This is a genomic window from Novosphingobium naphthalenivorans NBRC 102051 (assembly GCF_001590985.1).
GTDB lineage: Bacteria > Pseudomonadota > Alphaproteobacteria > Sphingomonadales > Sphingomonadaceae > Novosphingobium > Novosphingobium naphthalenivorans.
Genome location: NZ_BCTX01000034.1, coordinates 1 through 51,680, shown reverse-complemented (window position 1 = coordinate 51,680; position 51,680 = coordinate 1). Strand labels below are relative to the sequence as shown.

Below are 51,680 nucleotides of genomic sequence, written 5' to 3'. Positions count from 1 at the left end.
GCGGCTGAACCAGATCGTGCCGCCAGGCTCACCTTCACGGCTGAAGAAATCGGCCAGTTCCCCTTCGATCGCGGCACGCACTTCAGCCGTATCCGGACTGATGCGCAGCACGATGTCCTGAGGCGCGGGCGTGGGCGCGAAAACGTAAAGCTCGGCCGTCACTGGCCGCAATTCGTCGAGCGCGGCCTGCACCGCCGCCACGTCGGCCTCCAGCGGGAAGATGTCCTCACGATCGTCCATCACGAAAGCGAGACCGACCGTTCCGGCCCCCATCCATCCGCGATAAGGCCACGCGCGCGTCACGCCGGGCTGTTCCAGCGCCCAGGCGACATAGTCGTGTTCGGCGCCGCCCTGTGGCGACGTGCGGATACGATCGAGCAACCGCGCCAGCAGGCTGGCATCGGTTTCTTCTTCCGTCCCGGTGACGGTACTGGCCGAAACCGTGATCGTGGCATTGACCCCGGCGATCGCGCTCGACAGCGTCAGTTCATCGCCGGCATTAAGCGAAGCATCGGGTCCGGAATCAGCGGCCTCCAGCGAGAGCGTGGCCGTGCCACCCGCGATTGTTACGGCGGCCAGCACGGTATAAATCGACCCGTCGACACGCTGTGCTTCCGTTCCGGCCGGGATCGTCACACCGTTGGTTCCCGTCGCGGCAGCGCTGGCCGTGGCCGCTGTTGCAGCCTTGCGATCGATGCCCCAGATCGAGGCCCAGCGGGCAAGATACTCAGCCTCTGCCGTATCGGGCATCAGCTGCTTGGCCAGCCAGTCCAGATAGCCGTAGAGCCCGCTGGCCGTACCGCCGTGGACACGGGCCAGCACGTCCAGGACGGAATGGCGAAGAGCTGCATCGGCCCCCGGCAAACGCGTCTGGATATCGCTGCGGCCGCGCGCGATCAGTTCCGAGAGAGTGGGACGGATGAAAGTCATGTGAGCGAAGCCTCCCAGGTGAAGTCATACCGCTCGCGATCCGGGCCGTTCGGCCGGTAGATATCGACGCCCAGTGCCAGGCGGCGCTTGCCGCCTTCGACCACCTGCGATTCGACTTCCACGGCCACGCGCGAGGCGACACCATCGCGCACCAGATGACCCAGTGCTGCCTCTGTCGCCTGACGGGCCAGCTGGAGATTGGCAGTGGTCGCCTTAGCCCGGCCGAGCAGCCAGAGCAGCGAGCCGATCCGGTTGCGATCACTGGCGCTGCCGGCGTCGGGTCCAGCATCAGCCGCGAACTGATCGCCCCACCATCCGCGCCGATCATCACCTGCCTCGGGCAGTTCCGCGTCCTCGCTGGCGCGCGCATCGGTGAACAGCGAGATCAGGATCGTAGTGCGCAGACCATCGTCGGTGGCCAGCGCACCGCCGCTAAGCAGCAGGTCGGCCGAGACAGTCTCATCATTCCAGTTGAGGGCGAGATCAGTCATGCCGCCGTGACCTTGGCGCTGCCGGACAGGATCAGCCCGCTGACCAAATCCACACTATCGCCCACGCGCGCAATGGCTGCGCCGCCAGCGCCGCCGAGCTGCACATCGTCAGAATCGACCACTACACTCGCCGCTGTCACGGTCGCACTGGCTTCGGCAGTTACGCTCACATCGCCGCCCGCCTGCAGATCAGCATTGCCCTGCACGCAAAGCGATGCGTCGCCCGCAGCGGTGACAGTGATGTCCGCCACCGCCGTCACCTCGATCGCCGTGCGGCCCAGCTTGATCACGTTGCCCAGGTCATCGAACATTGCGACTTCGCCCTGTTCCAGTCCGGTCAGGCGGTAGCGGCGATCCTCCACTGCGATCACGATGCCATGGCTGCGCAATCCGGCGGGAAACACGCCCACGGCTTCCGCGCCCGGATGTGGGTGACTGGTAAAGCCATAGTTCTGCAGCCGCTCGGCGCCGTCCTGCACTTCGTCGGCCAGAAGCTCGATCTGCAGGGACTGGGCCTGCTGGGTATCGTCAATCAGCCGCACGATCGCGCGGCCAATCATGTTCCGGACACGGCCTGCCAGGGCATCCATCACGATGCGCTCTCCTCGGGCTCGGGAAGCTGGGTCCAGGCCTCGGGCGGAACCAGTCTCAGTTCGGTCATGCTGCCTTCTCTGCCATTGCGCGTGGTGCGCACGCTTTCGACCAGAAGATCGCCATCGACCTTGCAGCTGGGGATCTTGCACGCCGCGCGGGCGCCGGGTGCCCAGACCTTGCCCTCATCGGTCAGCCAGCCCGGCACCGTGACGGACAGCGGCTTGCCCCGGCCGGATCGGACCGCTGCTTCCCACTTCGCCCGCTTGACCAACGAGGCCGTATCCGACTGCTCCTCGCCGATCACCAGCAGCGGGCGGTAGCGCGTCACCTCGCTGTCGGCGGCCTCGCCCTTGACCTGCGAAACGGTCTTGCCGTGGCGGCTATTGTCTCCCGATGCCTGTCCCTTGACCACGTACTGGCTATAGCGGCCAGACATGTCGCTGGTCGCCTCGGCCGACTTCACGTTCACGCCTTCCTCGATCCGGCCGGTGCGTACACCGGTATCAGCGCTGCCGATCCGCACGGTGCCGTCTCCCGGCGAATAGGCAACGAGGCCGCGATAGCGCGCCATGCGCTCGATCGCGGCGAAGGCGCTTTCCCCCTGCTGCAGCGCGAACTTCTTGAAGGCGGCACCGGTATCGCCGCTGACCTCGATCGAGACGCCGAAGGGCGCCGCCAGCGCCTTCGCGATCGCTTCCAGTTTCTGGCCCGTCCACGATCCCGGCTTGTTGATGGCCGAGCAATCGACCAGGTCCATGGTCTTATCCCGTCCGCGCACGCGAATGCCGCGCCTTTCGGGGTCGATGAACCGCGTCACCGCGTCGATATAGCCCGTGATGAGCACCTCACCGCCCAGCAGCACCCGGCACGTGGCACCGTCCTCGATCGGCCAGTCCTCAGCACCGGTCCTGTCCTTGGTGGATAGGCTGAGATCGAAGCTGCCGACCATGGCGTCGATCGCGCGCTCGACGGTAATTTCGGTCCACCCGAAATAGCCCAGACCGCCGATCTCCAGCGCGACTTCATGATGTGGCAAGACGCTCATGAAGTCGCCTCTGCCGTCAGCAGTTCCAGCGAAACGCCGCCGGGTAGGAAACCGGGGTGCGGCACCTTGTTGCGATCGGCAATGCCGGCGGCGCGCTCTTCCAGGCTGGTCGCGGTGCGCCGGTCGGTGCGATAGAGCCTGTGCGCCAGAACCAGTGCCGGTTCGGTCTCCGCCAGCTCCAGCGCATAGACGCGGGCAAGGCTTACGCCCTGGGCGGCGATATCGGCGGCCAGCGCGCGGCGCAGTGCATCGTAGGTTTCGGCCGTGGCATCGTCGCCCCGATCGGCAGCGGCAAGCGCCAGCACATCGAGCCGGTCGCCGATCGCATCGCGGGTTTCGCGGGCATCGTCATAGCTGGCATATTCGATGGTGCTGGCCGCACGCACCAGCTCGGCCGCGCTGGCGACACGGAACAGGCGCAGCAGCGCCATGCGGTTCGTGGCCTCGATCACGCGCTGCGGCGTGCGCTGGGGGAACACCGGCTGGCTGGGCACCCAGTCGAGCATCATTTCCAGCGGCGCCAGGCGCGTGGACCGGCCGGAACTGTTTCCCAGCACGGAGACGGCCGAAACCAGACCGATCACCGAATGCGCCAGATTGAGCGGCGCTCGCATGAGGCTGGAGAGGTTGCCCGGCAGGTAATTGAGCGCGACGTTGAACGCCCGCAGCGCCGGTCCCACGCCGCCGCGCAGCCCGGCCGCGATCTGCGAGGCATCGGCCATGCCGCTGATCAGCTCCCCGGCGGCGTCTTCCACCCAGCCCGCCGCACCATCGATAGTGAAGTCTGCCGCGAAGGCATCGGGCGCCGCTGCCAGCGCCGCGTCCGCTTCGGCCGCGCCGGAGGCCCCGGCGGATACGGCCACGGGCGCTGGCGCAGGCTGCCCGGCTTCGATCAGCGTCAGCGAGAACCAGCCCACGCCGCCATCGTCGGTATTCTCGTGCTGGGTATAATCCAGCACCGCGACCATCATCTGCCCGAACCAGGGATGCACCAGCAGCCCGGTGCCCTCGGCCTCGACCGCGTCGAGCAGATCGTCGCGCCAGCTGGTGTAATCGCTGCCGATCACATGGCATTCGATCGCGAACTCGCGGGCGCGGCGGCCGAGATCCTCGATCACCGGTTCATCGCGCCGGGGCATCTCGTTCACCGCCACACGCCGCCCGCCACGCCGCTCATGGCTCTGGGTGCGGAAGGTGACGCCGCGAAAGCTGCCCTGCTGATACTCGTCACGCCATGCCATTACGCGGGTGCTCCCATGATCTTGCCGACGCGGGCATTGATGGGCACGTCACGGTTCGCGGTCTGCACCCGCTCGACACGGGCGGTGCCAGGGCCCTGCACCTTGACGTTGATATCCAGCGCGCCGCCGACCTTGGTGGGGGTGGCCGACTGCTGTCCGATACGCAGACCGCGCTGATAGGGCGTTTCCTTGCTCTTGTTCGGCCAACTGGGCTGCACGCCTTTGGGAATATCCCGGCCGCCGGGCGTAACCCGATAGGTATTGCCCTTGCGCGCGGCCTCCTCGGCATCCTTCCGGCCGCTGTCGGTCAGCGGGCCATACTGGCGCTCGATCGCCTTGCGCCGGCGCCGGGCATCATCCTTGGCCTGGCGGGAAGAGAACCAGCCCTGTTCGGTGTTTTCCGCCATCGCCGCAGCACGGGTCGCCTGCCACCGCATGTACTTGTCTACGGCCTGGCCGAACAATGCGACCAGTTGCGTCATCGCCACCAGCGCCGAGCCGAGGCCCCGTCCGACGGCTGCCCAGTCGGTTTCCTCGGCAAACCTCACGCCCCAGTCGAAGGCCTGCTCCAGTTTGTCGGAAATGCGCTCCGCCCAGGCCTTCATCCGATTGTCTTTCGACATGGCATCGAGCCGCCCGCGCCATTCGTCGAGCTTGCGCTTCACGCGGTCGTAAATACCCGCGTCCGCGACCATCAGTTGAAACTTCGACCACAGGTCTTTCAAGTTGCTGATGATGCCAAACAGCGTCTTCGACTGACGAAGCATACCGCCGCCGAAGCGATCCGAAAAAATGCCGGTGATCGTCTTTTCGATCTCGTCGCCGGTCGCCTTGACCGTGCGCTGGATGTCCTTGCCGTTCTTCCGGTAAGTGAACGTCACCTTGTCTCCGGCCTTGCTGGCACGGATACCGAATTCCTTCAGGCGCTCGTATTCCCCGGTAACGGCATCGGCCAGCGCCTCAACGGCCTGCATCAGATCCTTGCTCATGCCCGATGCGCCGTCTCCGAGCGATTCCAGCGAGCCGTTCAAAGGATCGATGCCATAGGCCTTGAGCGCGACGAAGGCTTCCATTACCTGATCGAGTTCATAGGGTGTCGTCTGGGCGAAATTCTGCACCCAGCGCATGGCCTTGCGGGCTTTTCCCGAGGAGCCCTCCATGCCTTCCAGCATGATCTGGTACTGCTCGAACTGGCCGCCCTTCTTGAACATGTCGAAGATGGACCATCCGGCGAAGGCACTCGCGCCGGCCGCTCCCCATTTCGCAAGGCCAAGTGCCTTGCCGCCAATCCAGCGCAGGCCAGACCCGGCCGCGCGTCCGGCACGCTCCAGCAGCTTCAATTTGGCGATCCCGCGATTGAGGCTGACGACGAACCGGTCTGCCTGCATCCGCGCTGCGCGAAAGAATGTGCCCAGGGCCACTCGCCGCAGGCGTTGGGCACGGCGCTGGTAATGCTCCAGCGAACGCGCTCCGGTCTCGATATCGCGCGCGTTACTCCGGACTTCACGGCCCCATTTTCGCACACCGGCAATCAGGCGCTCGTATGTGCTCCGGATGCGCTTCGCCGGGGCTGTTGCCCGGTCTACCGCCTCCAGAATGAACGAGAACTTGAGTGCCATGGCTACTCGCTACCTTCGCCGTCTTCATCGCCGTCAGCGTCTTCGCCGCTCAAACGGGCGGCCTGACGCAACCACATTTCCGCCTCGGTCCAGTCCATTTTCCAGATCTCGCGAGGCGGGAAATGGAAGGTGGCCGCGATCAGTCCGAGGCAGTCTTCCCAGTTGTCCGGCCACCCTTCTCGGGCGGCGACACAAGCTCCCCCAGCGCGTCGAAGTCCTCTCCGTCGAGGTTAGCGACTTCGATATCGTCGAGTTTCACCACGCGCTTGATCAGCGCGGTCACGCTGGCGATGGGCTTGCCGTCGAACTGGTCGAAGACGAGCAAGTCCTTGGCCTTGGGGCGGCGGACCATCACGACCGATCCGGCAGGGCGAAGGATTTCTTCCCTCTCCTCCTTGGTCTCGGGATCGCGGGTCTCCAGCACGATGTCGTGCTTCAGCGTGTAGGGCTGCTGGCGCGCGCTCACAGCACTTCCTCCGCCGGATCGGACTGGAAGACGACCTTGGCCTTGCCGTCCTGGCCGAAGCTGATCACATCAGCGACATAGGCATTACGCATGATCCATTGCGTGCCGATATCGGTATCGAGGATCACGGTAGCATCATCGATCGAGCGGATAGCGGAAAGGCTGACACCGGCTTTGTAGAGCAGCGATGTGTCCAGCTTGGCCGGGTTGGTCGTCTCCTTGAAGGCCCCGGCCTCGTAGTCACCGGATACGCCCTCGCGCGAAGGGCCGCCGATATCCATCGTGCTTTCGCCCGAGGTGGAATAGGTTGTGCCGTCGATAACGACCTTGGCCTGGCCGACGACTTTATTCTTGTTGGCCATTTCTCAGGCTCCTTTCAGAAGGGTTTCACGCGGCTCTCAGGACCGGCTTAGAGCCGGAACTGGATCGCAGCGGCGAAGCTGCGGAACTGGTTGACGATGTCGGGCGGCACCAGCGCATTCACGCGGTTCACGTCGGTGGTGGAACGCTCGACGATCAGGTCGGTGATGAACTGATCGAGGTTCTCGACCAGCCCGGCGTCTTCCCATTCGCGAAACAGCGCGATGATCTCGGCCCGGATGATCTTGGGCGTTACGATCGCCTGCCCGGCGCCGAAGCGGGTGCCGTCATCGGCCAGCTTCATGCGCGGGAACTTCTGCGCGATACGGGTGCGCAGGCTGGCGCGCAGATAGCCCAGCGTCGTCACCGTCTCCAGATCGAGCCAGGCCACGTCCTCCAGCCCGAAGGCATCGGTCTGGTACGTCGTGATCGAACGCTCGATCCGGCAGGTTCCCGAAGTGTCGGGCGCGAAGGTCGCGATCCCGTCGTGCAGCAGCGCCTCGCGCTGGGCGCCGGTGAACTGGTCTTCCACCCTGGGGGCGACCAGTCCGGTCAGCTGCAGTGTCTGGGTCGGCCGGGCCGGATCGATCGCGGTGTAATAGCCGCAGACCGCGCCATAGATCGCCGCGGCTTCTGCCGGCCAGCTGGGCGAAAGGCCCGTGCCCAGGATCGTCAGCAGTTCCGAATTGAGCGCAGCGCCGAACGCGGCCAGCGTGCCCTGGGTGCCGGGCTTGGCGCAATAGGCCACGCTTTCCAGCATCCGCGCCTCGCCCCAGCGGTCATCCAGCTCGGCCTTGATCTTGGCGGCGGTGGCCGCATCAATCAGGCCGAACACCATGGTGCGAAAAGGCTGGTCGCCGATCACCGCCCACACGTCGTCGACGTCGGGATCGCCCGCGCCGCCCGCCATGCCCACGATCGCCAGGCCCACGCCGGCCGGAAGCGCCTCGCCCGCATAGTGGCTGTGGCGCACGTCGATCTCGTTGCCCGCCGCGCCCTTGTTGCGCGCGGTCAGCGTGACGACGTGATCGTTGGGGGCATCACCCACGGCGGCAGTTACCGGAAGGTCCGCCGCCGCGGTCACGGCGGCGGCGATCGCGGCGGCGATGGTCACGGCGGCGGCGGCATTGGCCACCGTCACCGGAATACGCACGCCCGCGATCATCAGCGCGATATCACCCGCAGCCGTGGCGGGGCCGGTCACCGTCAGCGTGGAAGTCGCGGCGGTGGCACCCTCAGCATCGTCCAGCCCGATCGCCACCACTTCGCTGTAGCGGTCCACGTTCTTGTAGGCGGCGGCCATGCGCGCCAGCATCGAGCCCCGGCCGAACAGGCCCACGGCCTGGTTGGGCTCGACCACCGGCTGCAGCGTGAGGGCATCGGCGCTGCCGGTGGCAAGCATCTGCCCGATCAGCAGCACGCGGTTCTCGATCGGCGGCAGGCCGGAAACGGCACGGCTCGAATCGAATTCGATATGCTGGCCGGGCGTGCGGATATCCGCCGGGATGGTGTTGAAAGAGATCATGCGGACGGGCTCCCTTCACCGGACGCGGTCTTGCTCCGGGATTTGGTCTGGGTTTTGGAAACGGGAACGGCCTCGATGTCGCCGGCGGCCAGCAGGCGGCGCCAGTAGCGGTCGAGCGCGATGGCCTCTCCGGCAGCGGCCAGCGGCATGCCATCGGGCTTGAGCGCGCGGCGCCCTTCGGCGGGGCGGTAAAGCGTAGTGAGGGGCATTATTGTGGGACCTCCACCAGATCGGACGCGTCGGGACTGGCCGAGGGCAGCGGCAGGGCGACGTTGCCGTGGGCGGGAATATCCCAGTCCGCGTGGAACGACTTGAAGTCGCCCGGATTGCCGCTGGTGAAGCTGCCGAACACCGCCCGGCACTCCAGCTCGATCGCCACCAGCGAAAGGGCCTGCTTCTTCATCTGCGGCGTGCGGTTGACCAGGCGCCCGCCCGTCACCGAAATCGCCTTTTGCAGGGCAATGTCTTCGTTCACGGCCGAAAGATCATTGTCCGAAAGCAGCGCGATCGCGTCGATCGCCAGTTGATAGCTGCCCGGCTGGCCACCGTCGCCATGGCGTGTCTGCTGCTCGTTCCGCAGGTTCTGGGTGCCTACCACCAGCGCATAGCGAAGGCGTGCGGACGGGCCGCTGTCATCGCCCGCGTCCTGGAACTGATCCATGCCCAGGAACGCCACCCAGGCGGCGGGCGTGCGCAAGTTGGGAACGCTCTCCAGATACTGCTCGAATTCGTCGGGGAAGGTATCCCGCTCCACGTATTTATAGCCGAGCACATCGGCGTCGCCCGCTGCCTTCAGCACCGCCAGGATGCCCAGCTCGATCGCCGCGATCATGCCTGCCACCGCTTCGGCAGCAGCCGTTCCAGCCGGCTCCACAGGCCGATATGATCGAGCAGAGGATTGAGCCAGGTCGTGAGCACGCAATAGCAGCGATCGTGCGGCGCGGCATGGTGGCGCGCATGGTGGCCGCGCGGCTGCATCAGCCCGATCGCGCGCAGCATATGCGCGATCGTCGGCGCCCGGTCTGGGCAATGCGACCAGAAGTGGAACTCATTGGCCAGTGCGCCGAAGACAAAGGCCATGGCCAGCCATATCGAGGGTCCGGAGACCGCAAGCAGGGGAAGCCCGATCAACCCGGCCGCGACGGCGCATGTCCAGTTGCGCGACAAGAACCCGCTGCGCGTAAAGGCCAGTGGCTGTTCATGGTGCAGCCGATTCGGCGCGATCACCAGCGGCCCAAGCACCGGCCAGCTTTCGCGGCCATAGCGGTCTTCCAGCCAGTGAAAGACACCGGTCAGGAAATCGGCGAGCAGCAGCCCGGCGAGCGCCTGGAGGATAAGCGAAAGCACAGTCATCTGCGCCGCCCCAGCGGGATAGCGATAGTGAAGGCGAAGGCCACCATGATCGTCAAAGGTGCTACGAGCATTGCCAGAACCGTAAACGTCAGGTCCGATTTCCACTGGCGATTGCGAAAGTAGTTAAAGGCCCTCAGCGCTACGTGGAACACGATGAAAGCGCAGAAGATCCATCCCAACACGAGTTCGGCAATCTGGCTCATGCCTCCGGTCCCCATGCATCGCGGGCATAGTCCTCAGCCTGCGCGAGCAGCTCGGCCTCGTCTTCGGACGACAGACCGAGGAACTGGCGCTGCGGCATGTGCATCGCGCGTTCGAAGCTCTGCACGGTGAAGGTAATGGGCGCGCGCAGCGGGCGGCCAAAGGCTTCGTCGATCGTGCGGCTATGGGTGGGCACGGTCACAGTGCCGTCGAAACCGTCATTGTGAACCCCGGCATAGACCTTGTTGGTGCCGGTCTCGACGCGGGTGGAGCTGGCGATCGAATGCATCGAGCTGCGTAGCTGGGCGCTGAGCGTCAGTGTCTTCCCGCCGTGTTTCTTTACGCGCTGGGATCGCTCCCATTTCGACCCGTTTGGCGCCGTCTCCGTATCGAAACGATCGGTCACGCCGCTTTCGAGCGTCAGGCCAAAGCCTTCCATCAGTGGCGTCAGGTCGCCGAACGCCTCGACCAGGCCGCCCAGGGCCAGCTCGATGCGATGGTCGCCAGCGGCGGTCAGCTGGAATGCCGCGCCCGCCATGTCAGTATCCTTCCAGGCTGGTGCGCGAGAGGCGCTGGGGATCGCTGGTGATCCGGATCTGGCCGGGACGCGGCGCGGCTTCCTCGGTGCCGCTGTCCAGCTTGATCACGCCCTTGGAGATGTCCTCCAGACGCCGAACCGCATCCTTGCGGCGCATTAGCACCCATTCGGGCGGATCGGAGCGCCACAGGAGCGAAAAGGCATAGTCGCAGGCAATGTCGGTCAGCAGCGCATTGCCCGCCAGCGCCGCCGCATCGCCGTGTCGCGCGGCGACATAGCTGATGATCAGCGCATCGGCGCTGGAGAGCTTGTCCTCGATGACGCTGGCGACGATCGCGCCGGTGTTCCCGGCGTCGCTGAGCTGGATGAGGTCGCGCTCCTCGAAACGGGCCTGCATGGCTGCAAGATCGGCGAAGAGGGGCACGGCGCAGTCATCCTTTCGTCAGAGGTCAAAAGAGGGCGGGCGGCGGTTCGGAATGGCTGAAAGGCCCCCGCCGCCCGCAAGGTTCACATGAGGCAAGGCAGCAAGGGGCCTTACTTCACAGTCGCATCGGTGGCCTTGGCCCTGCCGCGCGGCTTCGCGGGCGTGGCTTCGGCCGTGTTCTGTTCGTCCGCACCGGCCTTCCGATCGGCTGCCGGTTCGTCCGCCACCTGGCGGGAATGCGCAGAACCATCCGCCGAAGACGGTTCTGTCCCAGGGGGGGTAAGCGATGCATCTTCACTGTCCGATGCATCCCCCGAAGCGCCCGGCGCGCCAGAGGCCGATGCATCGCCCTCCGCGTTGCCAGTCGCCCCGCTGGGAGGCTGCAATTCTGTTTCATCATCGCCCGAGGAGAGCAGCTGCTCGAGCAAGGCGTTGGCCTCGGCCTTTTCCTCGTCCGGGGCAGTCGCCGATTTCTGCGCGGCGACGAACGTGCGCAGCGCGTCGGCTTCCTCGGTAGTAAGCCGCTGCTCGCTGCCATCGGCCTGCACCAGCACGACATCGAGAACGGGATCGCCTACGAGGGCGAGCAGCTTCTCGATCGCGGCGATCTCGTCCTGCCCGAAGGCTTCGCGCTGAAGCTCTTTGACCTCGCGAGTGAAGGCGAACCCAGCCCTGCGGCGCAGAGGCCGCTGCGATTTGACGCGGACGTACATCAGGCGAGCCATGGCGACACCTTGAGCTGCACAGTGCCTTTCCAGACGTTCGAAGCGCCGTTCTCGTCTTTGTCGGCGTTGGTGATCTGCAAGCCCTTCTCGCGATAGACCGGCGGAACCAGCAGAACTTTCGGTGTGGTTCCCAGCGGCCTGTCGTAATCGCCCAACTGACCTTCCATCATCGCGAACAGCGCCGCGAAATTGGCCGTGGTCAACTCGGCTTTCGATGCAAAGCATAGCTGCCACAGGCCGAAGCCTACGTTGTACCGTGCATCGACGCCGTAGTGATATTCCTTGCGGTAAAAGACGTTGTCGTCGTCCGGCTTGTCCTTGGACATGAACATGGGTTTCTGCCGATCCTGAAACACGATCGGCATGACCTCATGGGCGGTGTCCAAGAGGAACCAAGGCGCAAACGCTCCATCGACGAAATTGGCTTTGGACTGCGGATCGCCGTTCGCATCGAGGACGGCATGGTCAGTGTCGAAGAAATACTGGCCATCATAGCACTCGGTGGCGAACCCGTCCTTCAACAGGCCGTAAGCAAGCTTGGGCGGGTGCGCAGCAGTCGCGCGGCCCATCGCCCGGAATTTGGTCGTATAGAGACCAAGATTGTCGTCCAGGATATCGTTGCGCTTGACGCCAACGGTCTGTTCCCAATCCTTGTTCTTGATCGTGTAACCGTGACCTTCGAACTGGTTGATGACGCGGTCACCGATCCATTCGCGCATGTCGGGCACTTCGCCAAGCCAACCGTACTCGTTCTGCGAGGTCGTGCTGGTTACGGTCATGGCGATGTCGTCGATCGACGTGTCGGCAACGAGGCCGACGCCTGATTGATAGGCGGTCTTGAAGGCCGTGCCGAGCGTCTGCAACACTCCAGGAGTGATTTTCATGTCGTGAGTTCCTCTGTTCCCGGCCTCAGCCGATCTTCACCCAGACGCCCTGGGCATCGACATCGACGATCTTGCCCGCCGCCGAGCGGGTACCCGTTCCGTCCGTCTTGGCGACGGTCTGGTCATCGACGATGTAGGCAGTGTCCCCGATCTCGGCGGCGGTGATGGCATCGGCAGCAGCCGAGTTGGCGAACTGGAATGTGCCGCGCTTGACTTCGACAGTCAGATCGCCATCCGCCCCCGCCGAATTGTCGACTGACTGCAGCGCAATACCATCAGCGGTCAGCGTGGTCGCGGTCGCACCGGGCGTCGCGAACCCAGTCGCTGACAGGCATACCAACGCCCCTTCGTGAATGATCTTGGTCGCGGCTACACCGCGCCCAAAGGTTGTGCCGTCTCGTTCCTTGGTGAGGCGAGCTTCGGTAAGTGCGGCCATCAGAGCGCCTCCTCTTCGTCGCGGGTTTTGAGGAAGTCCTCCTTGGTCATCCCCATGGCGGCGCAGATCTCGGCTTCTTCCTCGGTCAGCTTGCCCTTCTCGGCTGCAGGCGGCTCACCCTTCACGGTGGACTTCGCCCCCTCGAAAGCAGGCGCTGTATCGAGGAAGCTCTGCAGCTCGCCGATATCGCGCTTGCCGAGCTTGATGGCCCAGTCGCGCATTGCCGGGGTCAGCTTGGGCGCATCGCCACTGCTGGCAGCATCGACCATGGCGAGGACGCGATCCTCGTCCAGCTTGTCCACGCGCCCCTTGAGTTCGTCGAAGCCCGCCTTGGGCACCCACTTGCGCGGATCGGGCTCGCCCGCCTTCGCGCCTTCGACGGCGGTGCCCACGGCGGCCAGCACGGCTTCGCCATCGGCGTCGGCGCCCAGGCCGAGCGTGGCGCGGGCGCTGGCGAGAACGGTCTCACCGGCCTGCGCCTTGTCCTTGAGCCCGCCGATCGCGGCGAGCACTTCGGCCTCACCGGCATTCGCCGACAGGGCCAGCGCCGTTACAAGCGGCGCCAGTGCAATCTGGGTCATCGGTTCACTTTCTCCTGAAGCGCCGCCCTGGGCGGACGCGAGAGCGGGAAGATCGAGGTTGGGGGAATTGGTCAGCCCGGCATTGCGGATGCGCGTGATCCGGCCGGTTTCGGGGTGCCGGAAGAACCACGGGGAGTGGTACCGGTATTCCTTGTTTTCGATGGCGGCGGCGGCCATCTCGGTCCATTCGACATCGGCCCAGATGCCATCGGCCTCGGCCGTGAGAGTACCGGTCTTGATCCACCCGGAAGCCCTGGCGGTGCCGCCCACACCGGGCACGGCGGCGAGCGCGGACTGATGATCGTAATCGACCATCATGTCGTTCCCGCCGTAATAGTCGCGGGTGGCGGCGATCACCTGTTCGGCATGCGTGCCCGGCTCCAGCACATAGGGACCGCGACCGTCACGCCCCCGGTACGTGCCGTAGGGCAGCAGCTTCATCCGCCGGGGCGCCTTGCCCTGCGCGTCGAGTTCGATCGCGCTGGCAATCGTGCTGCCTTCGATTTCGGAGAGTGCGGGCTGCGTCATGCCCGCTGGGTAGCGTGGTGCCGGAAGGGACTGTTACCTGCGCGGGCGCATCATGACCGGCAATCGCTCGGCGGGCTATGACTGCGCCTGCTTACCCGGGCTGAGATCGATTCGACAATAGCCGAACGAAATCCTAATTGGCCAACCTGTCAGACGCATTGAGGATAGCGACCATGCAACCGACCATCAAACTGGGGGAACTTATCGCAGTGCTCAAGGCGCTGGAAGCCAAAGCCGGTGCGGCGACGCCGGTGGTCGTTGAAGATTATTACGAAGGTACACTTCTGGCCTTGGATTGTGAGATGATCTCCGTTGAACAGAAGGACGGTGTCAACGATGGAAGATCCTTCGTGCTGATAGAACCGTTTCAATTGTTCGACGCTGGTTGAGCTTTCCGGACAACCAGCCGATCCTTCAGCCCGCGCGCCGGGCCTGCCTGCCAGCGCCAGAAGGCGCCGCCTATGTCGACCACGCCCGCCGCCGACTTGTAGCGGCGCACCAGCATCGCCCGGCCGTCCTGCCCCGTCACCCAGACCCAGCCGATCGTATCGGGCTCGCGCAGCACTTGCGCCGCCATGCCGAGCGAGCGCGCCTGGGCGGCGTCCAGCGGCACCATCGCCCCATCCGCACCGCGCAGCAGCCCGGCCGAGATCGCCAGCGGCCACCCGGCCGGATCGGTCCACACCGTGCCCTTCACGGCGGCGGCGCGCGTGTTCATCCCAAAGGCCGCAAAGAAGGTTCTCAGCGGTGCATAAGCGTCTTCTGAGAGAATTGCCTGCAGCTCGCCCGCGTCGCCGGACATCTTGCCGAGGCGCGGCGCCGGGGTGAGCCCGTCCAGCGGGGCCTTGCCGACGTTGTAGCTCCAGCCCGGATCGATGCCCTGTTCCAGCCGGGTGACTTCGCCGGTGCGCCGGTTGACGTATTCGCGCTCGGGGAACTTGCGCGGCTCGGTCACGGTCCAGCCCTTTCGCGCCATCATCCGCAGGTTGAGCGATTGCGTATCGCAGCGGCAACCCCAGCCGCAGGGCGGATTATGCGTTTCCCACCAGGGATCATCGACGAGCAGGATCGTGCCGTGCCAGTCATGGTGCTGCGGCCGTTCGCGTCCGTCCATCACGGAGACGTAGCGCAGGTAGGGCAGCGTCTTCTTCGCGCGCTCGATGCGCTGCCACTTGCCCGCTGCATAGCTGGTGCGCAGGTTCGTCTCGTAGATCGTGCGCAGCCGGGCCGGGCTGCCCAGCTGCACCACCTTCGTTTCCCCCGTTGCGGGATCTTCCTGCAGCGCCTTGCCCCACCACCCGCGTGCCTGCAGCCGGGGGCGCAGCGCCTTGGTGAAATCGCGCAGCGTGGTGCCTTCGGCCAGGGCCTTGTCCACCTCGGCCCGGATATCCTCCAGCAGATCGCGGCTCATCGCCTTGGCGACGGTGAAGGCGCGGGCATGTTCTTCCTGCCACACGTCCTGCCAGTCGAAGCCGATCACATAGCCCTTGGCACGGAACCAGGCGATGGCCTCCTTGGGATCGAGGCGCGGGAGCGGTTCGTCAGCCATCAACGAACCTCGTTGCCGTACCGGTCGATGAAGCGCGCGGCGTGGAAATCTCCGTCATCACAGTCCGGGCAGATGATCTCGCACACCGTTGCTTCGGGCGGATCGTCATCGAGCCGCGCGGTACGCATCGTCTCGCCGCAGTCCGGACAACGCAATTCTATCAGCGGATCAAGCGACTTGTAGCGATTGACTGCCATCAGGGTGCCTCCGCTCCGGCGACGATCAGCGGCAGGGTTCCGGCCGCATCGGTGGTCAGCGCGGCGCCGGCGGCGTTGCCCGCGATCCCGGTCGCCAGCGTCCACACTTTCCCGCGCAGCCGGACATAGCCGCCGAGATTGGCACGAAAGCCGGTGATCACGCCGATTTCCAGATGATGCCCTTGCTGGCTTAGCAGCCCGTCGATCAGCGCGGGCGCATTGCGCGTGTACCAGGCGCGGCGCTCGACCGCCCAGGGATCGACGCCCAGCGCCACGAAGGCATGAAACACGGTGGCCTCACGGTCGACCGGCCGGGGGCCAGCCACCATCGCCTCGGGCAGCATCAGCGGATCGATGGCGATCCGGTCCTGCGTGCCCAGATCAGACCCGGCCGTCATCAGCAGCCCACGCGCGCTGCCGGTGCCATCGTGATCGAAGCGCGGCGCATCCACCGCCGCCGTCTGCGCCGCCCCGGCCGCGTCGGTATAGACTGCCGCCTCCGACCGGCTGAAGGTGAAGGCGATGCTCAGATCGTCCTGGTGCAGATCACCGGCGGCCACGCGTCACCCCGCATTCTTGCCGGGCTTCGCCTCGCCCGAGATCCGCGCCGCGAACAGACCGCGTGCCAGCGCCTCGGTGAACACCGCCGGGTCCATGCCGTCCATCGCTTCAGCCAGGCGCGATTGCAGCTCACCCAGCGTCTCGCAACCGGCGATCAGCGCATCCACCGGATCGAGCAGCGGCGTCACCATGGCTTCCCAGTCGCCCAGCGCCTCGTCCGTGGTCAGCGCCAGGGCATCGGGCTGGCGTTCCTGCAACGCTGCGGACTGCGATTGCAGGGTTCCGGTCTCGCCCGGACTTGCCGCTGTCGTCGATTTAAGAGGGTTTAAGAGGGCAGGCGCGGGATTTTTGGCGGGCACCGCCCCCGCAGGCGCCCCAGCGGCCTCCTGAGGCGAATTTACGCCACCCGGTTTCAGCGCCGTCTCATCACTCTTCGCGGCGGGCAGCCCGGCGCGTTCGCGCATCTCCTCGCCATCGATTTTGACGCCAAGGTTCGTGAGCTTCTCGGCGCTCTCGATCGAGAGCTTGATGTCCTCCTCGTCGGGACGGCCGATCTTGAGCCGGGGATACTTCTCGCGCGGTCCCCGGTTGAGCATGACGATTGGCACGACGGCATCGCGGTTGAGCGTGGCGGCGAGCAGCTTGGCATCGGCGCGCTCGATCGTCTCCGCCACCTTGCTATGGCTGTCCGCCTGCCCGGAACCGAGCCCGCCCGCCTTGGCATCCGTGGTGCTGGTCTGGCCGAGCACTGCCTTGGAAAGCTGCTCGTCGATGTACTCGGCGTGGCTCTTCCACAGGTCGTTCGGCGCGGTGCCCGCCTTGCGGTCCACGAAGTCCACGCTCATGGTTTCGGGGAAGGCTGCCGCCGCGTCGCTGCCCAGTTCCCACAGCGCGCGGTAGAGGATCGCCTTGTTCTCCTCGCTTTCGTTCGGGCCGTACTTGCCGATGCGCAAGGGCTGGCCATAGCGTTCCAGGAACGTCACCCAGTCCTTGATCGCGAAGTTCTTGAACATGTAGCCCCAGGCCGCGATCCGCGCGAGACCGCCGCGTACCGGCAGGCCGGACTTGCTGGGATGAGCGTGCACGATGAACTTGCCAGCGGGCAGCGGCGTATCGGTCCCGGTTCCGTCCGGCCCGCCGCGCAGCAGCAGTTCCTCGCCGGTATCATCATCGAACTTGAACCAGCGCGGATCGCGCCACTTGAGCGCGCGGGGCATCCAGCTCTTCGGCTTCATGTCCCACAGGATTTCGGTGGCGGACACGCCCTTGCCGATCGCATCGAGGATGTCGAACAGCTCGGTTTCCAGCATGTCGCGATCGAGCCAGTCCTCGATCAGCTTGGCATCTTCCTTGGCCTGGACGCTGTCGTCAGCCGGTTCCACCTCGATTGGCAGCTGCGCGACGGCCAGCTTACGGGTACGCAGCAGCGCCAGATAGTGGAGATCCTTCTCCTCCATCTCCTCGGCCAGCTCGTAATAGGCCGTGGCATCGCCTTGCTCGGCCGAGCGCAGCAGCTGCGCCAGACGGCCGGGCGTGAGGCCCTGCGCCGGGTGGCCTGACTGGATCGTGCGGATCGATGCGCGCGAGGGCTTGGCGATCTCGCCGCCCAGGCTCTCGCGCGTGAGCGGCCGGCCATCGGGCAGGACAAGGGCGGGCGGGTTAGCCATTGGCGCTGGCCTCATAGTCGATCGGCGGAGACCAATTGTTCGGGGAATCGAAAACCTGATCGTCGATGTGCATGTCTGCCCATGCCCAGGCATCATCTTCCGTGGGGAAGCGCTGATTTACGATCTGGCCGGAATGACGAATGACGAAGTGATCTTCGCGAGGCTCGATATCCATTACCATGTTCCCCTGCGTTGCCCGAACCGGCTCTGGCCGTATCCGGGCAGGTCTTTCGGATTGACGTAGCCGGGCGAGCCTCGCTTCGGCCCACGCCAGCTCTCTCCCTGGCCGATGCCCCGATATTCGAACAACGAACCGGCATACTCACGCGCCTGGCAGGCCAGTGCATAGGCCCAGAATTCGTCCGCATGGATATCGCCGTCATTGACGATGCGAACAGTACCGGCCTGCTCGCTTCCCATTTTCTTGATGGCCATGAGATCGGCGCGGGTGCGGGGGTCAGACCGCAAGCGGATCTTGCGCTCCTGAAATACCTTCTGCAGGCCGATGGCCAAATTAACGCGTTCCGGCCCCGTCAACATCACACCAACGACGCGAGAGGAGCCGTGCTTGATCACAAGATCCTCGACCACCTTTTCACCCATGCCGGTCTGGTCAACCCGCCACTGCACCATGCGCCAGTCGAGGAAGCTCTTGTCGAAGTAGGCATCCTGATGCGCGAAAGTCTGACCGTATTCGCGATAGCCGTCGCGTTCCCATAGAACGTCGCCCATAAGCTCGAAGATGAGTTGGATCTGACCGTCACGCCGGCGCGCCACGTCGCGTCCGCCGTAACACAGTCCGCCCGTGTAAAGTTCTGGCCTTCCGGCTTCATCCGATTCGCAGGCGAGAATGTCCTCCAGGCTGATGAGCGCACCAGCGCCCAGCTTGGGGATGCAGTCCAGCTCCTCGCCCGCGTCGTCGCCATAGGCGGCGCGGATATCGGCTTCCCACTGTTCCTTCGGATCAAGCTCGGTGCCCTTGGTGCGCGAGACCATAGCCACGCGTTCGTAGAGCCCGGCCTCCATCGCATCGCGGAAGGTGATCTTCAGCGGCATGCCCTTGCGCTTGCCCGCACGGATCTCTTCCAGCAGCACGTTGAACGGGTTGGCCACGCCGTCATGCGTGGAAATGACCACGACCTGGCCGCCCCAGATCAGCAGCGCCATGGCCGACTTGATCACTTCGTTCACGTCCTTGTGGAACGCGGCTTCGTCGATGATCACCACGCCCTGCTTGCCGCGCAGGGCACGCGGCACGCTGGGCAGCGCCGTGACGCGGAAGCCCGAGGCGAACCGGATCGAGAACGCCTTGATCCCCTGTTCCTTGCCGTTTTCGTCGGTGTAGAGGACTTCCTCTTCCTGCAGCTCGCCCGCGACCAGCCCGAACGCGCGGGCCCACATGGCCGTGACCTCGATAAATTCGAGCGTCATGTCCTTATCGTAGCCCATGTACCAGACATTGGAGCCACCGGCCGCGATCGAGCTGGCCGCCTTCAGCGCTGCGAATGAAGCCACGCCCCACGTCAGGCCGATACGGCGGCTCTTCTCGATGACCAGAAGCGCGGTGCCCGCGAACAGCAGGTCCACCGTGCGCTGCTGATAGCCGAGCAGCAGGTCGCCCTTGGGCAGGCGCATGATCGCCGCCTCGGACGCAAGCCGGTCGCCCTGGATCTCGCGGGCGCGGATCTCGGCAGCGCGCTTAGCCTGGTCTGCGGGGGAGAGCTTCATGCCGGGCCCTCGCAGGAGATCTGAATGCGGAACTTGATGTCGTCGATTTCGATCGCGGTTGTTGCGACAGCTCCCGGCGCAATCGCGTGCATGGGCTTTACGCGATCACATGCTTCTACGATCAAAGACGCAATGCGATACGCGGAATCGAAATCGAGCAGCTCCTCGTCATCGTCATCCATCATGCCGCCATCCTGACGCGATAGACGAAGTGCCCCGATGCGTGGCGGCTGAGCGACACATGCTGCCCATCGGCAAAGATGGCCTCGATCCGTTTCAGCGATCCGCGATACCAGAATTCCTGCGCTTCGACGGGATCGCCCAGATCGGTCGCCCAGGGGCATAGATCGCGCATCCGCGCACCGCATTCGGTAAGGCTGGGCGAAACCTTGCGCCAGTGTTTGCGAACGCCGCGCGGGCGCGGCGGGAGGCGGGAAGCGAGAGCCGTCATGCGCCATCGTCCCCATCGGAATCGGCGATCGTGTCATGTTCAACCGGTTCCGGCTTCCGGTACGGATCGCGGAATGAATGCAAGGCGCAGAGGCCGATCGCGATATCAATGCGCTCGGTCAGCAGGCTGCGGCAAACGCGGCAACGCTCCATCACTGGTCACTCCCCAGCACCGCGTAGCGGATGGCATCGACGGTATCCTTGCTGAGCCCCTTCTGACGCGCCGCCGTGGTGGCCTTTTCGGCGGCGTCGGCCGTCGCCTTCTCGGCCGCGCGGCGCTCCGCCTTCTCGATCACGTCCATGTCCGTCTTGCGGGTCAGCGCGATCGAGCGCAGCGCGTCGGCGAAGTCCTTGGCGTCCTTCGGGCCGAGCTGGATGCCTTCGCCGTCCTTGCTGGCCAGCATCAGCTTGAACATGTTCGCCTGCAGCAGCTGCATGTTCACGTCCAGCAGCTGGCTCTGGTTCGCGTCGGCGTGGCTCTTCGCCAGCGCCTCGGCATAGATCTGGGTGTCGCGCAGCTCGGCACTCACATCCGCGAAATCGCGCACGTGGCGGCCTAGCGCCGAACGGCTCGGCACCTTCTGTTCGCCCATCTCGATCAGGCGCTGGCGGATCTCGTCGATCGTGAAGCCCTTGTCCACGCGCAGGTGCCCGATCAGCTCACGGATCTCCGGATCGAGCCGGTCGATCGAGCTGGGCCGGTTCTTCTTCCGGCGCGCCTTGGCCTGGGCGGGAGTGAGCGCCATGCGTCAGCCTCTCAGCTTCGCCCGCGCGACACCCGGCGCTGTCGCGGCGCCGCGCGCCACTTCCCGGCCGCGCTCCAGCAAGTATGCGGTAAGTCCACCGCGCTTGTTGTTCTCGATCTCGATCAGGCCCTGTTCGGCCAGCCAGCTCAGATGGCCACGAAGCTGATCCATCGTGCAGGGCAGGTCCATCGCCTCGATCGGCGGCAGGATCAGCTCCTCGATCGCGCTGTTCGAGGACAGTTCGCCCAGCAGCTGCAGGACGGTAAGCCGCACCAGCTCGCCGTGGCGCGCCGTAAATTCGGATGCGAGGCTCACTTGCTCATCCCCCTTTCCACGATGAAGTCATAGAGCCGGTCCAGCTGCTTTCCGCGCTGCTCACCCGCAGACCGGCTCGCGGCGACGGCTTCTCCCAGCTTGGCCAGGTGGCGGTTCTGTTCGTCGAGCTGCTTGCCCTGATCCTCGACCAGTTTCTCCAGCCGCACGATGTCCGATGATTTGGCGGAAGACGTTTCGATATGTCCCACGCGGCGCTCGATCTTGCGCACGTCGCCCTGCATGGTTCTCACATCGCCCTCCAGAGCGGTGAACTTCTTGCCCAGCGTGCCGGTGCCTTCGGGGTTGGCCTGCCCGGCCCGCACGGCGGCGGCAATGCCGATGATGATGAAGACGATAACGCCCAGTTCGAACCAGTTCTCGCTCACACATCACCCCCATCGGCGGAACCGCGCGCCAGCACGCGCCGCGCCATGTCTTTCACCTGGCCGCCGGCCAGCTCGATCAGCGAATAGCCGGAGAAACCCACGCCGATCGCGATGACGAAGGCGAACAGTGCGCCCGGCCGGCTGTCCAAGATCCACAGCTCGACCATGATCAGCAGGATCGCCGAGACCAGCAGGAACAGCGGCAGCCCCAGCGCCTGCTCCTGCTTACGCACCAGCGGCCGCGCCATGACCACGCCCAGCAGGCCGAGCACGCACGTGACCGGCGGCACGATGAAGCCGCCGAGCCGGAACGCGAAGGCATCGGCCAGGCGTGGGACCGGGTCGACCGCGGCAGTGACGGCGAGCATTGGCAACCAGCCCGCCGCGAACTTAGGAAAAGACACCGATGCGATCACGCTAGAACCCGCCGAAAAACTGGATGGCAATGGGCGTCAGGATTTCCGTGTGTCCCAAGTCTCCGGGATGCAGACCATCGGCGAGAAAGTTACCGACGAACGGAGGTCGGGGCAGGAACTCACGGAAATCGAGATATTCCAGGCCCTGTTCGATAGCGATCTGCTCGCGAACAGCATCAATCTGCTTGAGGTCAAGCCACTGCGGCGGCCCCCACTGCGCCCCGCCGTAAGTGGGCCATGGCGATATGTTGCTGCGCAGAAATATTGATGCGCTTGGGAATGCAGTGCCGAGATCGTCGATAATCTGGTTGAGCCTGCCCGCGAAAGTATCATTGCCGGGATAGAGATCGGTGCTCGAACCCACTGTCAGCAGCGCATCGTTCTCGCCAAAACCGATGATGATCTTGGTCAGACCCGCGAGTGCCAGAGCATCGGTGCGCACGCTGTTTTCGTCCGCAGCCCAGCCTGTGATCAACGATCCCGGAACGGCGAGATTGTGCAGGGTCCAACCCAGATAGTCGCGGGTCTGCTGCCAGACACCGTAATGCGCATCACCGCCGGACGCACTGGCGGCCCCTCCAGCATCGATCGAATTGCCGATGACAAGCACGATTTCATCCGTCTGGCTGTCAGCGGCTGCCGCAGGGCTGGCGGGCACCGTCAGCGCAGTGGCGAGATCCGTTAAAGCGCCTGCGCCGGATGGCATTTGACCTAACGGAACTTTGCCGCTGGCATCCAGAGAGGCCGCGCCATTCGCTTTGCCCAGATATCCAACTGTTACGACCCCGTCCTTGGTTTGGACGGTGTATTCGATCTGGACTTCATAGTCGTCGTGGGCTCCCCAGGTCCCGCTGGTGATGTTCTCACCGACTGCGGGGGACGTGATCGGCTGTGTGCTCTTGTATCTGACAGTGTTTCCGGCAATCGCCGCCGCGTCGATCCCGACGGCAATGCCTTTTCCGTTTCCGCTAACCTCGGTGTCAACCGTCGCACCGACGCCAGAGCCGATCGCGATGGCGATGTCGTCTTCGAGCGACGCGACCCATTCATAAGTTCCGGTATCGGGCGCGGGAATTGCATCCGAATGCCACGTGACTGCGCCACTGTCATCATAGGCCCAGAATGCGACGGAACGTGCCGCAGTGGCGCCTATCGTCTTCACGCGGGCCGATTGCAGCTTTCCCGCGACAGTAGAGATATCCGAGGTGCAGGTAATCGCGAGACGACCCGCCGCCTCCGCATAACTCGTTGTCAGGCGGCCGAACGTCTGTTCCGTCGTTTCATCCGCAGGACGGCGCTTGCTGCCGGAAATAGCGTCCGGCATAATCTTCATCGGTGCACGCGCATTTGCATCCAGCTTTGCCCAGCCGTTTGCCTTGTTCGCCCAGCGCGTCGCGACAAGGGCCTGTTTCGGCGAATGCACTGCATAAATCGCGGGAAGGTAGCGCGTCGCGGAAGTATATCCCTCCGTGCCCGCATCATACGTTTCGCCGACCGTCAACTGCGGCAGGAGAGCCGTTTGATTGTACAAAATCTGGCCGATAGGGCCATTGGCCTGATTGTCGCGGACCAGAATGCCATCGGCGGCGAGTGCGGCAGAGTTCCAAATGCCGAGGTAGTCTCCGGCCTCTGTCAACAAATAGTCTGGCAGCGAAAACAAAAGTTCACCCGCTGCGCTGGCATCAATCACCCCGCTCGCCCACTTGAGCAGACCGGTGATGTCAAACAGGTAGAATTCAGCCAGACGGCCGGCGAGCGCGGTGGAAAATTCCGTGCCGATGATCCGAATGATCCGGTCCGCAGCAAAACTCAGCGCTGGATCATTGACGATCACGACTTTGCGGAAATTCGTGGAGACCACACCCGCCGCCGGAGACGTAGTGCCAAGGCTGGTCAAGACCTCTTCAGGCGCATCGGCCTGGTCCGATGACTTCGCGATATCGGCGATGACCCGCTCTTTGGCCGTCATGATCTTGGCATCAGCGCCTTCGGCGAGAACGCTGACCGGATCGCCCGGCTGCAGCGCAGTAGAGATGGCATCGACTGATGCAGTCAAAGAAGCCTGGATGGCCTGCACGGCTGCGAGTACCGCTTTACTTAGCTGTTCGAACTGCACCCATTCACCAGCATCGACAGCACCGGTCTTGCGCCACCATCCGCATTTTAACGGATCGGGATCGTTGTCGACCAGGGCAACAACATCCTCTGCCCAGGCCAGATCCAGCTGCAGGGTAGCCTCGTTAGACTTCACTAGACCCGCCGCGATCAATTTTATCAGCAGGGAATTATAGCTCACCTTCTGCAGCGGACCGCCCTCGACTTGTACGAAGACGAATGCATTTTCCGGAACGGTGCCAACGACCGGGACTTGATCGGGATTCACTGTCTGCAAGTCGTCAGCCATGTGCGCATACCTTCTGTGCGTCTAAGAGAGTTCCGAAGAGACCGTTCGCCCAGGCGGTGAACTCTCCCAGCCATGACATGCCTGCCGCATTTCCGCGCAGCTCGGCGCCATCGGGTACGACCGGACGCGGAGCGATCGGCGCATCCATTTCAGCCGGACAGGCCAGCTTCACTTCAATGTGGCGCTCGATCACGGGCGCCGGGGCGCTGGCCACGGCGCCGTCAGTTAGCGAGTTGCCGCAGGCAGGCAGCATCGCAAGTGATGCTGCCGTCAGGCCCACGCGGCTGAGCCGCGACCACGTTCTGCGCATTGTTCCTCCTGGTCTGTTCGGCGCGTCCGCGCGCCTCGGCGCGCGCGATCGCGGCGCCGGTATCCTCACGCACCTGTGACAGCTCGGCCGTCAGCGCGATCACTTCGTCGGCCCGGGCGTCGAGCTGGGCGATCAGGCGCCGGCTGCCGGCGTCGCACTCCTGGTTGGCATCGTGCCGCGTTTCCGGCCGCAGTTCCGGCAGCAACGCCGCCTGGCACAGGATCGAGTGCCGATCGGCCATCACGCGTGCCTGCACGTTGGAGCCGCAATCCTTGAGCGGTTCGCTGGCGGAGATCGCCGCGCTTTCGCAGCGGGCGGCTTTTTCGGCCAGATCCTTCTGGTGGAAGCGGTCCTTTGCCAGGAACAGCAACGTGCCCAGCGCAAGCGCGCCCAGCAGGCTGCCGGCGAGGCGCGCGGTCTGCAGCCAGCCCATCACAGCCGCCCCAGCCGTTCAGCGCGGGCCAGCCAGCCGCGCCGGTACTTCTGCTGGCTGGGAAACCGGGCAATGATCGCGCGGTAGCGGTCGCGCACGGCATTGCGGTATTCGCGAATGATCGCGGGCATTCCCAACGCCGGATACTTCAGAACCCAGTCCTCGGCCTCGCGGCTGATGTCGCCGAGCGTGCCGTCGACCTTGAGCAGGTCCGGCGCGCTGTTCGATCCCATCTTCGTGCGGGCTTCGGCCAGGCAGGCGTTAAGCGCGCGCTGCAGCAGCTTCTTCGCCGCTGTCCGGCCGCCGTTCACGCCCTGGTCGAACAGCATTTCGCCGATCGGGCGCGGATGGCTTTCGCAGCCCAACGGCACCCAGAAACAGCGGTGATAGAGATAGACCGCATCCCCGCGCGTCAGCAGGCGCACGTCGTGGCCGTCGATGTCGCCATCCATGTCGAGGTCGAAGTCGGCCTTGCCGTCGCCATCATCATCGAAGGCGCCTTCGGCGGCCAGGAAGCGCAGCGACATGCCGAACTTCGTGGTGCCGCCGCGATCGGTAGGATCATTGGTGACCTTGTCGCCACCTTCGGTCACGTCGATCAGTTCATCCGACGCGTGGCGGTAGCGCGGGCTGTAGGCGGTGACGGTGATGTCTGAGGGTGCCGGTTCCATGCCCCGGCGATAGGGCTTGGGCAGTGTTGCGGGTTACATGCGCCCGCGCATCATCTACATTTCAGAGGTCGAAAAGATCGCCCTGGAGCCGGTCGCGCTCGCGCTGGAGAATCTCGTACACACGTCGTTCGCGCATTTTGAGCTGGCGCGCAATGTCGAACCGCGTCTTACCCTGATCGGCCAGCTGCAGCACGCGGCGTTCGATCACCGCCTTGTGCGGAAACGGGATCAGCGTCCCGTGGAAGGTATCGCAGACCTTGCGCGCCAGCTCCTCGCCCACGGCGCTGGCAAGGCCGGGCTCGGAGGCAGGATCGCGCGGGATGTAAAGGCGCAGGCCGATATATTCCCAGCCGAGCGCGAACGCCGCCTCCTCGCCGATCACTTCGGCCAGGTCGTCCAGGATCTGCGATCCCGTTCGCGAGGAGGCGGCGTAGGCAGCCATCACACCAGCGCCGCGATCGCGAAGGCGGCCACGATCCAGAAGCCCGCCAGCGCGATGGCGATACGGCGCCATGCACGGGCGCGTTCCGCGCGGTGATCCGCGCTGAGCGTGGGCAGGCTGTCGAAAGCTACCGTGGTGCTAAAGGGAACCTTTTTCATCATGCACCTCCTTTCCGGGCCAGCGCCGGGCGCAGGTGATTGCCCAGGGCTCCGGCCAGATTGTCGTATTGGATTTCCGAAAACGGCGCGTCACAGGCGGTGACAATGCTGCACAGGCGGTAGGCAGCTATGTCCAGCGTCCAGTCCTCGGGGATTTCGCCCACGTCCTTCAGCCGCTGCACGATCGCGTTGCATAGGCTCTCCTTCAGCCCCAGCAGCTTTAGGGCGCCCCCCCTGTGGTCGGTCTGCTTCCAGCCATTGCGCTCGGCCATGTCCTTGAGCGCCTCGATCAGCGGAGCGCTGTGCGATTGCTTCGCCCAGATCAGCCGGTCGCATTTCAGCTGCCCGCAGGCGAAGGTCTCGAATGCCTTTTCCGAAGGATTGTGGACGACGCCCAGGTGATAGAGCGAGATCCACATGGCGCGGCCCTTGCGTGCCAGCTTGTGCTGGGCCGCGCCCTTGATCCCGCTCTTTGGCCGGTCCTGCCATCCCTTTGCCTTCATGGCTTCGACCATCACGGCCATCTGGTCGTCGCTGCAGTCCTTCAGGCTGATTTTGCCGGTCGTGTCGAAAAGCAGCTGGCGATAGCCGTCCTCATCCAGCCCCTGCCGTTCCAGATCCTTCTTGGCGACGAAGATCTTGCTGCGCAGGATATCGCGGCGCTTCTTCGGCCGGTCGAACCGGGCGGGAACGGCGCGATTATGCGATGCGTTAGCCATGGATCATTCCTCTCAGCAGATTGGAAAGGCCGGCGCCGAGCAGCGTCCCCCAGCACATCGCGCCAACGGTCATCATGAGAACGAAGCCGATGTCGGTCAGATCGTCACGCAGGCGCTTCACGGTGCGGTATTCGCGGAAGACATCGCGCCATTGGTGGAAGAGGCGGATCATGCCGCACCTCCCGCCCAATCGGGTCCCTGTGCGATGATCTCGTCGAGCCAGTCGGGGCCGATAAATGGCTTTCCCAGATACGTTTCGATCTCACGGATCAGCCCGATCAGGGTGCTTTGGGATTCGATTACAATCCGGTTCTCGGGCGCCTGCCGCGGCGCGATGCCATCTTCTGTGTAATCGACGAGATTACAGCCGCATTCGAGGTAGCATTCGACGAACCCCCTCAGCTCAAGCAGCGCCCGGCTCAGCAATTCGCCGGGAACAATCAACGGCCCTTCCAGCTTGACGCGAAAACGCTTGTCCGCGCCGCCTTCGATGGCCTTGCTGACGAAGTCGCGCGCGCTCATGCCGCGATCCCTTCGTGATTACGATCGGCGATCGCTTGCTTGAGATGACCGATGTCCATCTTCTTCTGTTCGGACGAAGCGATCATGGCGGCCACCTGCAGCACTTCGGAAGCCAGTCCCAGGCCGCCGGGCTGCTGTGCCAGGCGCTGAAGCTCGACGATCATGGGACGATCCTCGATGCCCCAGGCTGCCGCCTGCATGGCCACGTCGTGGACATAGGGCTGCAGGCGCACGGGCATCATCTTGATGCGGCGCCGGAACTGCGGAATGTCGTCCTTGCCCTTGCCGTGAAAGATCAGCGTATGGAGCCGCTTGTCGCCGAAAAAGGCCACGCCCGCGCCGGTGTGTTCCTGCCAGCCCCGGATTTCTTCGAGCGATTTTACGGTCAGGTGCTGCGCTTCGTCGAAGATCAACACCGGCATATGCATCGTTCTCAGGCGCTTCATGATCCTGCGTGAGAGCGAGGAGGGCTGCCCTGCCGCATTCTCCTCACCCAGCACCTCCAGCACGGCCGTGTGCATCGGTCCGGGAGGGCCATCCGATTGAAGCAGGTTCACGACATAGACGTGAGGATATCGGCTCGCGAACTCTTTGCAGGCCGTCGTTTTCCCGCAACCAGACCCGATCGCGCCGCCTACCATCTTCCCCTTGCGGCACCAGTGCAGCAGATTGATGATTTCATCGGCGGTCTGGCTTTGGAAGAAGCCGGGAACGTCCGGCGCATCGATAAACGTGGTATCGCGGGCGATCAGTCCGGCATGGTACTTCTGCACCGCTTCCGCGATCGGCAGCTCGCGGCCCGCATAGCCCTTTTCGCTGACGAAGTTGGAAAGCGTGCCATTGGGAAAGCCAAGCCGCTTGGACAGGTCGGTGATCGACAGGCCCAGCTCGGCGCGGTGCGCCTTCAGCCAGGCGCGCTGCTCCTCAATGAATTCCTTCTTGGGAATTTCGTCTTCGGTCATCTAAGCTCTCCTTGTCCTTACAGGGATGGGAGCGCGCGGGGCTGGTTTGGCGATTGGACCCGCGCGCTTCGTTTCAGTCCTCTGGTCGCAGCCTTCCGAACAGATTCAGGATCTTGTTTTCGCCGCTGGGCAGCTGGGGCGCATCGGCGTCCAGCTTCAGCGCCGCATTGCCGCGCGTGCGGGCGATCCGCACCACTTTGGCCTCGGGCTCCTCGGCCGTGGGAACGCTGCCGTAGTGCGCGGCCACCTGCGCGGAGGACAGCAGGTCTTCGGCCTCGATCCCCTCGCGCACCTTGCGGCGCTGTTCGGCATTGAACTTGGCGGTTTTCTTCGCGCTCTCTGCGTCGAGGAAGCCCACGTCCGCCCAGCGCTTGGCACTGGTGAGATAGCGGCCGTCCAGCGCGTAGAGATGCACGTCCTTGGTCAGATCATCCGGATCGAACCGCACCGTCACCCGCTCGCCGTGGATCTGGCTGCAGCCTTCGGACCAATAGCGATTGCCGAACAGCTCGACCTCGCCGTTCTTCTTGTTCACCAGCCGGTTTTCCGCCGCCAGCAGCGCGAAACGCAGCTGCTCGGCCGTGGCCTCCTTGGTGATCGGCGCGGTTTCATAGGTTTCCGCGAAGACCTGGTCGAAGCTGCGGCCCTTGTAATCGCGGCCCTTCCGGCCGAGCTTGGCATTGTGCAGCGCGATCTGCCGGTCCACATGCGCCACGAAGTCATCCCAGGGCACTTCCCGCGTGCCATAGTTGTCCGGCTTGTTCACCGGCGAATTCCCGGTGTAGGCACCCGCGCAGAACGAATGCCGCGCGATCCGGTTGGTCAGGTCGCGCCATGCCCGCTCGATCGGCTTGGACTGGCCGTGATAGGGCAGCGCCCAGTGATGCTGGATCTTGAACCGGGTAATCAGGCCCAGCGGGTCTTCCGCCTTCACCTTGAAGCGAAAGCGGTTCTTCACGCCGCCTGTGATCCACTTTGAGGCAAAGCCGCGGCCATTGTCGAGCACGCAATGGAGCGGAATTCCCCACTTCTCGAACAGGTCGGCGAAGACCAGGCGCACGTAATGCGCGCTCTCCACCTCACACACCCGCCATGCCACGACCTTGGAGCTGCGCACGTCCTGCAGGCCCAGCAGGATCGGCCGGATCACCAGCGGCTTGCCGTTCTTGTCGCGCTTCCATGGGGACAGCACGCGCACGTCGCACTTGTGGCCATCGATGTTGACGCATTCCAGCGCGTGCAGGTGGTCGACGCTGCGGCGTTGGGCCGGGCGTGACTGGGCATCCGCTTCCTTGCCCTTGCGGAGGCGGCGAATGATGCGCGGGTCTAGCTCGCGCTCCAGGCGGCGCCTGAAAGTCCTCTCAGAGGGCAGTGAGAGGCCCATTTCGGCCGCCTTACGCGCCACTTCCTCATAGCACAGGCTCAGCGTCGGCTCCTCGGGCCGCAGCCAGTCGCTCCTGAACAGGTGCCACAGGTCGGGATGGATATCGGCCTCGACGCCGCCGCCCTGGTAACGCGGCGCCAGCGCGGGCAGCTGGTGAGCGGGGGCGACGCCGCGCACGGCCTTCAGGTAGTTCGCGATCGTGCCCACGCTCACGCCGTGCCGCGCTGCCGTTTCCGCGTTGGCGGCGGTGCGGGTCAGCCCCGATCGCACCAGCAGCTCCACATCGCGCACGATCGTCAGCCGCCGCTCGGCCTCGGCCTTCACGCTGTCCTTCTGCGCATCGAACCACCGCCATGCATCGGCATGGGGATCGAACCCCGGCGCATCGGCGGCGGGATGCGTAATCCCGCGTTCGGCCAGCGCGATCTGGGCCTGCCCCGGCAGCAACGAGACATGATACTCCAGCCCGCCGCCCCGCTTGTTCCGGGCAGGACGCGCCAGCAGTTCGCCGGTCTTGCGGTCGCAGCGCGTTTTCCAGCCTTCCTGCTTGGCGCGGCGATTGATGGACCGCTTGTCACCGGGCAGGCCGGGCAGGTTCATCTCGGCCAGCTCGTCGGCGGTGAACCATTCGCGCACCTCGGGCACAAGCATGATCTGGGCGCGCGTGGCCATCAGTTACGTCCTCCCCGGATAATCGGCGCCACACTCACCACGCGCTTGCGCTCGGCCTGCAGCTTGGCGATTTCACGATCGATGTTGCCCAGGCGCGCGGTGTGGACTTCCTCGCCGACAAGAATCGCCATGCCGCCTTCGCGCATGAGCGGATCGAGCAGGTCCTGCCGCCCGGTGACGATCACCAGCGCGATCAGGCGTGAGAATGGCACCTTGTGGTCCTCACGCGCCGGGCTGGCATAGGCATCCAGCATCGATCGCTTGATGCGTTCGCCCAGCAGCGCGCTCATCTCGGCCGCAATCACCTCGCGGGTGTGGCCAGCCATGTGCGCGCTGTTGAGGATCTCGCCGACCTTGGCATTGATGCGTTTCTCCAGTCCCGCCAGCGCCGCCTCGCCCCGGGCGGGCGCAGGCGTGGCGAAGTCGAAGCCGAACTGATCGGGATGGGGCTTAGCCTTGACCATGAGCCTCCCCGTTCGCGAGGCGGCCTTCGCCGCCAGCAGCGTGCGTTTCATCCTCTCGGACCCGTTTTGTGTTGTGGTTGGCGTAGAACAGCGCGCCGTGCTCAAGGCACTGGCGGCAGGCGTAGAAATCATGGAGCGGGTTGGCCGCCATCTTCGCCGTGATCTTCTCGGCCGTGCATCCGGGACAAGGCGTGCCTGCTTCGTGCTCAGCCATGGTGCACCTGCGGGCGATAATTCGTGGGAATGAAGTCCAGCTCTATCCCGTTCGGGAAACGCCATGCGGAATCGAAGAACCGCGCCAGCGCGAAATATTCGCCGCCGAACACCAGCTGCGAACGACCGTCGCGGGCCGCGTCGTCGATCGGCGCTAAGTCGAACGAGGGAGGGATAGCGGCATCAGACATATGGCACCCATGGGGTTGCATTGTGTTCAAATGCGTCGAGCATCCGTCCGGCAATCTTCTTGCCGACACGCACAGAGCAGTGAGCATCATCAAGATGCGCGCCATACGGTGGCTCTGGCTTCCACCAGTGCACCCGCCCATCCTCGCCGGGAGCCCACTGAAATCCGGTCGAATCGAATTGGCCTTCAGGAAGCCACTCGCCCCACTGCTTGTGCAGGTACGCAATGCCGTGCGCTGCGCAGAAATCGCGTGCTGCCCGGAACCAGTCAGGGTGTGATGGACGGGCCTTGCAGCCGCTCTCGCCGCCGCTGATCAGCCAGGACAGGAATTCCCATCCAGCCCAGTCGACGGGGCCAAGCGCCGGTTCGTAGCTCACGAACTTCTCGGCGGCCGGAATCGCCTCAAGATGCGCGCGGCGCCGGTCGGCTTCGGTCTGGTTTTCAGCCGTAACTCCGATCCATACGTTGGGATAGCCACTGCCCCAGTCCGCCGGGAGATAGGCGGGAATGTTCTGCGGGCGCTTGGTCAGGATCATCAGGATCACGTCCGGGCAGGTGCGCGCGGCGTGCCAGACGGCCTCGCGCCATTCCGGCCTGATCGACTTGTGATTGTCCCCGAAATCCGAAAGCGAATTGACGAAGATGCGCGGCTGGCGGCCATGTTTCGCGATGAACGCTGCGGCTCCGCGCTGGACCTTGCGGCAGACAATCGGGCCAGCCTTGGCCATGTCCCGGTCGCCGTGCGGCCCCCAGGTCACGCGGTGCTTGCGATGGTCCCAGTCAGATTCCGCATAGCAGTTGTCGCAGGCCAGGCTGAGCTTGGTGCAGCCGATCCAGAAATTCGCGGTGGCATCGGCCCATTCGATTGCAGTCGTTTCAGCCACGCTCGCCTCCTTCACCGTTGCCCGCGCCAGCCGAGGTTGGGAACTCGGCCGGCGCGGACGGTGCGGTCTGCACCGGTGCGACCCGTGCAGGCTCGCCGTCCGCCTGATCTTCGACCATGGCGGACGGCTTGGGGAAATGGGTGAGCGTGGCCAGTTGTCCGGCGCAGTGCGGCAACGGGTAAACCGGCAGCCGCAGCTGCTCCTCCGCAGGCCGCGCGGAATCGGCCAGATCGAGCATGTGTTCGACCACCGCAGGCGTCAGCGCGAAGGGCGCGGGTTTCAGGTTCACTGTCCCGTCTCCTTCGCAATACGGCGGATTGTCGCCCTCAGCCAGGAATTGAGCAGGCCCTTGTCGCGTGAGGCAGTGCAGTACCCCGTCACGCCGCAGCAGCTCAGCACATAGCTCCCGCCTTTGAAATCGCGCTTGGCGTTGAAGTCTCCGATCATGGAAAGGATGATCATCTCGTCGGACGAACGGTTGGCGCGCATGGTTTCCACGAACCGCTTGGCATCGATCAGCACGCGCAGTTTGATCGGAGACATCAGGCCGATACCCCCGCCAGAAAGGTATCTATGGCAGCTTTTAGATCGGCATAGAGCGCCACTTCCTCAGCCGTCATGAAGATCTGTACCTGTGGAGACCCGTTCTCGATATCCAGCACCAGCTTGAGAGCCGCTGCCAGCTCGCAGGAAACGTCGCTTTCAAAGGCAAAGGCATCGCTGAGCGGACCATCGCGCAAATAGCGCAAACATTCGGAGACGACCTTATTGGCATGATGTGCAGCGCCTGCCGCCGCAGCGTCGAGTGTAAGGGCATGTTCCATCATCAGTCCCTCATCATGTGACGGCAGTCCCAGGCGCGGAAATCGCCGGGAGCTTGATCCATCGGTTCGAAATCGGAATCGGTGCAGGCTTCCGGTGCCCGCGTGCCGCAGGCCCGCCGCCGCGCCCGCGCCTGGTCGCGTAGCTTCTGCTTCGCCTCGGCCGGCGTGCAGCCAAGCTCCAGCGCGAGCGCGAACGCTTCGCGATGTTCGCGGTAATACGCGGCAAGGGAGGCCTGCTTAGGCATCAGCGACTGGCCTTCGCATTCTGAATGGAACGGAACAGCGCCTCGCTGCCGCGTACCATCGCGGCTTCATGCTGCCTGTTGCGCCCATCGGAACCACTCAGCTTGCTCATGGCAGTACGAACGGATTGGGGCGTGATGCCCATTTCCGCCGCAATATGGCGGTGCGAGCGGCCCGCATCGCGCAGGGCCATCATTTTCTGCTGGCGTGGGGTCATCATACTAGCCTCTCTGTCAGCGGCGGCAGCCAGATCGTGCGCGTTTCGCCGGGCGCGGTCGGGTTCCGCACGTCCCAGACCAGCGCGCAGTAATCGACCATGCCGCCGCGATAGGCGCGCAGGCCCATCGCCTCGATCATGTCGCCCGGCGGCATGCTGGGACGCTCGGTGAAGTGCAGAACGAACTGCGGCGGATGGTCGTGGCGGACGAGGCGCGAGCGCTTCTTGCCCATCGCCAGCCACTTGTTGGGCAGGATCATCACCACCCGGTGCGTCGCCAGCTTCAGCGCATGACGCACGAAGGCCTCGGCGATCTTCACCTTGTGCCCGTCGTACCAGACATCCTTGTAGGAATAGGGCGGGTTCGACCAGATCGAGCAGGGCCGCACCGGCGCCTGCTCGAACTCAAGGAAGTCCCCGGAGATGAACGTGGGCCGCGTCTCGAAATCGTCGTAGGCCACGTTCTGGACAAGGTCCGACAGCACGATCTGCGCCTTGGTCCACGCCTGCAGCCGCGATCCGCTATGCCCATAGCCTGCCGCTGGGTCCCAGATCGCTACGTCGGGCTCCGCACCGATCGAACGCACGATCTGATCCCATTCCCACCCAGCCTCGACATACCAGTCGAGCGGGTGGCGCTTGGAAGGCTTGGCCGAGGAAAGCTCACCGCGCATCGGCAGTCTCCCGCAGATCGGCACCGGCTTCTGCGAACAGCGCGAGCTGGCATTCACGGCGCGCGTGCTCGATTTCCTCGTCGTCCACCGCTTCGCCGGTTGCGAGCTTGGCGATCACGTCAAAAGCGGTCGCAAGACTGGCCTTCATGTCGCCTTGCTCACCGATTTCCTTACTCAGCATGTCGCGCAGGTCGCGCTTCATATCGGGGGTAAGCATCGACGCGATGTTGGGCAGGAACCGCCGCTTCTCGGCGGTGCCGAGGCGGGACCATCCACCCGTGATCGCATCATAGTGCTTCTGGTGCGCCACCGGCGTGGCAGCAGGCCCGCCGATCAGGCCAACACCGCACTGCACCTTGGCCTCGTCCGCGCTCAGCTCGCCATCGGCCAGCAGCGCTTCGATCACCCGGCGCCGCGCGGCCTCGTCCTTGATATCGGCAATGTCGCGCAGCTGCTTGGCGTTCTCACCGACCACCGGATGCTTGGAGAGCTGCTCAGTCAGGTCGGGGAACGGATCGATCAGCAGGCGATGGATGCGCAGGTCGCGATAGATCGCATCGCGCGACATGCCGAGCGCTTCGCCGACCGATTCCTCCCAGCCATATACGCGTTGCATCGTGCGACTCGTATCTTCGACTTCGTCGCGAAGCGCTTCCTGAGCGGTCTGCTCATGGGCTTTCACGCGCGCCCAGCGCGCCTTCACGGCAAGCTGCTGCTGCTTCAGACCGCCATTCTCGCGGGCAATCCGGTCCTGTGCCGCCTGCACCAGCGCGGCGGTGAACTTGGCCCGCTCGATCGGTGCCAACGGGCGGCGGTGCAGGTTTTCGCTCGCCTCCAGATCGGCCAGCGCCTCGGGCTTGCCTGAAACCTCGATAGCCCAGACCGTGATGCCCTCGATCCGTGCCCCGATCAGCCGGTGCATCCCGGTGACAAGCCGCCACGGCTTTTCGGGGTTCTTGGTGTTGGCGACCACCTTGATCGGGTCGCGCTGCCCGTCCACGGCCATCAACCGTCCCAGCGCGGCAGCCTTGTCCTCGTGCAGGAAACCGATCCGCTCGCCTTCGTCGACATGATCCGGAGCGATCTCGAACAGCTTGGCGTTGGACAGTAGGGAAGTGGCAATGGTCATCGGGAAAATCGGCCCTTCACTTAGACGATGCGCCGCCCGGCTGATCCGGGTTAGCGTTGAGGGTGTCGGAATTGATCGAGGAGAACAGGCCGTGGCCAAGACCATCGAGCAGCGTGTCGAGGAACTGGAGGACAAGGTTCATGCCCTGCAGCAGCTGCTGCTCTCGCATGTCCTCGCCTTCGACGTTGTCGACCGGGAGGCGACAGACACAGCCTTTGGCATTGCCGGTCAGCAGGTTGCTGCCGCCGTCGCGCAGGGCCGGGGCAGCGCCGCCGTCCGTCTCAAGCTGCTGGTCGAGGCGGTCGAGCAATGCCGCAACTGAGCCGCCCGCATCGCGCAGCGCCCGCCGCAGCTTCATCCGCCGCACAGCGGCCCGCGCCGCGCCCGGATCAAGGAATCCGGTCTCTATCATGCCCGCACGGCCTTTCGCGCGCGAGGCTTCGCTGACCGCTCATGCTCGATCTGGCGAAGCGCATCGTAGATTTCACCGATGGTTAGCAACGAAGCGCCGGTGGGTTCCGGGTTCTTCGCCGTCTTTTTCCAGCGGCTGAAAGTTGACGGGTGAATTCCCACCCGCGCGCACAGCACATGGATTGGCACCCCCTGATTACGGGAGCGACGCTCGATGTCCGCGATCACTTCTTGTTGGTCCATGACCCTAGAGATAATTGCATGTGTGCATTTATGCAATTGCATAAATGCAACGTCTGCAATTTTGCATTTTTGCTAAGGCGGGGCATGGACCCGTTCGCTCAAGATACAGATTTGGTCCGCCGCCTCGTGGAATTTGCAGGGCTGGCGCCAGCACAAGTGGCGAAGCGCGCGGGCATTTCTGCCTCAACCATCAATCGTCCGTTGAACGGAACCGCGACCACGCGTCTTGGCAGGGCAGCGCTAGAAAAGCTGATGGCTGCATTTCCCGATTTTCCGGGCTGGCCTTCCGGCACGGAAGCGCTTGCCGATCGGCGGCTTGCCTTCAAGCACCAGCCACCGGAACGCGACGACACAGTCGAAATCGACGAGATTGACCTCCGCTATGGGCTTGGTGCTGCATTCATTGATGGCCCGGTTTCGTCGGAAAAGCGGGTGTTCTCGCGCGCCTGGCTGCGCAACTTCACCCGCGCCGCACCAGAGCACCTCTTCTGGACGATCGGCGACGGCGACTCGATGGAACCGACCATCCGCAGCGGCGAGGTCATCCTGATCGATACCTCGCAGAAAACGCCGCGCATGGCAGAGGGCATCTGGGCTGTCGCCATGGGCGAATTCGGCATGGTCAAGCGCCTGCACTTTGCGGGCAAGGACGAAGGCCTGAAACTGGTCAGCGACAACCAGCTGATCCCGCCGATCTCCGTCGCCGAAGACGAACTCCATATTATCGGCCGTGTGGTCGCTGTAATGAGGCGGCTATGACTGACGACACCAAGGTTTGTCCGCGCTGTGCTGAAACGGTGAAGGGGGCGGCGTTGGTTTGCCGTTTCTGTGGCTGGGATTTTTCTTTGCCTGCTCATGTTGGGCCAAGGCGCCAGCTTACTGGTCAGCAACTGGGCATACTCGTCCTCGCTCTGTTCGCAGCCGTCCCGCTAGGCCTATGGGCTACCCGGTTGATCAGTGACGCTCGTTTGCCAGACCCGGTTCCGGTTGCGCTTCCAGCCTTGGAGAGGGAATTCGACAGCGATCCCAAAGCAGCACTGGAGCATTGGCGAGGACGCCCAATGCTCTTATCGGCCGAGGTCAACGCCCCTTATGGATCTGAGCTTCTGCTAAAGACCATCAACGTCTTGCCCGTCAGAGCGCAGATGCGTGGACAGGTCTATGCTTCCGAGGGCGAAAAGGTTGTCCTACACTGTCGTGGCATCGAAATCGGCGGCATCTTTGATGACAAGCCCCAGCCGCTCGATTGCAGCCTGGTCGAGCACTAGAAGATCGATGTCAATTGGCCGAAAAACCCGCCCACTTCGACTTCGCCTGAAACAACGCGGGCCCACATAAAACTATGTGTATAGCGTGAGTTTTTCACGGGTTTTCAGCGGCTGGTAGCTCGGCTTGCGAACTGGGACGCGGGATGCCCCACTTTCGTCCCGGTTTGGAAGCGGCCATGATGGTCTAAAAGGGCTATGAGAGCCTTCTCAAGCCCCGCTAATCCGCCGCTAAGAGGGTCTTAAGAGACCAGCCGCTGAAAACCGCAGACTCCAATTGCTCTTGGCAATTCAGTGTCTAAATTAACCACCACTCCAGACACAGCCCAACGGCAGCGACGGTTACGGCGAGAGACGAGAAATGGCCAAAATCCGACGTTCCCGTCCCACGCAATCCCGGCAACACCCGGAAAATCCCACGATGCAGGTACTCTAAGACCTTGTGTCACCTAACAGCGGGTGCGGCCGGTGCGGTTTCCGCCGGCGTCGGGCGGCATGGCCTTGAACTGCCTGGGAAATGCGAACGGCCAGAGAGGGGCAGGTCAACGGAACTCCCGGGCGCGGCCCTGTGGTGCGCGGGGGTGGCGGGCCGGGCTCGCTCCCCTGCCGCCGGCCCCGGGGGCATACCCCCGGCTTCATCCGCGCATCCGGTATTCGCGAAAGGTGACCGGCAAATTCGCATCCGGGCACCGGCCGCACGACGAAGGCGAAAAGGTGCCAGCTTCGCACCTGCGTCCCCGCCGCTGCTTGCCGGCTTGCTATCACCGGCGGCGGGATACTTAACCCATATGGTTCAAAATGTCAATATTGTGCGGTGGGATCGGTTCACCTGACCTCAGTCCCGCAGCGATTCGATCTCGCGGGCGAGGTCCTTGCCGCGTTGCTCGTCGGTGGCGATGCGTTCGAGCACGGCAATGCGCTTGCGCATTTCCTCGACTTCGCGTTCGAGTTCGTGCTCGCGGGCGGTGTGGTCGTACACGCCGTTCTTGTGGCTGAGGGCACGGTACTTCTGCGTGCGCAGCCAGGTCCAGCAGGCGATCGCGAAGAGGACGACGACGGCGGTCCAGAAACTCATTGCTTGGTCACCTCTGCCGGTTCGCTGCTGCGCAGCGCTTCGATCTGCGTGGCGAGATCGTTGCTGCCGCCTTCTGTAGCGATGCGTTCCAGAACGCGCACGCGGTTTTCCAGCTGCGTGTTCTGCGCGGCGTATTGCGCGGCCTTTTCGGCAGTCTGCCCGGCCATGATCTCCAGCTTGCGCTCCTGAAAGGCGAGGTGGCGCTTGTAGACCCCGGCGAGGATGAAGACGATCGCGATGATCGCGGTCATCAGCACCAGCAGGGCGACGACATCTTCCGGGCTCATTGGCGTGTCTCGTTCGGTTCGCGCTGGCTTTCCACCTCGCGCTGGTCGCGCAGGGCTTCGATCTGGAGCGCGGTGTCATAACCCTGATCGGTGATGATCCGCTCCAGCACGCGCACGCGTTCTTCCAGCTCGCGGCTGTGCGAGGCATATTGCGCGGCCTTTTCGGCCGTGGCCTGAACCTGCAGTTCGGCCATGCGGCGCTGGTGCTTGCTCCAGATCGCGAAGATCGGAATGGCAAGGGCCATCATCGGAATGAGATAGGCAAAGTTGAACATCACGGTGTCCCTGTTGTCCCGGCAGCGGTTCTCAGCGCAGGCTGTCGATCTCGGCGGCAAGGCGCGAGTTGCTGGAGCTGCTGTAGTGCGCTTCCATGTCGGCGATGCGCTTGTCGAGGTCCGAAAGGTCCGAACGCAGGCGGCTGGAGCGCGAGGTGCCGGGCATCGTCAGGCCATGGGTGAGCCCGCGGCGCTGGCGGCGGCGTTCCATGCGGCGCAGCAGGCGCTCTTCCTCGGCCTCGTTGTAGAGGCCCATCGGCCGGCTGTCGGCCAGCACCGCCATGGCGATGTAGATCAGGATGACGAAGGGAAAGCCCAGCAGCGTCAGCAGCACGGCTCCCATGCGCACCCAGAACGCGTCGACGCCGGTATAGTCGGCAATGCCCGCGCAGACGCCGGCCAGCTTGGCGTTCGACTTGTCGAGATAGAATTGTCCGCGTGACACTGGTTTTCCCTTCCCTTGAAAACGAAACGTCCCGGTAATTTGCCCCCCGTCTCGCGTGGCGGGGATGCGGCGCGCTGCCGGGACGAAAGCGCGCCTGCGTGGATCAGGCGATCGGATCGCCGGCCGGCCTTGCAGCGTGCGGGTCAGCCTGCGGGGCGTCCGAACCCATCGCGCGCTTCATCTCGGCCAGCTCGGCCTCGATCGTGTCGCCATCGGCGAGCGCGGCGATTTCCTCGGCGAGCGTCGGCTGGCGGCTGTCGCCCAGGCTCATCGCCTCGGCCCGGCCTTCGGCATAATCGACGCGCCGCTCCAGCTGGTCGAAGCGTGCCAGCGCTTCATCGACGCGCTCGTTCGAGAGCAGCGTGCGCAGTTTGACCCTGTTTTCGGCGCTCTGCAAGCGGGCCGCGATCGCGCTCTGGCGGCTGCGGGCCTCGCGCAGGCGATTCTGCAGCTTCTCGATGTCCTGCTCGTAGGCGCGCAGCGAATCGTCGAGCACGGCAATCTCGGCGCCGAGCTGGTCGGCCATGTCGGTGGCCTTCTTCTTTTCGAGCAGCGCGGCGCGGGCCAGATCCTCGCGGCCCTTGCTGAGCGCGAGCTGGGCTTTCTCGCTCCAGTCGGCCTGCAGCTTGTCGAGCTTGGCGACATGGCGGCGCAGTTCCTTCTGGTCCGCGATCGTGCGCGCCGAGCTGGTGCGCACTTCGACCAGGGTTTCCTCCATTTCGAGGATGATCAGGCGGATCATCTTCGCGGGGTCTTCAGCCTTGTCGAGCAGGTCGTTGAAGTTGGCGGCGATGATGTCGCGGGTGCGGGAGAAGATACCCATCCTGATATGTCCTTTGTTGTAGGCCGGGTGGAAGTGCGTGTGCTCGAAGCGACCATTGAATGTGTTGGCGTTGAACGTGTTGGCATTGAATGCCTTGGGGGCGAAGCCGTTGGCCGGTCCGCCCTGCCGGCAATTCTGCAGCACTTCGATTTCGGCGTCGAGCCTGCTCATGCCAGCGGCACTCCGCAGACCGGCGCGGCGGCATAGGCCGTGGTAGCGCCGAAGTGATCGGCCACGGCCATGAGGCTGAAGGCCCCCATCGCCAGCAGGCTGACGATGATGGCCCAATCCAGCTTGGTGCGGGCCAGGGTCGAGCGCACGGCGCGCCGCTCGGGCTGCTGTGCGGGCTGGGTCTTGGCGGAGCGGGCAAACATGGCTGGGTTCCCTCGATAGTCCTGAACGCTGTGTTGCCTCCCATTCAGCAAAGGGTGTGCCAATTTGCGCCAGGGGCAGAATTCCGGCCGTTCCGTGTCCGGACGCGGGGCTTTCTGGAATATGAATTGCCAATGAATGGGAAAATACGCTAACTATTGGGAATGGATCGCGATGTTCAGTTCATCGGCCAGTCCACGGCCTTCCTCGACGCGGTGGAGCGGGCCAGCCGCGCGGCGCCGGTGCGGCGTCCGGTGCTGGTGATCGGCGAGCGCGGGACCGGCAAGGAACTGATCGCCCAGCGCCTCCACCGCCTCTCCCCGCGCTGGGGCGAACCGCTGGTGACGCTCAATTGCGCGGCGTTGCCCGAAACGCTGATCGAGGCGGAACTGTTCGGGCACGAGGCGGGGGCCTTCACCGGCGCGACGCGCGCGCGGGCCGGGCGCTTCGAGGAAGCGGACCGGGGTACGCTGTTCCTCGACGAGCTGGGGAACCTCTCGATGGCCGCGCAGGAGCGGCTGCTGCGCGCGATCGAATATGGCGAAGTGGTGCGCATCGGCGCCTCGCGCCCGGTGACGGTGGATGTGCGCATCGTCGCGGCGACCAATGCCGACCTGCCGCGCATGGCGGAGCAAGGCACCTTCCGTGCCGACCTGCTCGACCGGCTGAGTTTCGAAGTCATCACCCTGCCGCCGCTGCGCGCGCGCGAAGGCGATGTGTTCGAACTGGCGGACTACTACGGCCGGCGCATGGCCAGCGAGCTGGAGTGGGAGGGCTGGCCCGGCTTTTCGGAAGAAGCGATGGACGCGCTCGAAGCGCATGGCTGGCCGGGCAACGTGCGCGAACTGCGCAATGTCGTCGAGCGCGCGGTCTATCGCTGGGGGCGTGAGGACGCGCCGATCGGGCGGATCGTGTTCGATCCTTTCGAAAATCCCTGGACGGACGGGCAAGCGGCTGGGGGCCGGGCGCCGGAACCTGCCGTGCCGATGGCCCGGCCCGAACCCGCGCCGGCATCCCCGCTGCCTGTAACGCCATATGTTACCGCGCCGCCGGGAGACTTGCGTGCGGCGGTGGAGGCTTATGAGCGCACCCTGCTGCTCGATGCGCTCAGGCGCCACCGCTGGAACCAGCGGCGCGCGGCGGCCTCGGCCGGGCTGACGTATGACCAGCTCAGGCATGGCATGAAGAAGCACGGTCTTCACGAAAATGTTACAGGCCCCGGTTAGGGCCAGCGGGGCTCGGGCCATGCGGGCCTGCGAATGGCGGTTTTCTGTGCGCTGTCCGGATATCCGCGAGATCGATTGGTTTTGCCGCACGGATGTTGTATCCAAGCGATAACAAAATGAGTTTTTTGCCGTGTCCGAAGACGTCCAACCGCTGGAACAGCTGGAAAGTCTGACGCCCAAACAGGTCGAGGTCCTCGATCTGCTGATCATGCATCGCACCACCAAGGAAATCGCGCGCGAACTGTCGATCGCGCCGAACACGGTGGACCAGCGGATCAATGCCGTGCGCGACAAGTGGGGCACGACCAACCGCAAGGACACCGCGCGGCGCTATACCGAGCTGCTGGAGCAGTGTGGCAAAACCACATGTGGTTTTTCCCGTGTCGACCCTCTTGGAGAGGATGCGGAAGAAGGGGACCGGGACTTGCCGGTCGATCCCTTCTTCGTTCTCTCCGATGCCTCGGCCCTGCACAGGCATCAGGAGTGGTTCGAAGGGGCGGATGCCAGACCGGCGGGCCTGGAGGCTCTCGATGCACGGTTCGGGCGGGCAGGCCGCGTTGCTGCGGTTTTCGTCCTCGCGCTGGTCATGGCTCTCACTCTGGTATCGTCGCTGACGATAGCGGATGTTCTGGGGCGGCTGATCTAGGACCGGGCGGGCAGGCCTTCGACCTGGGAATGGCGCTCCGGCGCCTGTGGAGGCGAAGATCATGACCCCTGAAATTGCCGGTATGCGGATCGCGCGCAGCATCAAGTCGGTCGAAAATGACATGGATGAGCTGCTCGCCAAGGCCAGTGAGTTGTTCGCCGAAGTGGCGCGTGCCCGCGTGGCTGCGCTGGATGCGGCGGTTCACGGGCAGCGGCCGCTGGCCCGCTTCGCAGCGATGCAGAAAAGCCTTGTCGAGGCCCGTTCGGAACTGGTTCGGGCGCACAATGATCTTTCGAAACTGGCCGAATCCATGGACATCGCCTACCAGTGCCCGGAAAACGCAGTGTTGGACGAGGACCTGAGCGGGGAACGGCAGGTCGGCGCCGCCTGATGGAGCGGAGTGGGCGAAGTTGGATCTGACGCAGAGGGTCGCGTATTTCCTGATTCTGATTCTGTCGATCGGATTGGCCCTGTGGAAAGGGGGGGCGCCTGAAAGAGCGGGCGCTCTCGTTTTTGTCCTGATGGCCGCGGTCCAGGCGCTGGTGATGCATTTCTTTCCCAGCCACTTCGTTCGGGTTGATCCCGATTCCCTGATTACCGATCTCATCGGGTTCGCAGGGTTCGGTTATCTCGCCCTTGAGGCGCGGAGGTTTTGGCCCTTATGGGCAACGTCGTTGCAAGTCCTGAGTCTCAGCGCGCATTTCGCGCGGTGGGCGGACATCGGAATTCATCCGATGGTCTATGCGGTGATGCGCGGGGCGCCGACGTTTGGCGTGGCGATCGCGATTTTCATCGGGACAGTGCTGCACCTGCAACGGCTGCGCCGCCATGGCTGCGACCTTTCCTGGCAGAACTGGTCGCGGGGCGCCGGCCGGTAAAGCCGCTCTCGGCACCGCTTCTGGACATTCTGGCCCGGCACATGGGCGTGCTGCGGCAGGAGATCGTGCTGGAACTGCTGTTTGACGCAGGCGGCCGCCTGTGCGGCTACCGGGTGCAGGGCGAAGGGCATCCGGCCTCGATTGCCGCGCGATACCGCAGTCTGTTCGAACATGCCTTCCGGCTGCGCGCGAGCGGCCTGGTGCTGGTGCACAACCATCCCTCGGGCAATCCCCGGCCCAGTGCGCAGGACATCCGGGAAACGCGGCGTCTGGCCGCTGTGGCCCATGCGATGGATCTTGAATTCTACGATCATCTCGTCATCGGCGGCCCTCTGGTCGTGTCGATGCGCAAGGCGGGTTTGATGACCTGACCGGCGGGTGATCGCAGGAATGCCACGGGGGAGTGGCGGCCTGTCGTGCGCCGGGGCATTGTCCCGGTGCACGCAGGTTTCTTTGTGTCCGGCCTGCTGCGGGCTTGCCTTTTTGTAGCGAAGGGCCTATTTGCGCCCCATCCCGACATTGGTGAAACAAGGTTCGGGCTGGCGCCGGAAGGGGCCGGCGCGAAACCGCGTTGCACGAATGTGGTACCGCTTGATTGCATTGAAACTGACTGGAGAGCCCGCGCTTTGGCCGATATCGCCCGCCTTACGCAAGTCATCGAACCTGAGGTAAAGGCCCTCGGCTTCGATCTCGTGCGCGTGCGAATCTTCGGCAAGAGCGAAGTGGGCGACGACGAGATCGCGCTGCAGATCATGGCGGAGAATCCGAAGACCGGGCAGCTCGTGCTCGATGACTGCGTCACGCTGTCGCACCGCATTTCCGACCGCATGGACGCGCTGGAGGAAGCCGGTGAAGTGCTGATCGACGAGGCCTATCGCCTCGAAGTCAGCTCGCCCGGCATCGACCGTCCGCTCACCCGTCCCAAGGACTATGCGAATTGGGCCGGGCATGAGGCGAAAGTGAACCTGATCACGCCGGTGGAAGGCAACCGCAAGGCGCTCCATGGCGATCTGGTGGGCATCGAGGGCGATGTGGTCACTCTGGACGACCGCAAGTCCGGCCGCGTCAGCTTTCCGCTGGACAATATCCAATCCGCTCGGCTGGTCCTGACCGACAAGCTGATTGCCGCAACCCGCCCGCTGGACACCAGTGGAGCCGACGAGATTCTCGAAGAACAGGAAGACTGACAATGGGCAGTGCGATTTCCGCCAACCGCGCCGAGCTGCTTGCGATTGCGAACTCGGTCGCTTCGGAGAAGATGATCGACAAGTCGATCGTCATCGAGGCGATGGAAGAGGCCATCCAGAAGTCGGCCCGCAACCGTTACGGTGCCGAAAACGACATTCGTGCGAAGCTCGATCCGCGCACCGGCGACCTGCGTCTGTGGCGCGTCGTCGAAGTGGTCGAGGAAGTCGAGGACTACTTCAAGCAGGTCGACGTCAAGCAGGCTCAGAAGCTGCAGAAGGACGCCAAGGTCGGCGACTTCATCGTCGATCCGCTGCCGCCGGTCGACCTCGGCCGCATCGACGCGCAGTCGGCCAAGCAGGTGATCTTCCAGAAGGTCCGCGATGCCGAGCGTGACCGCCAGTACGAGGAATTCAAGGATCGCGTCGGCGAAGTCATCACCGGCGTCATCAAGTCGGTCGAATTCGGCCACGTGATCGTCAATCTCGGCCGCGCCGAGGGCGTGATCCGCCGCGACCAGCAGATCCCGCGCGAAGCCGCCCGCGTCGGCGAGCGCGTGCGCGCCATCGTGCTGCGCGTCGAACGCCAGAACCGCGGTCCGCAGATCTTCCTCTCCCGCGCGCACCCCGAGTTCATGAAGAAGCTCTTTGCGCAGGAAGTGCCCGAAATCTACGACGGCATCATCGAGATCAAGGCCGCCGCCCGCGATCCGGGCTCGCGCGCCAAGATCGGCGTCATCAGCCACGATCACTCGATCGACCCGGTCGGCGCCTGCGTCGGCATGAAGGGCAGCCGTGTCCAGGCCGTCGTGCAGGAACTGCAGGGCGAGAAGATCGACATCATCCCCTGGAGCGAGGACACCGCGACGTTCGTCGTCAACGCGCTCCAGCCCGCGACGGTCAGCCGCGTCGTCATCGACGAGGAAGAGAGCCGCATCGAAGTCGTCGTGCCCGATGACCAGCTTTCGCTGGCGATCGGCCGCCGCGGCCAGAACGTGCGTCTGGCCTCGCAGCTCACCGGCTCGCAGATCGACATCATGACCGAGGCGGAATCGAGCGAGAAGCGCCAGAAGGAATTCCAGGAACGCTCCAAGATGTTCGAGGAAGAGCTCGACGTCGACGAGACGCTTTCGCAGCTGCTGGTGGCCGAAGGCTTCACCGAGCTGGAAGAAGTCGCTTACATCGAGTTGGCCGAACTGGCCGCGATCGAGGGCTTCGACGAGGAACTGGCCGAGGAGCTGCAGAGCCGTGCCGGTGAGGCGCTTGAGCGTCGCGAGGATGCGTACCGTGAGGAACGCCGCGCGCTGGGTGTCGAGGATGCGCTGGCCGAGCTTCCGCACCTCACCGAGGCCATGCTGGTCACGCTGGGCAAGGCGGGCATCAAGACGCTCGACGATCTGGCTGACCTGGCTACCGACGAGCTCATTGCCAAGAAGCGCTCCGAGCAGCGCCGCCGCGACGGCACGGTGAACCGCCGCGCCCGCGACGAGGACAAGGGCGGCGTGCTCGGCGAGTACGGCCTGAGCGAAGAGCAGGGCAACGAGATCATCATGGCTGCCCGCGCCCACTGGTTCGACGACGAGCCAGAGACTGAGGAGGCCGCCGATGCGGAATCCTCGCAATGAGCGCGTAAGCTCCGACATCGATAGCGCCAAGGCGGAGAGGACTTGCATCCTCTCCGGCGGGAAAGCTGCGCGGGATGACTTCGTGCGTCTGGCGATTTCGCCGGACGGGCTGGTCCTCCCGGACGTCCACGCGCGTGCCCCCGGGCGCGGCGCGTGGATTGGCGTTTCCCGCGCGGACCTTGAAAAAGCGCTGGCGAAGGGCAAACTAAAGGGAGCACTGGCGCGTGCCTTCAAGGGCGCGCCGCTTTCCATTCCCGATGATCTGGCCGAACGGATCGAACAGGCGCTGGTGCGCGCGCTGACCGACCGGCTGGGCCTCGAACTCAAATCGGGCAAGCTGCTCATGGGCTCGGACCGGATCGCGCAGAACGCGCGCGAGGGCCGGGTCACGTGGCTGGGCCATGCCGCCGATGCGAGCGAGGACGGCTCGCGCAAGCTCGATCAGGCCTGGCGGGTCGGGCGCGAGGCGGAAGGAAGCGGTCTGAAAGGCACGCGCTTGCCACTGGACCGGGACACGCTGTCTGTGGCATTGGGCCGCGACAACGTCGTTCACCTGGCGCTGACCGACCGCGGCGCGGCAGACCGAGTCGCCTCGCTGCTGCAGCGTCTCCTGCATTTCCGGGGGCAGGCCGATGAAAGCGCGGCCGGTATGGTAGATGATAACGGGCAGGCTCACGCCGCGTCCGTCACGACGAATTGAGATTGAAGGGCACGACGAGAGATATGAGCGAGACCGACAACAAACCGACCCTGGGCCGCAAGCCGCTTGGGCTTAAGCGCTCGGTGGAAGCGGGTGAGGTCAAGCAGACCTTCAGCCACGGCCGCACCAACAAGGTGGTGGTCGAGGTGAAGCGCCGCAAGCTGATCGGCAAGCCCGGTTCGGAAGGCGCCGTCGAGACCAAGGCCGAAGCGCCTGCCGCTGCGCCCGCGCCTCAGGCCGCCCCCGCGCCCAAGCAGCCCGCGCCGCGCCCGGCGCCGCCCAAGCGGCCTTCCGCGCCCGCCGGCGAAACGCCGCAGGAACGCGTCGCCCGCCTCCAGCGCGAGGCCGAGGAAGACCGCCTGCGCGTGGCCGAGGAAGCGCGCCGCCGCGAAGAGGAAGAGCGGCTGAAGGAGCAGGAAGAAGAAAAGCGCCGCGCCGAAGAGAACCGCCGCGCTGAGGAAGAAGCCGCCGCTGCGGCTGCCAAGGCGGCGGAAGAAGCCGCGAAGGTGCCGGAAGAGGCTCCGGCTGAGGCTGCCGAGGAAGCGCCCGCTCCGGCGGCTGCCGAGGCGCCTGTTGCCAAGGCTGCGGAAGTGGCCAAGCCGGCTGAACCGGCGGCCAAGGCCGCACCGGTTCCCGCGCCGCGCCGCTTCACGCCGGTCCAGCGCCCCGAAACCCCTGCCCGCAAGCCCGAGACGGCCGGTGGTGCTGCTGGCGCTGCCGCCAAGAAGCCCGATGCCGCCAAGAAGGGCGCTCCGGCGGCTCGCGGCGGGGAGCGTGGCGGCAAGGGCGATCGCCGTCAGGCCGGCAAGCTCACGGTCAACCGCGCGCTCAACGACGACGAGGGCGCACGCGCCCGTTCGCTCGCCGCGCTCAAGCGCGCCCGCGAGAAGGAGCGCCGTGCGCACTTTGGCGGCCAGCATCAGCAGCGTGAGAAGCAGGTGCGCGACGTGGTCGTGCCCGAAGCGATCACCGTGCAGGAACTCGCCAACCGCATGGCCGAGAAGGGCGCCGATCTGGTGAAGGCCCTCTTCAACATGGGCATGATGGTCACTGTCAACCAGACGATCGACCAGGATACGGCCGAACTGCTCGTCACCGAATTCGGCCACAACCTGCAGCGCGTCTCTGAAAGCGATGTCGACATCGATACCTCGGTGGACGTCGATACCGAGGAATCGCTGAAGCCGCGTCCGCCGGTGGTGGCGATCATGGGTCACGTCGACCACGGCAAGACCAGCCTGCTCGACGCGCTGCGCGGCACCGATGTGGTGCGCGGCGAGGCCGGCGGCATCACCCAGCATATCGGCGCCTACCAGATCAAGACCAAGGGCGGCGAGCAGATCACCGTGCTCGACACCCCGGGCCACGCGGCCTTCACTCAGATGCGTATGCGCGGTGCCAATGTCACCGACATCGTGATCCTGGTGGTCGCGGCCGATGACGGCATCATGCCGCAGACGATCGAGGCCATCAATCACACCAAGGCCGCCGGCGTGCCGATGATCGTGGCGATCAACAAGTGCGACAAGGAAGACGCGAACCCGCAGAAGGTGCGCGAACGCCTGCTGGAGCACGAGATCATCGTCGAGGAAATGTCGGGCGACGTGCAGGACGTGGAAGTCTCGGCCAAGACCGGCAAGGGTCTGGACGAGCTGATCGAGAAGATCCTGCTCCAGGCCGAAGTGATGGAGCTGAAGGCCAACCCCGATCGCGCCGCCGAAGGCACCGTGATCGAAGCCAAGCTCGACAAGGGCAAGGGCCCGGTCGCGACCGTGCTGGTCAATCGCGGCACTCTGCGCCGCGGCGACATCTTCGTGGTCGGCACCGAAAGCGGCCGCGTCCGCGCGATGAACGACGACAAGGGCCGCCAGGTCAAGGAAGCCGGTCCGTCGACCCCGGTCGAAGTGCTCGGCCTTGGCGGCGTGCCGATGGCCGGTGACGTGCTGACCGTGGTCGAGAGCGAGCAGCGTGCCCGCGAGGTTTCGGCCTGGCGTCAGGAACAGGCGACGGCCAAGCGCACCGCGATGGCGCCGGCCAGCCTGGACACGATGTTCTCGGCGCTGGCCGCCAAGCAGAACGTTATCGAGTACCCGGTCGTCATCAAGGGCGACGTGCAGGGCTCGGTCGAAGCGATCAACGCGGCGCTCCACAACCTTTCGAACGACGAGATCAAGGTGCGCATCCTGCACTCGGGCGTGGGCGCTATCACCGAGACCGACGTGACGCTTGCCAGTGCATCTGGCGCGCCGATCATCGGCTTCAACGTCCGCCCGAACGCCAAGGCGCGCGAGCAGATCGAAAAGTCGAAGACGCCGATGATGTACTACGACGTCATCTACGAGCTCACCGAGGAAGTCGCCAAGCAGATGGCCGGCATCTGGGGCCCCGAGCGCGTGGAAACCGTGGTCGGCCGCGCCGAGGTCAAGCAGGTCTTCCCGGCCGGCAAGAAGGACAAGGCCGCCGGTCTGCTGGTGCTCGAAGGCTACATCAAGAAGGGCATCCACGCGCGTCTCACCCGCAACGACGTCATCGTTTCGGCCACGACCATCGCGTCGCTGCGCCGCTTCAAGGACGACGTGGACGAAGTCCGCGCCGGTCTGGAATGCGGTGTGGTGCTGGCCGACACCAACGACATCAAGCCGGGCGACCACCTCGAAGTCTTCGAGGTCACGCATCGCGAGCGTACTGTCGGGTAAGAATGCCGAAGAGCCGGACCCGCAAGCGAAAGCCTGCCGTGCGTCCGGCTCGGAAGCCTTCGAAATGGCGTAAGGCCGTTTGGAACGGCATGGATGCTGGCTGCTTGGCCGGATGTTTGCCTGTGGCTGCGGTCGTTGTGCTGGGCAGCGCCGGTATGTGGCGTGTGCTTGCCCCCGGTTGATAGATACGATTTGCCGGAAATTTAACCAGGCGCCCCCATCCTCATCACTTATGCCTTTCCAGTCGCAACTTGCGGCGGAAAGGCAGGTGATTGTGGATGGACGCTAACACTGCAGTGATACTGGTTATCGGCGTATCGACCGTACTGGTCGGTCTCGTGACCTTGATGATCAAGCTCGTGGAGCTTGGCCGCAAGTAACCAGTAAGGAGGCCGGTGCTGGAACATCGGCCTCCGATATGTATCGAGCCCGGGCGCTGGAACGCCCGGGCTCGGACAAGTGAAATGGATATTCCACTACAGTGATGACTGCTTAGCTACACCAAACTACGGAACTTTTCAAGATGACCCGCTATCTCGCCCTGTTCGGTTCGATCAATGTCGGCGGCAACCGGCTGACCATGGCGGACCTGCGCTATGCTTTCGAGCGCGAGGAGTTCACGAACGTCGAGACGGTCGTCGCCAGCGGCAATGTCCTGTTCGATTTCGACGAGCGGCCGACCGACGGGCTGGAAGAGCTCTTCGGACACATGATGCTGGACCGTTTCGACATCGACAGCTTCGTGGCCGTGCGTACCAGGGAGGAAGTCCGCGCGGCGGTGGAGGACAATCCTTTCACCGGTGGCAGCGAGGACAAGTTCGTCCACACGCATTTCCTGGGCGGGCAGCCCACGCAGGACCAGTTCGACAGGCTGGTGAGCGATCATGCGGGGCGCGGTGCGGAGCGGATCGCCCTGGGCGCGCGCTGCCTCTACATCGATTACGTGAACGGCGTGGGCGACAGCAAGCTGACCGCGTCCTTCATCGAGCGGCGCCTGGGGTGCCGCGGGACGGCGCGCAATGTCCGTTCGCTGGCGCGCATCCTGACGAAGATGTGAAAGGTGCAGGCATGAAAAAGGGCAGCGCGCTCCGCCATGCACGCCGCCCTTCGCCAGTGCCGGTTGCGGCGGGTTAGCGGATCAGGCCGCTGTAAACCGCGTAGACCTTGAACGAGCTCGTGCCGATCAGCAGCACGTCGTTGCCCGCGCGGACATAGCGATAGCCCCGCTTCGGCGCGGGAAGCTTCTTGTACTTGCGGTAATCGACGACCTGATAGTTCTTCGCGTAGTTCCGGTTGAACTTGTCGCCCTTGCGGAAGGTCTTGTAGCTCTGCTTCTGGACCGTCTTGGTGGCAGTCTTCTTCTGGCCCTGCGGCTTCTGGGCCTGAGACTTCTGCGCCTGAGACTTTTGCGTCTGCGACTGCTGTTTCTGCTGCTCGTGCTGCTGCTGGGGCTTCGGCTGCTGCGCCATCGCGGGCGCTGCCAGGCCGGGCACGATCAGCGCGGCGGCGAGGAGAGTGGCGGTAAAGGTCTTCATCAATCGGCTCCTTGTGGAGGGTTGTAAGCAGGTTTCGCACTCATAACGCTTGAGAGGGGCTTTGGTGGCGTAATCAATTGTTGCAAATTGTCATCGGTCCCCCACATGGATGCAGACGATGGCACGCCAGCAATTTACCCCGGAACAGCACTCCGTCCGCCTGCTCAAGGTGGGCGAGCAGGTGCGGCACGTGATCAGCGAACTCCTCACGCGGCAGGAGGTCCATGACGACACGCTCTCCGCGCATTCGGTCTCTGTTACCGAAGTGCGCATGACGCCCGACCTCAGACAGGCAACGGTCTATGTGAAGCCGCTGCTCGGCGTCGATGAGGAAGAGGTGCTCAAGGCGCTGCGCACCAACACCGCCTTCTTCCAGCGCGAAGTGGCCCAGCGCCTCAAGCTCAAGTATGCGGCGAAGATCCGCTTCCGCGCGGATGAGACGTTCGACGAGGCGAGCCGCATCGATGCGCTGCTCAACGATCCCCGGGTGAAGCGCGACCTCGATCAGGACGACTAGGGCCAA

Annotated in this window: 77 protein-coding genes (1 of these 77 running past the window's edge); 14 read left to right on the top strand and 63 right to left on the bottom strand. The window is 64.5% G+C overall.

The window, feature by feature from the left end; all coding sequences use genetic code 11:
- The 19 genes from NN5_RS12825 to NN5_RS12735 all read right to left on the bottom strand — a co-directional run.
- On the bottom strand, positions 1-930 hold the 5' portion of the coding sequence (locus NN5_RS12825; protein WP_067734501.1) for a baseplate J/gp47 family protein. The gene continues 120 nt to the left of window position 1, outside the view; the window shows 930 of its 1,050 coding nt (coding positions 1-930); its start codon is at positions 928-930; the stop codon falls past the left edge of the window.
- A complete protein-coding gene (locus NN5_RS12820; RefSeq protein WP_067734500.1) occupies positions 927-1,421 on the bottom strand; it encodes a phage GP46 family protein in 495 nt (164 codons plus the stop codon). Before NN5_RS12820 ends, NN5_RS12825 begins: the two co-directional genes overlap by 4 nt.
- A complete protein-coding gene (locus NN5_RS12815) occupies positions 1,418-2,011 on the bottom strand; it encodes a phage baseplate assembly protein V (protein WP_067734499.1) in 594 nt (197 codons plus the stop codon). Before NN5_RS12815 ends, NN5_RS12820 begins: the two co-directional genes overlap by 4 nt.
- Positions 2,011-3,060 (bottom strand): phage baseplate assembly protein, encoded by a 1,050-nt coding sequence (locus NN5_RS12810; RefSeq protein ID WP_067734498.1) that lies wholly within the window; start codon positions 3,058-3,060, stop codon positions 2,011-2,013. The genes NN5_RS12815 and NN5_RS12810 overlap by 1 nt, the downstream gene beginning before the upstream one ends.
- The gene (locus tag NN5_RS12805) at positions 3,057-4,301 is read right to left on the bottom strand and encodes a DNA circularization protein (RefSeq protein WP_067734497.1); all 1,245 of its coding nucleotides are present in this window, start codon (positions 4,299-4,301) and stop codon (positions 3,057-3,059) included. The genes NN5_RS12810 and NN5_RS12805 overlap by 4 nt, the downstream gene beginning before the upstream one ends.
- Positions 4,301-5,920: a tape measure protein gene (locus tag NN5_RS12800; RefSeq protein ID WP_067734496.1), complete on the bottom strand. Its 1,620-nt coding sequence runs from the start codon at positions 5,918-5,920 to the stop codon at positions 4,301-4,303. Before NN5_RS12800 ends, NN5_RS12805 begins: the two co-directional genes overlap by 1 nt.
- Before the next feature lie 139 nt (positions 5,921-6,059).
- A complete protein-coding gene (locus NN5_RS12795) occupies positions 6,060-6,386 on the bottom strand; it encodes a hypothetical protein (RefSeq protein WP_067734495.1) in 327 nt (108 codons plus the stop codon).
- Positions 6,383-6,748, bottom strand: coding sequence for a phage tail tube protein (locus tag NN5_RS12790; protein WP_067734494.1), 366 nt, complete (start codon positions 6,746-6,748; stop codon positions 6,383-6,385). Before NN5_RS12790 ends, NN5_RS12795 begins: the two co-directional genes overlap by 4 nt.
- Before the next feature lie 47 nt (positions 6,749-6,795).
- Entirely contained in the window at positions 6,796-8,271 is a 1,476-nt protein-coding gene (locus tag NN5_RS12785; RefSeq protein ID WP_067734493.1) for a phage tail sheath C-terminal domain-containing protein, read from the bottom strand.
- Positions 8,268-8,480, bottom strand: coding sequence for a DUF2635 domain-containing protein (locus tag NN5_RS12780; RefSeq protein ID WP_067734492.1), 213 nt, complete (start codon positions 8,478-8,480; stop codon positions 8,268-8,270). The genes NN5_RS12785 and NN5_RS12780 overlap by 4 nt, the downstream gene beginning before the upstream one ends.
- On the bottom strand, positions 8,480-9,103 hold the full coding sequence (locus tag NN5_RS12775; protein WP_067734491.1) for a phage protein Gp37: 624 nt from the start codon (positions 9,101-9,103) through the stop codon (positions 8,480-8,482). The genes NN5_RS12780 and NN5_RS12775 overlap by 1 nt, the downstream gene beginning before the upstream one ends.
- Entirely contained in the window at positions 9,100-9,624 is a 525-nt protein-coding gene (locus NN5_RS12770; protein ID WP_067734490.1) for a fatty acid desaturase CarF family protein, read from the bottom strand. The genes NN5_RS12775 and NN5_RS12770 overlap by 4 nt, the downstream gene beginning before the upstream one ends.
- Positions 9,621-9,827 carry a hypothetical protein gene (locus NN5_RS12765; protein ID WP_067734489.1) on the bottom strand — a complete coding sequence of 69 codons (207 nt, stop codon included), beginning with the start codon at positions 9,825-9,827 and terminating at the stop codon, positions 9,621-9,623. The genes NN5_RS12770 and NN5_RS12765 overlap by 4 nt, the downstream gene beginning before the upstream one ends.
- The gene (locus NN5_RS12760) at positions 9,824-10,363 is read right to left on the bottom strand and encodes a phage virion morphogenesis protein (RefSeq protein WP_067734488.1); all 540 of its coding nucleotides are present in this window, start codon (positions 10,361-10,363) and stop codon (positions 9,824-9,826) included. Before NN5_RS12760 ends, NN5_RS12765 begins: the two co-directional genes overlap by 4 nt.
- Position 10,364: 1 nt before the next feature.
- A complete protein-coding gene (locus tag NN5_RS12755) occupies positions 10,365-10,787 on the bottom strand; it encodes a phage protein Gp36 family protein (RefSeq protein WP_067734487.1) in 423 nt (140 codons plus the stop codon).
- 110 nt (positions 10,788-10,897) lie between these two features.
- Positions 10,898-11,512, bottom strand: coding sequence for a hypothetical protein (locus NN5_RS12750; RefSeq protein ID WP_067734486.1), 615 nt, complete (start codon positions 11,510-11,512; stop codon positions 10,898-10,900).
- A complete protein-coding gene (locus tag NN5_RS12745) occupies positions 11,500-12,396 on the bottom strand; it encodes a Mu-like prophage major head subunit gpT family protein (protein ID WP_067734485.1) in 897 nt (298 codons plus the stop codon). The genes NN5_RS12750 and NN5_RS12745 overlap by 13 nt, the downstream gene beginning before the upstream one ends.
- 25 nt (positions 12,397-12,421) lie before the next feature.
- Positions 12,422-12,832 carry a hypothetical protein gene (locus NN5_RS12740; protein WP_067734484.1) on the bottom strand — a complete coding sequence of 137 codons (411 nt, stop codon included), beginning with the start codon at positions 12,830-12,832 and terminating at the stop codon, positions 12,422-12,424.
- The gene (locus tag NN5_RS12735) at positions 12,832-13,941 is read right to left on the bottom strand and encodes a phage protease (RefSeq protein ID WP_067734483.1); all 1,110 of its coding nucleotides are present in this window, start codon (positions 13,939-13,941) and stop codon (positions 12,832-12,834) included. The genes NN5_RS12740 and NN5_RS12735 overlap by 1 nt, the downstream gene beginning before the upstream one ends.
- Positions 13,942-14,114: 173 nt before the next feature.
- Between NN5_RS12735 and NN5_RS12730 the strand changes: the two genes are divergently transcribed.
- Positions 14,115-14,330 (top strand): hypothetical protein, encoded by a 216-nt coding sequence (locus tag NN5_RS12730; RefSeq protein ID WP_067734482.1) that lies wholly within the window; start codon positions 14,115-14,117, stop codon positions 14,328-14,330.
- On the opposite strand, the gene NN5_RS12725 is transcribed toward NN5_RS12730, so the two are convergent.
- The 37 genes from NN5_RS12725 to NN5_RS12555 all read right to left on the bottom strand — a co-directional run bounded on the left by NN5_RS12725 (position 14,309) and on the right by NN5_RS12555 (position 36,125).
- The gene (locus tag NN5_RS12725) at positions 14,309-15,490 is read right to left on the bottom strand and encodes a phage head morphogenesis protein (protein ID WP_067734481.1); all 1,182 of its coding nucleotides are present in this window, start codon (positions 15,488-15,490) and stop codon (positions 14,309-14,311) included. The genes NN5_RS12730 and NN5_RS12725 overlap by 22 nt on opposite strands.
- On the bottom strand, positions 15,490-15,687 hold the full coding sequence (locus tag NN5_RS12720; protein ID WP_067734480.1) for a hypothetical protein: 198 nt from the start codon (positions 15,685-15,687) through the stop codon (positions 15,490-15,492). Before NN5_RS12720 ends, NN5_RS12725 begins: the two co-directional genes overlap by 1 nt.
- Entirely contained in the window at positions 15,687-16,247 is a 561-nt protein-coding gene (locus tag NN5_RS12715) for a hypothetical protein (RefSeq protein WP_067734479.1), read from the bottom strand. The genes NN5_RS12720 and NN5_RS12715 overlap by 1 nt, the downstream gene beginning before the upstream one ends.
- 3 nt (positions 16,248-16,250) lie before the next feature.
- Positions 16,251-17,915 (bottom strand): DUF935 domain-containing protein, encoded by a 1,665-nt coding sequence (locus tag NN5_RS12710; protein WP_067734478.1) that lies wholly within the window; start codon positions 17,913-17,915, stop codon positions 16,251-16,253.
- On the bottom strand, positions 17,908-18,090 hold the full coding sequence (locus tag NN5_RS26335) for a hypothetical protein (protein WP_067734477.1): 183 nt from the start codon (positions 18,088-18,090) through the stop codon (positions 17,908-17,910). Before NN5_RS26335 ends, NN5_RS12710 begins: the two co-directional genes overlap by 8 nt.
- Positions 18,090-19,643, bottom strand: a complete 1,554-nt coding sequence (locus tag NN5_RS12700) for a phage terminase large subunit family protein (RefSeq protein ID WP_067734476.1) — start codon at positions 19,641-19,643, stop codon at positions 18,090-18,092. Before NN5_RS12700 ends, NN5_RS26335 begins: the two co-directional genes overlap by 1 nt.
- Positions 19,640-19,828, bottom strand: coding sequence for a hypothetical protein (locus NN5_RS12695; protein WP_067734475.1), 189 nt, complete (start codon positions 19,826-19,828; stop codon positions 19,640-19,642). The genes NN5_RS12700 and NN5_RS12695 overlap by 4 nt, the downstream gene beginning before the upstream one ends.
- A complete protein-coding gene (locus NN5_RS12690) occupies positions 19,825-20,094 on the bottom strand; it encodes a hypothetical protein (RefSeq protein WP_067734474.1) in 270 nt (89 codons plus the stop codon). The genes NN5_RS12695 and NN5_RS12690 overlap by 4 nt, the downstream gene beginning before the upstream one ends.
- On the bottom strand, positions 20,091-20,246 hold the full coding sequence (locus tag NN5_RS25860; RefSeq protein WP_157081123.1) for a hypothetical protein: 156 nt from the start codon (positions 20,244-20,246) through the stop codon (positions 20,091-20,093). The genes NN5_RS12690 and NN5_RS25860 overlap by 4 nt, the downstream gene beginning before the upstream one ends.
- Positions 20,246-20,839: a phage protein Gp27 family protein gene (locus NN5_RS12685; protein WP_067734473.1), complete on the bottom strand. Its 594-nt coding sequence runs from the start codon at positions 20,837-20,839 to the stop codon at positions 20,246-20,248. The genes NN5_RS25860 and NN5_RS12685 overlap by 1 nt, the downstream gene beginning before the upstream one ends.
- 3 nt (positions 20,840-20,842) lie before the next feature.
- The gene (locus NN5_RS12680; RefSeq protein WP_067734472.1) at positions 20,843-21,154 is read right to left on the bottom strand and encodes a VpaChn25_0724 family phage protein; all 312 of its coding nucleotides are present in this window, start codon (positions 21,152-21,154) and stop codon (positions 20,843-20,845) included.
- On the bottom strand, positions 21,151-21,540 hold the full coding sequence (locus NN5_RS12675) for a hypothetical protein (RefSeq protein WP_067734471.1): 390 nt from the start codon (positions 21,538-21,540) through the stop codon (positions 21,151-21,153). Before NN5_RS12675 ends, NN5_RS12680 begins: the two co-directional genes overlap by 4 nt.
- Entirely contained in the window at positions 21,537-21,956 is a 420-nt protein-coding gene (locus NN5_RS12670; protein ID WP_157081122.1) for a hypothetical protein, read from the bottom strand. Before NN5_RS12670 ends, NN5_RS12675 begins: the two co-directional genes overlap by 4 nt.
- 1 nt (position 21,957) lies before the next feature.
- Positions 21,958-24,360: an SGNH/GDSL hydrolase family protein gene (locus tag NN5_RS12665; protein ID WP_067734469.1), complete on the bottom strand. Its 2,403-nt coding sequence runs from the start codon at positions 24,358-24,360 to the stop codon at positions 21,958-21,960.
- Positions 24,353-24,574 (bottom strand): hypothetical protein, encoded by a 222-nt coding sequence (locus NN5_RS12660; protein WP_067734468.1) that lies wholly within the window; start codon positions 24,572-24,574, stop codon positions 24,353-24,355. Before NN5_RS12660 ends, NN5_RS12665 begins: the two co-directional genes overlap by 8 nt.
- A 7-nt stretch (positions 24,575-24,581) precedes the next feature.
- Positions 24,582-25,103: a hypothetical protein gene (locus NN5_RS12655; protein ID WP_067734467.1), complete on the bottom strand. Its 522-nt coding sequence runs from the start codon at positions 25,101-25,103 to the stop codon at positions 24,582-24,584.
- Positions 25,103-25,774 (bottom strand): glycosyl hydrolase 108 family protein, encoded by a 672-nt coding sequence (locus NN5_RS12650; protein ID WP_067734466.1) that lies wholly within the window; start codon positions 25,772-25,774, stop codon positions 25,103-25,105. Before NN5_RS12650 ends, NN5_RS12655 begins: the two co-directional genes overlap by 1 nt.
- A 61-nt stretch (positions 25,775-25,835) precedes the next feature.
- The gene (locus tag NN5_RS12645; protein WP_067734465.1) at positions 25,836-26,216 is read right to left on the bottom strand and encodes a hypothetical protein; all 381 of its coding nucleotides are present in this window, start codon (positions 26,214-26,216) and stop codon (positions 25,836-25,838) included.
- Positions 26,216-26,374: a hypothetical protein gene (locus NN5_RS25855; protein WP_157081120.1), complete on the bottom strand. Its 159-nt coding sequence runs from the start codon at positions 26,372-26,374 to the stop codon at positions 26,216-26,218. The genes NN5_RS12645 and NN5_RS25855 overlap by 1 nt, the downstream gene beginning before the upstream one ends.
- Positions 26,374-27,093 carry a regulatory protein GemA gene (locus NN5_RS12640; RefSeq protein WP_067734464.1) on the bottom strand — a complete coding sequence of 240 codons (720 nt, stop codon included), beginning with the start codon at positions 27,091-27,093 and terminating at the stop codon, positions 26,374-26,376. The genes NN5_RS25855 and NN5_RS12640 overlap by 1 nt, the downstream gene beginning before the upstream one ends.
- Positions 27,086-27,265 (bottom strand): hypothetical protein, encoded by a 180-nt coding sequence (locus NN5_RS12635; protein WP_067734463.1) that lies wholly within the window; start codon positions 27,263-27,265, stop codon positions 27,086-27,088. The genes NN5_RS12640 and NN5_RS12635 overlap by 8 nt, the downstream gene beginning before the upstream one ends.
- Complete coding sequence (locus tag NN5_RS12630) at positions 27,262-27,615, bottom strand: type I phosphoribosyltransferase (RefSeq protein WP_067734462.1); 354 nt, start codon at positions 27,613-27,615, stop codon at positions 27,262-27,264. Before NN5_RS12630 ends, NN5_RS12635 begins: the two co-directional genes overlap by 4 nt.
- A complete protein-coding gene (locus NN5_RS12625; protein ID WP_067734461.1) occupies positions 27,612-28,577 on the bottom strand; it encodes an AAA family ATPase in 966 nt (321 codons plus the stop codon). The genes NN5_RS12630 and NN5_RS12625 overlap by 4 nt, the downstream gene beginning before the upstream one ends.
- 73 nt (positions 28,578-28,650) lie before the next feature.
- Entirely contained in the window at positions 28,651-30,633 is a 1,983-nt protein-coding gene (locus tag NN5_RS12620; protein WP_067734460.1) for a transposase domain-containing protein, read from the bottom strand.
- Positions 30,633-31,097 (bottom strand): hypothetical protein, encoded by a 465-nt coding sequence (locus NN5_RS12615; protein WP_067734459.1) that lies wholly within the window; start codon positions 31,095-31,097, stop codon positions 30,633-30,635. Before NN5_RS12615 ends, NN5_RS12620 begins: the two co-directional genes overlap by 1 nt.
- Positions 31,084-31,311 (bottom strand): hypothetical protein, encoded by a 228-nt coding sequence (locus tag NN5_RS12610; RefSeq protein WP_067734458.1) that lies wholly within the window; start codon positions 31,309-31,311, stop codon positions 31,084-31,086. The genes NN5_RS12615 and NN5_RS12610 overlap by 14 nt, the downstream gene beginning before the upstream one ends.
- Positions 31,304-31,501 (bottom strand): hypothetical protein, encoded by a 198-nt coding sequence (locus tag NN5_RS12605; RefSeq protein WP_067734457.1) that lies wholly within the window; start codon positions 31,499-31,501, stop codon positions 31,304-31,306. The genes NN5_RS12610 and NN5_RS12605 overlap by 8 nt, the downstream gene beginning before the upstream one ends.
- Positions 31,494-32,384, bottom strand: a complete 891-nt coding sequence (locus NN5_RS12600; protein WP_067734456.1) for a DUF5131 family protein — start codon at positions 32,382-32,384, stop codon at positions 31,494-31,496. Before NN5_RS12600 ends, NN5_RS12605 begins: the two co-directional genes overlap by 8 nt.
- On the bottom strand, positions 32,377-32,673 hold the full coding sequence (locus tag NN5_RS26330) for a hypothetical protein (RefSeq protein WP_067734455.1): 297 nt from the start codon (positions 32,671-32,673) through the stop codon (positions 32,377-32,379). The genes NN5_RS12600 and NN5_RS26330 overlap by 8 nt, the downstream gene beginning before the upstream one ends.
- Positions 32,670-32,927, bottom strand: a complete 258-nt coding sequence (locus NN5_RS12590; protein WP_067734454.1) for a hypothetical protein — start codon at positions 32,925-32,927, stop codon at positions 32,670-32,672. Before NN5_RS12590 ends, NN5_RS26330 begins: the two co-directional genes overlap by 4 nt.
- Positions 32,927-33,211, bottom strand: coding sequence for a hypothetical protein (locus NN5_RS12585; RefSeq protein ID WP_067734453.1), 285 nt, complete (start codon positions 33,209-33,211; stop codon positions 32,927-32,929). The genes NN5_RS12590 and NN5_RS12585 overlap by 1 nt, the downstream gene beginning before the upstream one ends.
- A complete protein-coding gene (locus NN5_RS12580) occupies positions 33,211-33,453 on the bottom strand; it encodes a hypothetical protein (RefSeq protein WP_067734452.1) in 243 nt (80 codons plus the stop codon). The genes NN5_RS12585 and NN5_RS12580 overlap by 1 nt, the downstream gene beginning before the upstream one ends.
- Entirely contained in the window at positions 33,453-33,644 is a 192-nt protein-coding gene (locus NN5_RS12575; RefSeq protein WP_169800987.1) for a hypothetical protein, read from the bottom strand. Before NN5_RS12575 ends, NN5_RS12580 begins: the two co-directional genes overlap by 1 nt.
- Before the next feature lie 23 nt (positions 33,645-33,667).
- Entirely contained in the window at positions 33,668-34,342 is a 675-nt protein-coding gene (locus NN5_RS12570) for a class I SAM-dependent methyltransferase (protein WP_067734450.1), read from the bottom strand.
- Complete coding sequence (locus tag NN5_RS12565; protein ID WP_067734449.1) at positions 34,332-35,471, bottom strand: ParB/RepB/Spo0J family partition protein; 1,140 nt, start codon at positions 35,469-35,471, stop codon at positions 34,332-34,334. Before NN5_RS12565 ends, NN5_RS12570 begins: the two co-directional genes overlap by 11 nt.
- Before the next feature lie 16 nt (positions 35,472-35,487).
- The gene (locus NN5_RS12560) at positions 35,488-35,883 is read right to left on the bottom strand and encodes a hypothetical protein (protein ID WP_067734448.1); all 396 of its coding nucleotides are present in this window, start codon (positions 35,881-35,883) and stop codon (positions 35,488-35,490) included.
- Positions 35,880-36,125 (bottom strand): transposase, encoded by a 246-nt coding sequence (locus NN5_RS12555; RefSeq protein ID WP_067734447.1) that lies wholly within the window; start codon positions 36,123-36,125, stop codon positions 35,880-35,882. Before NN5_RS12555 ends, NN5_RS12560 begins: the two co-directional genes overlap by 4 nt.
- 84 nt (positions 36,126-36,209) lie before the next feature.
- Here NN5_RS12555 and NN5_RS12550 point away from each other — a divergent pair, with 84 nt between their 5' ends.
- Positions 36,210-36,884: a S24 family peptidase gene (locus tag NN5_RS12550; protein WP_067734446.1), complete on the top strand. Its 675-nt coding sequence runs from the start codon at positions 36,210-36,212 to the stop codon at positions 36,882-36,884.
- Positions 36,881-37,393 (top strand): zinc ribbon domain-containing protein, encoded by a 513-nt coding sequence (locus NN5_RS26610; protein ID WP_084384904.1) that lies wholly within the window; start codon positions 36,881-36,883, stop codon positions 37,391-37,393. The genes NN5_RS12550 and NN5_RS26610 overlap by 4 nt, the downstream gene beginning before the upstream one ends.
- An 832-nt stretch (positions 37,394-38,225) precedes the next feature.
- Here NN5_RS26610 and NN5_RS12540 read toward each other — a convergent pair.
- The 6 genes from NN5_RS12540 to NN5_RS12515 all read right to left on the bottom strand — a co-directional run bounded on the left by NN5_RS12540 (position 38,226) and on the right by NN5_RS12515 (position 40,669).
- Positions 38,226-38,465, bottom strand: a complete 240-nt coding sequence (locus NN5_RS12540) for a hypothetical protein (protein WP_067734444.1) — start codon at positions 38,463-38,465, stop codon at positions 38,226-38,228.
- Complete coding sequence (locus tag NN5_RS12535; RefSeq protein WP_067734443.1) at positions 38,462-38,752, bottom strand: hypothetical protein; 291 nt, start codon at positions 38,750-38,752, stop codon at positions 38,462-38,464. Before NN5_RS12535 ends, NN5_RS12540 begins: the two co-directional genes overlap by 4 nt.
- Positions 38,749-39,027 (bottom strand): hypothetical protein, encoded by a 279-nt coding sequence (locus NN5_RS12530; protein WP_067734442.1) that lies wholly within the window; start codon positions 39,025-39,027, stop codon positions 38,749-38,751. Before NN5_RS12530 ends, NN5_RS12535 begins: the two co-directional genes overlap by 4 nt.
- Before the next feature lie 31 nt (positions 39,028-39,058).
- Positions 39,059-39,472 carry a PspC domain-containing protein gene (locus tag NN5_RS12525; RefSeq protein WP_067734441.1) on the bottom strand — a complete coding sequence of 138 codons (414 nt, stop codon included), beginning with the start codon at positions 39,470-39,472 and terminating at the stop codon, positions 39,059-39,061.
- 103 nt (positions 39,473-39,575) lie between these two features.
- Positions 39,576-40,466, bottom strand: coding sequence for a phage shock protein PspA (gene pspA / locus NN5_RS12520; protein ID WP_067734440.1), 891 nt, complete (start codon positions 40,464-40,466; stop codon positions 39,576-39,578).
- Entirely contained in the window at positions 40,463-40,669 is a 207-nt protein-coding gene (locus tag NN5_RS12515; protein WP_067734439.1) for a hypothetical protein, read from the bottom strand. Before NN5_RS12515 ends, pspA begins: the two co-directional genes overlap by 4 nt.
- A 162-nt stretch (positions 40,670-40,831) precedes the next feature.
- On the opposite strand from NN5_RS12515, the gene pspF reads away from it, so the two are divergent.
- The 10 genes from pspF (at position 40,832) to NN5_RS12470 (ending at position 50,679) form a co-directional block, all read left to right on the top strand.
- On the top strand, positions 40,832-41,893 hold the full coding sequence (gene pspF, locus NN5_RS12510) for a phage shock protein operon transcriptional activator (RefSeq protein ID WP_067734438.1): 1,062 nt from the start codon (positions 40,832-40,834) through the stop codon (positions 41,891-41,893).
- Positions 41,894-42,023: 130 nt separating this feature from the next.
- Positions 42,024-42,539 (top strand): helix-turn-helix transcriptional regulator, encoded by a 516-nt coding sequence (locus NN5_RS12505; RefSeq protein ID WP_067734437.1) that lies wholly within the window; start codon positions 42,024-42,026, stop codon positions 42,537-42,539.
- Between the two features lie 61 nt (positions 42,540-42,600).
- Positions 42,601-42,930 (top strand): hypothetical protein, encoded by a 330-nt coding sequence (locus tag NN5_RS12500; protein ID WP_245656459.1) that lies wholly within the window; start codon positions 42,601-42,603, stop codon positions 42,928-42,930.
- A 19-nt stretch (positions 42,931-42,949) separates the two neighbouring features.
- Complete coding sequence (locus tag NN5_RS26900; RefSeq protein ID WP_245656457.1) at positions 42,950-43,417, top strand: hypothetical protein; 468 nt, start codon at positions 42,950-42,952, stop codon at positions 43,415-43,417.
- On the top strand, positions 43,372-43,788 hold the full coding sequence (locus NN5_RS26895; RefSeq protein WP_281190424.1) for a JAB domain-containing protein: 417 nt from the start codon (positions 43,372-43,374) through the stop codon (positions 43,786-43,788). Before NN5_RS26900 ends, NN5_RS26895 begins: the two co-directional genes overlap by 46 nt.
- 255 nt (positions 43,789-44,043) lie before the next feature.
- Positions 44,044-44,604, top strand: a complete 561-nt coding sequence (rimP, locus tag NN5_RS12490; RefSeq protein WP_067734436.1) for a ribosome maturation protein RimP — start codon at positions 44,044-44,046, stop codon at positions 44,602-44,604.
- Between the two features lie 2 nt (positions 44,605-44,606).
- Positions 44,607-46,226, top strand: a complete 1,620-nt coding sequence (nusA, locus tag NN5_RS12485) for a transcription termination factor NusA (RefSeq protein WP_067734435.1) — start codon at positions 44,607-44,609, stop codon at positions 46,224-46,226.
- Positions 46,207-46,926: a DUF448 domain-containing protein gene (locus tag NN5_RS12480; protein ID WP_067734434.1), complete on the top strand. Its 720-nt coding sequence runs from the start codon at positions 46,207-46,209 to the stop codon at positions 46,924-46,926. Before nusA ends, NN5_RS12480 begins: the two co-directional genes overlap by 20 nt.
- A 23-nt stretch (positions 46,927-46,949) precedes the next feature.
- Positions 46,950-49,622 (top strand): translation initiation factor IF-2, encoded by a 2,673-nt coding sequence (gene infB, locus NN5_RS12475; RefSeq protein WP_067734433.1) that lies wholly within the window; start codon positions 46,950-46,952, stop codon positions 49,620-49,622.
- 523 nt (positions 49,623-50,145) lie between these two features.
- Positions 50,146-50,679 carry a DUF1697 domain-containing protein gene (locus NN5_RS12470; RefSeq protein ID WP_067734432.1) on the top strand — a complete coding sequence of 178 codons (534 nt, stop codon included), beginning with the start codon at positions 50,146-50,148 and terminating at the stop codon, positions 50,677-50,679.
- Between the two features lie 73 nt (positions 50,680-50,752).
- Here the strand turns inward: NN5_RS12470 and NN5_RS12465 are convergent, their stop codons facing one another.
- The gene (locus tag NN5_RS12465; RefSeq protein ID WP_067734431.1) at positions 50,753-51,157 is read right to left on the bottom strand and encodes an RcnB family protein; all 405 of its coding nucleotides are present in this window, start codon (positions 51,155-51,157) and stop codon (positions 50,753-50,755) included.
- A gap of 118 nt (positions 51,158-51,275) precedes the next feature.
- Between NN5_RS12465 and rbfA the strand changes: the two genes are divergently transcribed.
- The gene (gene rbfA, locus NN5_RS12460; protein WP_067734502.1) at positions 51,276-51,674 is read left to right on the top strand and encodes a 30S ribosome-binding factor RbfA; all 399 of its coding nucleotides are present in this window, start codon (positions 51,276-51,278) and stop codon (positions 51,672-51,674) included.
- Positions 51,675-51,680: the final 6 nt, after the last annotated feature.

Coding starts and splice junctions, on each gene's coding strand:
- NN5_RS25855 (WP_157081120.1), bottom strand. CDS start 26,374: ATGAAAAAGGTTCCCTTTAGCACCACGGTAGCTTTCGACAGCCTGCCC.
- pspF (WP_067734438.1), top strand. CDS start 40,832: ATGGATCGCGATGTTCAGTTCATCGGCCAGTCCACGGCCTTCCTCGAC.
- NN5_RS12480 (WP_067734434.1), top strand. CDS start 46,207: ATGCGGAATCCTCGCAATGAGCGCGTAAGCTCCGACATCGATAGCGCC.
- NN5_RS12555 (WP_067734447.1), bottom strand. CDS start 36,125: ATGGACCAACAAGAAGTGATCGCGGACATCGAGCGTCGCTCCCGTAAT.
- NN5_RS12565 (WP_067734449.1), bottom strand. CDS start 35,471: ATGACCATTGCCACTTCCCTACTGTCCAACGCCAAGCTGTTCGAGATC.
- NN5_RS12810 (WP_067734498.1), bottom strand. CDS start 3,060: ATGAGCGTCTTGCCACATCATGAAGTCGCGCTGGAGATCGGCGGTCTG.
- NN5_RS12530 (WP_067734442.1), bottom strand. CDS start 39,027: ATGTTCAACTTTGCCTATCTCATTCCGATGATGGCCCTTGCCATTCCG.
- NN5_RS12585 (WP_067734453.1), bottom strand. CDS start 33,211: ATGATGGAACATGCCCTTACACTCGACGCTGCGGCGGCAGGCGCTGCA.
- NN5_RS12740 (WP_067734484.1), bottom strand. CDS start 12,832: ATGGCCGCACTTACCGAAGCTCGCCTCACCAAGGAACGAGACGGCACA.
- NN5_RS12465 (WP_067734431.1), bottom strand. CDS start 51,157: ATGAAGACCTTTACCGCCACTCTCCTCGCCGCCGCGCTGATCGTGCCC.
- NN5_RS12770 (WP_067734490.1), bottom strand. CDS start 9,624: ATGACTGTGCTTTCGCTTATCCTCCAGGCGCTCGCCGGGCTGCTGCTC.
- NN5_RS12615 (WP_067734459.1), bottom strand. CDS start 31,097: ATGGTCAAGGCTAAGCCCCATCCCGATCAGTTCGGCTTCGACTTCGCC.
- NN5_RS12745 (WP_067734485.1), bottom strand. CDS start 12,396: ATGAAAATCACTCCTGGAGTGTTGCAGACGCTCGGCACGGCCTTCAAG.
- NN5_RS12765 (WP_067734489.1), bottom strand. CDS start 9,827: ATGAGCCAGATTGCCGAACTCGTGTTGGGATGGATCTTCTGCGCTTTC.
- NN5_RS12695 (WP_067734475.1), bottom strand. CDS start 19,828: ATGATGGATGACGATGACGAGGAGCTGCTCGATTTCGATTCCGCGTAT.
- NN5_RS12540 (WP_067734444.1), bottom strand. CDS start 38,465: ATGAGTTTCTGGACCGCCGTCGTCGTCCTCTTCGCGATCGCCTGCTGG.
- NN5_RS12630 (WP_067734462.1), bottom strand. CDS start 27,615: ATGAGCGCGCGCGACTTCGTCAGCAAGGCCATCGAAGGCGGCGCGGAC.
- NN5_RS12610 (WP_067734458.1), bottom strand. CDS start 31,311: ATGGCTGAGCACGAAGCAGGCACGCCTTGTCCCGGATGCACGGCCGAG.
- NN5_RS12820 (WP_067734500.1), bottom strand. CDS start 1,421: ATGACTGATCTCGCCCTCAACTGGAATGATGAGACTGTCTCGGCCGAC.
- NN5_RS12685 (WP_067734473.1), bottom strand. CDS start 20,839: ATGGCGCTCACTCCCGCCCAGGCCAAGGCGCGCCGGAAGAAGAACCGG.
- NN5_RS12725 (WP_067734481.1), bottom strand. CDS start 15,490: ATGGCTGACGAACCGCTCCCGCGCCTCGATCCCAAGGAGGCCATCGCC.
- NN5_RS12815 (WP_067734499.1), bottom strand. CDS start 2,011: ATGGATGCCCTGGCAGGCCGTGTCCGGAACATGATTGGCCGCGCGATC.
- NN5_RS12760 (WP_067734488.1), bottom strand. CDS start 10,363: ATGGCGGGCGCGGCATTCCAGCTGACCGCCGCTGGCGACCATCGCATC.
- NN5_RS12720 (WP_067734480.1), bottom strand. CDS start 15,687: ATGGCAGTCAATCGCTACAAGTCGCTTGATCCGCTGATAGAATTGCGT.
- NN5_RS12805 (WP_067734497.1), bottom strand. CDS start 4,301: ATGGCATGGCGTGACGAGTATCAGCAGGGCAGCTTTCGCGGCGTCACC.
- NN5_RS12575 (WP_169800987.1), bottom strand. CDS start 33,644: ATGGCCCTGCGCGATGCGGGCCGCTCGCACCGCCATATTGCGGCGGAA.
- NN5_RS12800 (WP_067734496.1), bottom strand. CDS start 5,920: ATGGCACTCAAGTTCTCGTTCATTCTGGAGGCGGTAGACCGGGCAACA.
- NN5_RS12785 (WP_067734493.1), bottom strand. CDS start 8,271: ATGATCTCTTTCAACACCATCCCGGCGGATATCCGCACGCCCGGCCAG.
- NN5_RS12515 (WP_067734439.1), bottom strand. CDS start 40,669: ATGTTTGCCCGCTCCGCCAAGACCCAGCCCGCACAGCAGCCCGAGCGG.
- NN5_RS12580 (WP_067734452.1), bottom strand. CDS start 33,453: ATGCCTAAGCAGGCCTCCCTTGCCGCGTATTACCGCGAACATCGCGAA.
- rbfA (WP_067734502.1), top strand. CDS start 51,276: ATGGCACGCCAGCAATTTACCCCGGAACAGCACTCCGTCCGCCTGCTC.
- NN5_RS25860 (WP_157081123.1), bottom strand. CDS start 20,246: ATGGAGCGTTGCCGCGTTTGCCGCAGCCTGCTGACCGAGCGCATTGAT.
- NN5_RS12625 (WP_067734461.1), bottom strand. CDS start 28,577: ATGACCGAAGACGAAATTCCCAAGAAGGAATTCATTGAGGAGCAGCGC.
- NN5_RS12690 (WP_067734474.1), bottom strand. CDS start 20,094: ATGACGGCTCTCGCTTCCCGCCTCCCGCCGCGCCCGCGCGGCGTTCGC.
- NN5_RS12500 (WP_245656459.1), top strand. CDS start 42,601: ATGACCCCTGAAATTGCCGGTATGCGGATCGCGCGCAGCATCAAGTCG.
- NN5_RS12665 (WP_067734469.1), bottom strand. CDS start 24,360: ATGGCTGACGACTTGCAGACAGTGAATCCCGATCAAGTCCCGGTCGTT.
- NN5_RS12640 (WP_067734464.1), bottom strand. CDS start 27,093: ATGGCTAACGCATCGCATAATCGCGCCGTTCCCGCCCGGTTCGACCGG.
- NN5_RS12735 (WP_067734483.1), bottom strand. CDS start 13,941: ATGACGCAGCCCGCACTCTCCGAAATCGAAGGCAGCACGATTGCCAGC.
- NN5_RS12650 (WP_067734466.1), bottom strand. CDS start 25,774: ATGGAACCGGCACCCTCAGACATCACCGTCACCGCCTACAGCCCGCGC.
- NN5_RS12730 (WP_067734482.1), top strand. CDS start 14,115: ATGCAACCGACCATCAAACTGGGGGAACTTATCGCAGTGCTCAAGGCG.
- NN5_RS12780 (WP_067734492.1), bottom strand. CDS start 8,480: ATGCCCCTCACTACGCTTTACCGCCCCGCCGAAGGGCGCCGCGCGCTC.
- pspA (WP_067734440.1), bottom strand. CDS start 40,466: ATGAGCAGGCTCGACGCCGAAATCGAAGTGCTGCAGAATTGCCGGCAG.
- NN5_RS12560 (WP_067734448.1), bottom strand. CDS start 35,883: ATGATAGAGACCGGATTCCTTGATCCGGGCGCGGCGCGGGCCGCTGTG.
- NN5_RS12775 (WP_067734491.1), bottom strand. CDS start 9,103: ATGATCGCGGCGATCGAGCTGGGCATCCTGGCGGTGCTGAAGGCAGCG.
- NN5_RS12635 (WP_067734463.1), bottom strand. CDS start 27,265: ATGATCCGCCTCTTCCACCAATGGCGCGATGTCTTCCGCGAATACCGC.
- NN5_RS26610 (WP_084384904.1), top strand. CDS start 36,881: ATGACTGACGACACCAAGGTTTGTCCGCGCTGTGCTGAAACGGTGAAG.
- NN5_RS26335 (WP_067734477.1), bottom strand. CDS start 18,090: ATGGATATCGAGCCTCGCGAAGATCACTTCGTCATTCGTCATTCCGGC.
- infB (WP_067734433.1), top strand. CDS start 46,950: ATGAGCGAGACCGACAACAAACCGACCCTGGGCCGCAAGCCGCTTGGG.
- NN5_RS12700 (WP_067734476.1), bottom strand. CDS start 19,643: ATGAAGCTCTCCCCCGCAGACCAGGCTAAGCGCGCTGCCGAGATCCGC.
- NN5_RS12570 (WP_067734450.1), bottom strand. CDS start 34,342: ATGCGCGGTGAGCTTTCCTCGGCCAAGCCTTCCAAGCGCCACCCGCTC.
- nusA (WP_067734435.1), top strand. CDS start 44,607: ATGGGCAGTGCGATTTCCGCCAACCGCGCCGAGCTGCTTGCGATTGCG.
- NN5_RS12645 (WP_067734465.1), bottom strand. CDS start 26,216: ATGGCTGCCTACGCCGCCTCCTCGCGAACGGGATCGCAGATCCTGGAC.
- NN5_RS12550 (WP_067734446.1), top strand. CDS start 36,210: ATGGACCCGTTCGCTCAAGATACAGATTTGGTCCGCCGCCTCGTGGAA.
- NN5_RS12710 (WP_067734478.1), bottom strand. CDS start 17,915: ATGGCTAACCCGCCCGCCCTTGTCCTGCCCGATGGCCGGCCGCTCACG.
- NN5_RS12790 (WP_067734494.1), bottom strand. CDS start 6,748: ATGGCCAACAAGAATAAAGTCGTCGGCCAGGCCAAGGTCGTTATCGAC.
- NN5_RS12590 (WP_067734454.1), bottom strand. CDS start 32,927: ATGTCTCCGATCAAACTGCGCGTGCTGATCGATGCCAAGCGGTTCGTG.
- NN5_RS12535 (WP_067734443.1), bottom strand. CDS start 38,752: ATGAGCCCGGAAGATGTCGTCGCCCTGCTGGTGCTGATGACCGCGATC.
- NN5_RS12620 (WP_067734460.1), bottom strand. CDS start 30,633: ATGGCCACGCGCGCCCAGATCATGCTTGTGCCCGAGGTGCGCGAATGG.
- NN5_RS12605 (WP_067734457.1), bottom strand. CDS start 31,501: ATGTCTGATGCCGCTATCCCTCCCTCGTTCGACTTAGCGCCGATCGAC.
- NN5_RS12655 (WP_067734467.1), bottom strand. CDS start 25,103: ATGGGCTGGCTGCAGACCGCGCGCCTCGCCGGCAGCCTGCTGGGCGCG.
- NN5_RS12470 (WP_067734432.1), top strand. CDS start 50,146: ATGACCCGCTATCTCGCCCTGTTCGGTTCGATCAATGTCGGCGGCAAC.
- NN5_RS12750 (WP_067734486.1), bottom strand. CDS start 11,512: ATGGCTCGCCTGATGTACGTCCGCGTCAAATCGCAGCGGCCTCTGCGC.